The following is a 55435-nucleotide window of genomic DNA, read 5'->3' on the forward strand; positions in this document are numbered from 1 at the left end:
AACGCCACAATTAACTCATGTTTTTCCTGTGCTGAGTAAACTCTTTTTGCCATAGAAAAAGCCCCCTAATAAAGTAAACAGATTTTTATTATTTCATCTGTCTACCTTATAGGGAGCATATCACCATGGATGGCTGGGGATTTTTTAATGCTTTAACCCGCTTTCGAGGGTGGTGAGCATCTCTTTTTTTTCGTCTTCGGATGAATGTTGCCAAATAATTTCAAATAAAACGCCCAGACCTGGCAGCATTTTTTCCTCGCCGCTTTGGATCGCGTCAACGATGGTATCCTGTAACTGATCCTGAGTATTATTGGAGACATTGTGAATAATCGCATTCCGTAAATTCAAGTTCATATTTGCACACTCCTTTTTAACCTGCATTTCTCTAATATCATTTCTATTTTTAGTTTTATTATGTATTTTAATTGGGCTATAATGTAAAAATCAGAGTAATTTTTAAAGGGGAAAAGGACTTGAAATATATCCAATCACTGCAAAATTCGCAAGTCAAACAATGGAAGAAGCTATTGACGAAAAAGGAACGTGACCGGTCAGGAACGTTTTTGGTCGAAGGCTATCATTTAGTGGAAGAAGCGCTAAAGCAACAGGAACAGGTTCTCGAGTTGATCATATCGGAAAAAACAGGACTGCCACCCCGTCTGGATGCCGGACAGACGCCGATTTATATGGTAACGGAGGAAATATCGGATTCGTTATCGGATACGGAGGCGCCGCAAGGAATTTATGCCGTCTGCAGGCAAACACGTCAAGAAGGTATGCTGCAGGATGCAAAAACCTTCCTTTTAATCGACGCGGTCCAGGACCCTGGGAATCTCGGCACGATGATTCGCACGGCCGATGCTGCTGGTATTGATGCTGTTGTAGTTGGCCGAGGCTCCGTTGATATCTACAATGGCAAGGTGCTTCGGTCCGCCCAGGGAAGCCATTTTCACCTGCCAATCATTCGGGGTGACCTTCATGAATGGACCGCAAAACTGAAGGGAAAAAATATTCCCGTTTACGGTACAGCACTTGAAGGGGCAACTGCATATACTGGTATTTCCACCGAAAATTCATTTGCCTTGATGGTCGGGAACGAGGGAAGCGGTATTAGCAAAGACTTGCTCGCCGAAACCACCGCCAACCTTTATATTCCGATTTACGGCAAAAGCGAATCATTAAACGTCGCTGTGGCAACAGGGATTCTGCTCTATTTTTTGAAAAATAAAATTTGAAACCCCGAAAATTTTATTATATAATAGTCAACAATGTTAATAATTCAAAGACGATGACGGAGAAAAGTATCCAGTCTGTCGACCATTTAGGGAGAAAGTGCCGCGACTGAAAGCACTTTTATGGGCGGGGCAGGAGAAGTTCACCTCCCGAGTTGGCATCGGGACCATTTTAAACAAAGTGTAAAGATGCCCCGGCATAAGCCGTTACCCGAATGAAGCGAACATTAGTATTATACATACGATGTTTACAAGGGTGGTACCGCGAATATACCTCGTCCCTTTTTGGGGGCGGGGTTTTTTATTTTTTTACATAATAAATTAAGGAGGAATTCATTATGCAAGAACGTTTAAGGGAATTGCAGCAAGAAGCGATTCAAAAAGTGGAACAGTCTGCAAGCTTAAAAGAATTAAATGACATCCGCGTTGCTTATTTGGGCAAAAAAGGCCCGATTACCGAGGTACTCCGCGGGATGGGCAAGCTTTCTGCCGAGGAGCGTCCGGTGATGGGCGCCCTTGCAAACGAGGTGCGGGAAGCGATTGCCGCCAAAATCGAGGCGAAGCAAAATGAGCTTGAGGAAGCCGCCGTTTTGGAAAAATTGGCCTCCGAAAGCATTGATGTGACACTGCCGGGACGTCCAACAAAAGTTGGCAATCAGCACCCATTAACGAAAATCATCGAGGAAATTGAAGACTTGTTTATCGGGATGGGCTATGAAATCGCCGAAGGTCCCGAAGTGGAACAGGATTATTACAACTTTGAAGCGCTGAACCTGCCGAAAGGCCATCCGGCCCGCGACATGCAGGACTCCTTCTACATCACGGAGGAAATTTTGCTGCGTACCCATACATCTCCGGTACAGGCGCGGACGATGGAAAAGCATCAAGGCAAAGGGCCAATCAAGATTATTTGCCCTGGTAAAGTGTATCGACGTGACAACGATGACGCAACCCATTCACACCAGTTCATGCAGATTGAAGGTCTAGTTGTCGGCGAGAACATTCGCATGAGTGACCTGAAAGGGACGTTAGAGGTGTTCGCGAAGAAAATGTTCGGCCAGGACCGGGAAATCCGGCTGCGTCCAAGCTTTTTCCCATTCACAGAGCCATCTGTTGAGATGGATATCTCTTGTAAGATGTGCGGCGGTCACGGCTGTAACGTCTGTAAGCATACCGGCTGGATTGAAATTCTAGGTGCAGGAATCGTTCATCCAAACGTGCTTGAAATGGCCGGCTATGACTCTAAGAAATATACCGGTTTTGCGTTCGGTATGGGACCTGAGCGGATTGCGATGCTGAAATATGGCGTTGACGATATCCGCCATTTCTATACAAATGATGTTCGTTTCTTAAAACAGTTCGCGGTGGAAGAATAGGAGGTTGACGTTAAATGTTTGTATCATATAAATGGCTTCAGGAATATGTCGATTTGACCGGAGTATCAGCGGCAGAACTGGCCGAAAAAATCACAAAAAGCGGAATCGAAGTAGAAGGCGTTGAAGTTCTGAATGAGGGGATCAAAGGTGTTGTGGTTGGTCACGTCGTTGTGCGTGAACAGCATCCAAATGCCGATAAATTAAGTAGATGCCAGGTTGATATTGGCGAGGGTGAGCCGGTGCAAATTATTTGCGGTGCGCCGAACGTCGCGCAAGGCCAAAAGGTTGCTGTCGCAAAAGTTGGTGCCGTACTTCCGGGCAATTTTAAAATAAAAAAGGCAAAGCTTCGCGGTGAAGAATCCAACGGGATGATTTGCTCACTGCAAGAGCTTGGCATGGAAGGAAAAATTGTTCCCAAGGAATACGCGGAAGGGATCTTTGTTTTTCCGGCAGATGCCGAGGTTGGAACGGACGCATTAGAACTATTAAACAGAGACGATGAGGTGCTCGAGCTTGGGCTAACGCCGAACCGTGCTGACTGCCTAAGCATGCTAGGAGTAGCTTATGAGGTTGCGGCCATTCTTGGCAGAGAAGTAAAACTTCCAGACACAGCCCTCGAGCCGATTTCTGAAAAAGCGGCGGATTATGTGGAAATCAATGTTGATGCAAAAGAAGATAGTCCGTTATATGTTGCCAAGATGATTAAAAATGTTAAAATCGGCCCGTCACCGCTATGGATGCAAACCAGATTAATGTCAGCGGGAATTCGTCCGCACAATAACGTTGTCGATATTACCAACTATATTCTGTTGGAATATGGCCAGCCGCTTCACGCATTTGATTATGATCGTTTAGGTTCGAAGGAGATCTTAGTCCGTCGTGCCAACGATGGCGAGAAATTCGTGACCCTTGATGACGTGGAACGTACGCTATCATCCGACCATTTAGTGATCACGAACGGAACCGAGCCCGTGGCTCTTGCTGGAGTAATGGGAGGAGCAAATTCCGAGGTGACATCCGATACAACAACGGTGTTACTGGAGGCTGCCTATTTTAACGGGGCAATTGTAAGAAAGGCATCCAAAGACCATGGTCTTCGCAGTGAGGCGAGCGCCCGGTTTGAAAAAGGCGTTGACCCGAACCGCGTTCGCGCTGCCGGCGAGCGTGCTGCTTACTTAATGGCAAAGTATGCCGGCGGAGAAGTATTGGAAGGCGAAGCTGTTGCGGATACATTAACAGTTGAACCGGCAGTCGTTTCCGTCACGCTTGAAAAAATTAACCGCGTGCTTGGCACTGATTTAACGATGAAAGACGTTGAAGAAATTTTTGCCCGCCTGCAATTTGAAACGTCAGTTGAGGACGATACGATTACTGTTACAGCACCGACACGCCGCGGCGATATTAAGATTGAAGAAGATTTGATTGAGGAAGTGGCGCGGCTTTATGGCTATGATAACATTCCAAAAACATTGCCAATCGGCTCGTCAACTCCGGGTAAATTATCAGAGTACCAAAAGAAACGCCGCGTGGTTCGGGCATATCTTGAGGGTGCCGGTCTGTACCAAGCGGTGACTTATTCCTTAACAAGCGAGGAGAAGGCTGCGCAATTTGCTTTAGAAAAACGTGATACAATCCACTTGGCGATGCCGATGAGTGAAGACCGCAGCATCTTGCGTTTAAGCATTCTACCGCAGCTGTTGGAGGTTCTTAAGTACAACAATGCCCGACAAAATGACAGTTTGGCTGTTTACGAAACAGGAAATATCTTTTTAGCAAATGGCAAGGATGCCCTTCCAGAAGAAAGAGAACATCTGGCCGCCGCAATCACCGGTCTTTGGCACTCTCATTCCTGGCAAGGGGAGAAGAAGCCGGTTGACTTCTTTGTGTTAAAAGGGATTCTAGAAGGCATGTTTGCTAAGCTTGGCTTGACTGAGCGCGTGACTTACGTTCAGGCGCAGGTTGACGGCATGCATCCGGGGCGTACGGCAGAAATCCTGCTCGACGGCGAAAAAATCGGCTTTGCCGGCCAGCTTCATCCAAGCGTCCAAAAGGGACTTGATCTAAAGGATACTTACGTATTCGAGCTATCGCTAAAAGCAGTTCTTGGTGCCGAAACAGAGGCGTTGAAATATCAAGCCATTCCGCGCTACCCGTCAATCACAAGAGACATTGCCCTTGTGGTTAACAGAGAAACGGTGTCAGGCACCTTGTGGGAAATTATTACAAATACAGGTGCGCCGCTGTTGAAGGAAGCGACTGTCTTTGACCTATATGAGGGTGATAAGATGGAGGCAGGCAAGAAGTCGCTTGCGTTTTCGCTGAAGTATATGGATCCGGAGCGGACATTGACGGATGAAGAGGTAACGAAGGTTCACAATCGTGTTCTGGCTGCGTTAGAGGAGCAGGCAGGAGCGGTTTTAAGAGGCTAAAGACAGAAGGAGTATCCCCGCTTGATAGGGATATTCCTTTGTTGTTAGTTATGCTTTTCGTAAAGGGCATCATATTGTTTCGCTAAGGCGATGTCCAAATCGGTTATTCCTCCGGCATGCCAGGAGGTAAGTTTCAAAGTGACCATTTTATAATCAATGGAAATGAACGGGTGATGGTTTTTCACTTCAGACAGATTTGCTATAGAGTTTACAAACGCGACCCCTGTTAAAAATTCTTTGAATCGATATTTCTTCATAATAAATTTTTCGTCCAATTTCCAGCCGCTCAAGCCTGCAACTTCGTTCGAAATTTCTTCATCGGTCAGTCTCCTCATCCCATTTCACCTCTTAGTTTCTTTTTTTATATACCAACTTCTCCGCTTTTTCGGTGTTCGCAAAGTGGAGTTTAACAAACGCTGGCAGCGCATCCCTGCCTTTTTTCATAATCAGCTTGGCTGCGGCCTCATCAACTTGGGACCCGGCACCCTTAGGGATTCTAAAACCGGCAGCTTCGCTCATCTGATCAATATATTGAATAAAGGCATAACGAGCAAGAATACTGGCGGCGGCTACGGCTAAGTGGATCCCCTCGGCCTTGGTGCTAAAATAAACATTTTCCCGGGCGACGGCCTTTTGCCCGCGCAAGTGTTGAAAATACGTACTTTCCTGAACAAATTGGTCAATTAAAATACCATCCGGCTTTTCCGGGGCAATCTTCTCCAGCACCTTCAAGATAGCCTGGTTATGAAGAAATGCTTTCATTTTCCCCTGTGACATTCCCGCCCCTTGTACCTGATTATATTTTTCGTTTTTCAAGGTCATCAGGCTGAAGGGTACAACATTTTTGATTGCTTTGGCGATTTCCACAATTTTTTCATCATTTAAATCCTTTGAATCTTTTACGCCAATTTCCTTAAGCCAAGGAATATCCGTTTTTCTGACATAGGCGGCGACAACAGTAATCGGGCCGAAAAAGTCTCCGGTACCGACTTCATCCGAGCCGATCACCGACCAGTCACTAAACCCGGCCGGAAGCCCGCTGCCCGCCGCCGTTTTGACTTTGGCCAAACTGGATGACTTTTTGCCGCCCGGAATTGCCGCAGAAGTGCCATTGGGGGAACTCCATTTCCCTGCTTCTTTCTCACAATCACTCCCTTGAAACAATACCTTGCCGGACTTATAGGCGGTGATCATGCAACCCGGGGTTTTTGCCGCAAACACCCCGCCCGTTGGAGTTTTATCGACTAAAAATCTTTTGTAATATTCCTGCATACCTAAAATCTTGTTCATTTCCAAAACCAAAACGACATTTCCCACAACAAAGCACCACATTTCTATTAAATATAATCATTGTTATAACTTTTCGACTTCAATATTTTCGTGTTATGATATAGTGTAGGATTCTTTGAAAGGGGCATTTACGTTGTCAAATACACAGAAAAATAGACTAACCGTTGATATTTACGGTCAACCATATGTTATTTTAGGTACTGAAAGTCCCAGTCATATCCGCCATGTAGCGGCGCTGGTCAACGATAAAATGCGAGAAATCAATTCCAAGAATCCTGGGCTGGATGTAAATAAACTCGCGGTTTTAACTGCGGTTAACGCAGTTAATGATTATCTTAAAATGAAAGAAGAACTAGAACGACTAATGATAGAATTACAAAAAGAAAAGGACTAAGTGATTATGTTGGATTTGGCAATTTTATTATTTCTGATTATCGGATTTTTTGTAGGCCTTAAAAGAGGGTTCATCCTGCAGCTGGTTCATTTAATAGGTTTTATTATTGCATATATTGTGGCATATATGTACTATGAAGATTTCGTGCCCAGGCTGATGCTGTGGATTCCCTACCCCAACTTTGGAGAAGGCACCATATTAAAGATTCTAACAGATTCAAGCAACACGGAAATGGCATTTTACCGGGCAATTTCGTTTGTCATTATCTTTTTTGCGGTTAAAGTGCTGCTGCAAATTATCGGGTCGATGTTTGACTTCATTGCACATTTGCCGGTTCTAAAACAGCTGAATTTTTGGGCAGGCGGACTTTTAGGCTTCCTGGAAGTTTATTTTATTATTTTTATTGTAATATACATCGCCGCCTTAATTCCAATAGAACTTTTTCAAACTGCACTGGATGAATCCTTTATGGCCGAGACCATGGTGAAATATACCCCCATCCTTTCGCAGCAAATTAATGACTGGTGGATTCAATAATCCTGCGTAAACTTCTCTCGGGCAGAGAAGTTTTTCTATTAATGTCAAAACTCGGGTAAAATAAAAATGCTAACCGAAGGGGCGGGTAGATTGATATGGAAGTGAATAAAAAAGAAGTAATCCGTTTATTGGAAACCATTGCGATTTATATGGAATTAAAGGGTGAGAACCCGTTTAAGGTTTCGGCATTCCGCAAGGCCGCTACAGCGCTTGAGATGGACGAACGGACACTGCCAGAAATTGAAGACTTCACCACGCTTTCCGGAATTGGCAAAGGTACGGCGGCCGTAATGGTAGAATACATAAAGGAAGGCAGCTCTTCGGTACTGAACGAACTGAAGCAGGAAGTGCCTTCAGGGTTAATCCCGCTGCTGCAAATTCCGGGTCTTGGCGGCAAAAAAATCGCCAAGCTTTATAAGGAGTTAGGGATTACCGATGCCGGCAGTTTGAAAGAAGCATGTGAGGAAGGCAAGGTCCAAACTCTCGCCGGTTTTGGTAAAAAAACCGAGGAAAAAATTCTCGCCGCCATTGCCAATGTCGGAACGAGGCCAGAGCGGCTTCCGCTTGCCTATATGCTGCCAATTGCGGAGCAAATCGAAGCGATGCTTTCAGTCATGCCGGGAGTGCGGCGCTTTTCGCGGGCCGGCAGTCTTAGAAGAATGAGAGAAACGATCAAAGACCTCGATTTTATTATCGCCACCACTGAGCCGCAAACGGTTCGTGAGCAGCTTTTAAAAATATCTACTATAAAAGAGGTAATTGGCGCCGGCGATACAAAGGTGTCGGTTACACTGGATTTAGATTTTGATATATCCGTTGATTTCCGATTGGTCAAGCCGGAGGAGTTTATTAACACTCTCCATCATTTTACCGGCTCAAAGGACCATAATGTCCGGATGAGGCAGTTGGCCAAGGAACGCGGCGAAAAAATTAGTGAGTACGGCGTCGAAAATACAGAAACGGGCGAAATCCGTACGTTCGAATCAGAGGAAGAATTTTTCAAGCATTTTGACCTTCCGTTCATTCCCCCGGAGGTCAGGGAGGACGGCAGGGAAGTCGACATGTTCTCTGCATCAGAAGGATTGATTGAGCTCGAAGACATCAAAAGCGACCTCCATATGCATACCACCTGGAGCGACGGTGCCCACTCTCTCGAAGAAATGGCGGAAGCCTGCCGCGCTAGAGGATATCAATATATGGCGATTACCGACCATTCGCAATATTTAAAAGTAGCCAATGGACTGACCCGTGAACGGCTGTTAAAACAAAAGGAAGAAATCAGAAAGTTAAATGAAAAATATGATGATTTTTTAATACTATCAGGTATCGAAATGGATATTTTGCCGGATGGCAGCCTGGACTTTGAGGATGACCTGCTGGCCGAGATGGATTTTGTCATCGCCTCAATCCATTCCGCCTTTACCCAGCCGGTCGATAAAATCATGGAGCGTCTTAAAACCGCATTAATGAATCCCCATGTCGATTTGATCGCCCATCCAACCGGCCGAAAAATTGGCCGCCGGGACGGGTATCCGGTAGATATGGATTTGTTGATTGAGTTGGCCAAAGAAACAAACACCGCCTTGGAATTAAACGCCAATCCGAACCGGCTGGATTTGGCGGCTGAGCACTTGAGAAAGGCGCAGGAAGCCGGCGTGAAAATCATGATTAACACCGATGCACATCGCATAGAAACATTAAAGCATATGGAAATTGGCGTTTCAGCTGCCAAAAAGGGCTGGATTAAAAAATCAACTGTGTTAAACGCACTTGATAAACAGGAACTGCTTAATTTTTTGCATAATCGATAAAAGGAGGCTCGCCCTCATGCATGAACGGGTTTTAAAAGTATTGGAATTTACCAAGGTCAGGGAGCAGCTGCTGGACCATGCGGCATCCTCGCTTGGTAAGGATAAAATAAAAAATATGGTTCCGTCGCCTGACTTTGAGGAAGTGGTCAAGCTCCAGGCAGAAACGGACGAGGCAGCAACGGTATTGCGTATTAAAGGGCATGTCCCGTTATCGGGAATCCATGACATTCGCGCACATGTCAAACGCTCGGTAATCGGCGGTGTTTTAAGCCCGCATGAACTAGTGCAGATTGCCAGCACGATTCATGCCAGCCGCCAAATCAAACGGTTTATTGAAGAGATTGCCGAAGAACGGACCGAGATTCCGATCTTACAAGAACAGGTCGGTCAAATCATTCCGCTTACGAACCTAGAGCAGACCATTAAAATGGCGATTGATGAAAATGGTGAAGTATTGGACGGAGCAAGCGATCTCCTTCGCTCATTAAGACACCAGCTTCGTTCAAATGAGGCGCGGGTCCGGGAGAAGCTAGAAAGTATGATTCGCTCATCCAGCGCCCAGAAAATGCTGTCAGATGCGATTATTACAATTCGCAATGACCGCTTTGTCATTCCCGTCAAGCAGGAATATCGCGGCCACTATGGCGGGATTATTCATGACCAAAGTGCTTCCGGCCAAACATTATTCATCGAGCCACAGGTGATTGTGCAGCTGAATAACCAGCTTCAGGATATCCGCGTGAAAGAACAGCTGGAAATTGACCGGATCTTGGCCGAGTTATCGGCGGATGCTGCCCAACACGCAAATGAACTGCAAGTAATCGTTGAGGTTATGGCAAATTTGGATTTTATTTTTGCTAAAGCACGTTATGGAAAAAAAATAAAAGCAACAATGCCTGCAATGAACAACGAAGGAAGAATTGCGCTTTATAAGGCAAGGCATCCGTTAATCCCGATGGATGTAGTCGTAGCCAATGATATTATGCTCGGTAAGGATTACACGACTATTGTTATCACCGGACCAAACACCGGAGGGAAGACGGTCACATTGAAAACGCTCGGTTTATGTACGTTGATGGCCCAGGCCGGACTTCAGGTCCCGGCTCAGGACGGGTCAGAACTGGCGGTATTTGATGCGGTTTACGCCGATATAGGCGATGAACAATCGATTGAGCAGAGTCTCAGTACCTTCTCTTCCCACATGGTTAACATTGTCGATATCTTAGAGCGGGTTGATTTTAATAGCCTGGTATTATTTGATGAACTGGGTGCCGGTACCGACCCGCAGGAAGGGGCAGCCCTGGCGATCTCGATATTGGATGAAGTTTATAGGCGAGGAGCAAGGGTGGTGGCAACAACTCACTATCCGGAATTAAAGGCATATGGCTATAACCGAGAGGGCGTGCTCAATGCCAGTGTCGAATTTGATGTCGAAACACTTAGCCCAACCTATAAATTGTTGCTGGGAGTTCCGGGACGGAGCAATGCCTTCGAAATCTCTAAAAGGCTGGGATTGAATGAACGGGTGATTCAGGCAGCCCGCTCTCATGTCAGCGAGGACACGAATCAAATTGACAAAATGATTGCCTCGCTTGAAGAAAGTAAGCGACAGGCAGAACTCGAGCAGCAGGAAGCCCGTGATTTTTTGAAGCAGGCCGAAAAGCTGCATAAAGATTTACAGAAGCAAATGGTCGATTTTTACGAGAAAAAGGATTCCATGCTTGAAAAGGCTGCGGAAAAGGCAGAGGAAATCGTCGAAGAGGCCAAGAAAGAAGCGGAAGGCGTGATTCGCGACCTTCGCAAGATGCGGACCGAAAAGCATGCCGACATCAAGGAGCATGAGTTGATTGAAGCCAAACGGCGCCTTGAGTCAGCTACACCTGAAGTGAAAAAATCCGCTCAGCCACTTCAGAAAAAATCTAAAAAGCATCAATATACTCCGGGGGATGAGGTGAAGGTACTCACCTTTAACTCTAATGGGATCTTGCTGGAGCAAGTGTCGAACAATGAATGGCAGGTTCAGATCGGGATATTAAAGATGAAGGTAAAGGAAAAGGATTTAGAATATATCGATTCGCCAAAACAGGTAGCAACAAATCCGCTTACGATTGTAAAAGGCAGGGACAGCAATGTGAAACTGGAGCTTGACCTGCGCGGGGAGCGGTACGAGGATGCACTGTTAAAGGTGGAGAAATATATTGATGATGCCCTGCTTGCCAACTACGCGCGTGTTTCGATTATCCATGGTAAAGGGACAGGTGCACTGCGTCAAGGAGTTCAGGAATATTTAAAAAACCACCGATCTGTCAAGAAAATCCGCTTTGGAGAAGCTGGGGAAGGCGGTTCAGGGGTTACCGTTGTGGAGTTTAAATGATAACTTGCTGAATTACGAGCCGATGGGACGGAGACTAGGCAAGTAAATTCGCTTTATGGGGAGAGTAGGCATGGATCAGTTTTGGGAAAATGAGTATATTCAAATTGCTGCCGATTATAGTGTCGTAATCTTATGTTTGATCGTCTTTCTAGCCGTGTTTGAGATTGTGACAAAATATAAAAATTGGGAAGAAATAAAGAAGGGTAATGTGGCGGTCGCGATGGCCACCGGCGGCAAGATTTTTGGGGTGGCCAATATATTCCGCTATTCAATTGAAGACCATGACACCCTCCTATCCATGATTGGCTGGGGAGTTTATGGCTTCGTGCTGCTGTTGGCCGGATATTTTATCTTTGAATTTTTGACGCCAAAGTTTAAAATTGATGAAGAAATCCAAAATGATAATCGGGCGGTCGGTCTGATTTCGATGATCATCTCCATCGGGTTATCGTATGTGATTGGGGCAGGAATTTCATAAGGGGAGAACGTTAGTGGAAACATTGGCAAAAGTACTTTTTGGATTGTGCGGCCTGTTTTTACTGGTCGGCATCATTTATATGGTATTCTTCGCATAAATATTGGAAAACACCGTCGATTATACTCGGCGGTGATTTTTTTTACTCAAAAACTTGTCCCAATCGTTTGATTGAAATAATGAAATGGTACAGGCATTTAATATAAACACTGTTAATAAACTAGATATACTACACAAATTTTTTTATCTATAGACAGTAGGTACTAAATCATACAAAAATTAGGAGCCTTTATTGTTAATTGTCAATTTCTGTATTATAATTGTGGTGAATGTTGGAAATTTTTAAAAAAGTTGCAATAAAAGGGGGTAAATTATGTCAGAGTCAAAATTGTGGTTGAAACATTATCCTGAAGAAATACCTGCAACACTCGACTACTCCTTAGAACCAGTGCAAAAGTATCTTGAAATAACAGCCAAGAATTATCCTGAAAAAATTGCTCTTCATTTCATGGGGAAAGAAATGACCTTCAAACAACTTTATGAAGATGCATTAAGCTTTGCAGGGTACCTTCAGGGAACCCTTGGAATTAAAAAAGGTGACCGTGTCGCCATCCTGCTGCCGAACAGCCCGCAAAATGTAATCGCTTTTTTTGGCATATTGCTGGCAGGAGGGGTTGTAGTTGAAACCAATCCATTATATACCGAACGTGAGCTTGAACATCAAATGAAGGATTCAGGCGCAATCGCCATTATCACCCTAGACATACTTTATCCGCGTGTTTCCAAAGTCATGCCGCAAACCGATTTAACTCACATCATCGTTACCTGCATAAAAGACTTCTTGCCATTTCCGAAAAACCTCGTTTATCCTTATATTCAGAAAAAGCAATATGGAATTGTCGTTAAAGTAAAACATGAAGGCCATACACATTTACTTACAGAGATCTTGAAGTGGAAGCAGAAAAAATTAATACAGCGTGATTACAACCTTGAGGAAGACATCTGTTTGCTGCAGTATACAGGCGGGACAACAGGACTACCGAAGGGGGTTATGCTGACTCATAGAAATATCATTGCCAACACCACGGCTAACGGTGCTTGGCTTTATAAATGCAAACCTGGTGAGGAAGTTGTCTTGGGGATCCTGCCTTTTTTCCATGTGTATGGCCTGACAACCGTGATGATCTTGTCGATTATGATAGCAGCAAAATTAGTGTTAATGCCAAAATTTGATGCGCTCGATACATTAAAGACGATTGAAAAACAGCGTCCGACCTTATTCCCGGGAGCGCCGACGATTTTTATCGGCCTGTTGAACCATCCTGATTTGAAAAAATATGATTTATCATCGATCAATGCTTGTATCAGCGGTTCTGCAGCGCTGCCACAAGAGGTACAGGAGAAGTTTGAGTCTATCACGGGTGGAAAGCTGGTTGAAGGCTATGGGTTGTCAGAAGCATCTCCGGTCACCCATTCTAATTTCTTGTGGGGAGAACGTGTGAAGGGCAGTATTGGGGTGCCATACCCAGATACGAATGCCAAGGTCGTTTCACCAGAAACGGGAGAAGAAATGCCGTTAAAGGAAATTGGCGAAATCATCATTAAAGGCCCGCAAGTCATGAAGGGCTATTGGAACCGTCCGGAAGCAACGAAAGAGGTATTGAAAGATGGCTGGCTTTATACGGGTGATTTGGGTTATATGGATGAAAATGGATATTTCTACGTGGTTGATCGCAAAAAGGATATGATTATCGCGGGGGGGTATAATATTTATCCGAGAGAGATAGAAGAAGTATTATATGAACATCCGGATGTAGTCGAAGCAGTCGCTGCCGGAATTCCTGACCCATACCGCGGCGAAACCGTTAAAGCCTACATTGTGTTAAAGGATGGTTCGGCTGTTACCGCTGACGAAATGAACAAATTTGCCAGAAAATATCTGGCAGCCTATAAGGTACCAAGACAATACGAATTCAGAAGTGAACTGCCCAAAACGGCCGTCGGCAAAATATTAAGACGGATGCTGGTAGAGGAGGAACTGCAAAAACTAGAGAATGAGAGTAAAAAACATGCTTAGCAGCTAAGAAGACTTGGCCCTTATTTTTTTTGATAAAAAAGGGTTGTCTCATTAAAATTGTGAAAATGATAGGAAGAAGTATTTCTTGACAGAAATACGTATAATAATTAATATAAAAATATGAATGATGATTCATTCATATTTTTCTTTTTATTTATGAGATTGATTTTTTTCTTCAAAGGCGGGATTGCAGTGAAAAAATTGAGACCAAAATACATGCAAATTATTGATGCAGCAGTGGTTGTAATCGCCGAAAACGGTTACCACCAGGCCCAGGTTTCAAAAATTGCCAAGCAGGCTGGAGTGGCCGATGGCACCATTTATCTTTATTTTAAAAACAAAGAAGACATCCTAATCTCTCTCTTTGAAGAAAAAATGGGACAATTTGTTGAAAATATAGAGGTAAAAACAGCAGGAAAACGGACGGCGGCGGAGAAGTTATTAATGATGATTGAAACTCACTTCCAACTCCTGTCAGAGGATATTCACATGGCGGTTGTAACTCAGCTGGAATTGCGCCAGTCGAACAAGGAGCTGCGCTTGAAAATAAACGCTGTCCTTAAAGGATATTTGCAGCTTATCGACAAGATCCTTATGGAAGGCATGGAAAATGGGGAGTTTTCAAGTGATCTTGATGTTCGCTTAACAAGACAAATGATTTTTGGGACAATCGATGAAATTCTCACATCATGGGTCATGAGCGAACAAAAGTTTAATTTGGTCGCAATGGCACCCAAAGTCCACAGTCTTTTGTTAAACGGGCTGGGAAGCTGTCAGCGATAAAGGATAAGGAGGGAATGGATTGGATTATTTAAAATGGTCAAGTGAGGGAAGCGTCGCAGTGATCACGCTGGAGCGTCCCCCGGCAAATGCTCTTTCAAACGGTCTGTTACGGGAGTTATCTGCCGTCCTGGATGAAGTGGAGCCTAACCGGGAGCTAAGGGTTGTTGTCATTCATGGGGAGGGCCGCTTTTTCTCGGCAGGTGCCGATATTAAGGAATTTACTACAGTTGGCTCTTCTGATGATTTTTCAAAGCTGGGTTCGTTTGGACAAGATTTATTCGACAGGATGGAGAAATTCCCTAAACCGATCATTGCCGCGATTCACGGTGCGGCCCTTGGCGGCGGCTTGGAGCTGGCAATGGCCTGCCATATTCGCCTTGTAAGCGAAACCGCCAAACTTGGTTTACCTGAATTGCAGCTCGGGTTAATTCCGGGATTTGCCGGAACCCAGCGTCTGCCAAGATATGTTGGTGTGGCAAGAGCGGCGGAAATGATGTTTACTTCCGAACCAATCACAGGATTGGAAGCGGTTCAATATGGTCTTGCGAACCACGCATATCCGGAAGCAGAGGTTTTGGAGCAGGCCTTAAAGCTTGCAAACAAAATTGCCAAGAAGAGTCCTGTCGCCATAAAAGCGGCTATCGAACTAGTAAACTATGCAAAAACGAAAGAGTTTTACGAAGGAACCAAACGGGAAGCCGAACTGTTCGGCCAGGTGTTTGGCTCAAATGATGCAAAAGAGGGCATCCAAGCCTTTATTGAGAAAAGGGTGCCAAATTTTAAAGGTGAATAAACTTCACATGGCACCGTGCTGAGCATCCGCTCGGGGCCGTTGAAGCTTATATATTTTTTTAAGAAAAATATTCTTAATTTTTCAAACTGAAAAAATGTTTGAATATCTAGGAGGGAACCCTGACCATGAACATTTATGTGTTAATGAAAAGAACCTTTGATACGGAAGAAAAAATCAGTCTTTCCGGCGGCAAAATCAATGAGGATGGCGCCGAATTCATCATCAATCCTTATGACGAGTATGCGATTGAAGAAGCGATCCAAGTCCGCGATGCCAATGGCGGTGAAGTGACTGTCATTTCTGTCGGCAATGAAGACACTGAAAAGCAGCTTCGTACTGCACTTGCAATGGGCGCTGATAAAGCTGTTCTAATCAATACCGAAGATGATGTGGAGAACGGCGACCAATTTACAACAGCTAAAATCCTTGCTGAATACTTAAAGGATAAAGAAGTGGACCTTATTTTAGGTGGAAATGTTGCCATCGATAATGCTTCCGGCCAGGTTGGACCTCGTGTTGCCGAGCTGCTGGATATTCCTTATGTAACGACGATTACTAAGCTTGAAATTAATGGCACCAGCGTAATGGTTACACGTGACGTAGAGGGTGATTCCGAAGTAATCGAAACAAGCTTGCCATTATTAGTGACAGCACAACAAGGATTAAACGAGCCGCGCTATCCTTCTTTACCGGGTATTATGAAGGCGAAGAAGAAGCCGCTTGAGGAACTGGAACTGGATGATCTTGATCTTGAAGAAGATGATGTTGAAGCAAAAACAAAAACGATTGAAATCTATCTGCCGGCTAAAAAAGAAGCGGGGAAGGTCCTATCAGGCGATTTGGCTGACCAAGTGAAGGAGCTTGTTCACCTGCTGCACACTGAAGCTAAAGTCATTTAATCGGTTTTCATAATAATTGTTTCCAGGAGGTATACACATATGTCAAGAAAAGTATTGGTACTCGGAGAAGTTCGTGACGGATCCTTACGTAATGTATCTTTCGAAGCAGTTGCTGCAGCAAAAACAGTAGCAGAAGGCGGAGAAGTTGTCGGTGTTTTAATTGGTGATGCAGTAAGCAGCCTAGGTGTGGAGCTGGTGAAATATGGCGCCGACCGCGTAGTGGTTGTTGAAGAAGAAAAATTAAAGCAATATACGTCTGATGGATATTCTCAAGCTTTGTTGGCTGTTGTGGATCAAGAGCAGCCTGAAGGCCTGGTATTCGGACATACTGCATTGGGTAAAGACCTGTCTCCAAAAATTGCTGCCAAGCTTGGGTCCGGTTTGATTTCTGATGCAACTGCAGTAGAAGTCGCTGGCGGTAATGTTGTGTTCACACGTCCGATTTACTCCGGTAAAGCGTTTGAGAAGAAAATCGTGACCGATGGGTTAATTTTTGCAACGGTTCGTCCAAATAACATTGCACCGCTTGAAAAAGATGAAAGCAGAACTGGGGAAGTCTCTTCCCTTTCCGTAGAAATCAAAGACCTTCGCGCCATCATTAAAGAAGTGGTACGAAAAGCAACCGAAGGCGTTGACTTAAGTGAAGCGAAAGTCGTTGTTTCCGGCGGACGCGGTGTCAAGAGTGAAAAAGGCTTTGCTCCACTTAAAGAATTGGCGGACGTATTGGGAGGTGCCGTAGGTGCTTCCCGCGGTGCCTGTGACGCTGAATATTGCGATTACTCGCTGCAAATTGGCCAAACAGGTAAGGTTGTAACACCTGACCTCTATATCGCTTGCGGCATTTCCGGTGCCATCCAGCACCTTGCCGGCATGTCCAATTCCAAAGTCATCGTGGCCATTAACAAGGACCCTGAAGCAAACATCTTCAAGGTGGCCGATTACGGCATCGTCGGTGACCTGTTCGAAGTGGTGCCAATGTTGACGGAAGAGTTTAAAAAGCTGAAAGTTCACCAATAATAAGAAAAGCGGAAGCGCCTTGACCAGGGGCGACAGGCATAAGACGAGCCGGCGAGAAGGTTGCTCTTTAACCTTCTTGACGGATTGGCTTATGACCCCGAGCCCCTAGGCGCTGTAGCTGGCCAATAATATAGGGGCGAGCGGAACAGTTCCGCTCGCTTTTATCATGGCTTTTGCATAGAATAGTTACGGGTAAAAAGGGAAAATTATTTGCGAGACAGATTATTAGCGTGTAAATGCTAACAATGTTATACTTTCGTTAGTATTTAAGTTATTTTTTAGGAGGTCAATAAAATGGCTATTGCACACTTAACCGATCAAAATTTCACTGCTGAAACAGGCTCAGGCACTGTTCTGGTAGATTTCTGGGCACCATGGTGCGGACCTTGTAAAATGATTGCACCTGTATTGGAAGAGCTTGACGCAGAATTGGGCGAAAAAATTAGAATTACAAAGCTTGATGTGGATGAAAATCCGCAAACAGCCGCTAACTTTGGCGTCATGAGCATTCCGACTTTGTTGGTATTTAAAAATGGCGAAGTCGTTGACAAGGTTGTCGGCTTCCAGCCAAAAGACGCATTGGCAAGCGTTCTGCAAAAACACATTTAAGTTGTGTACACAAACCTCAGCATTGGGCTGGGGTTTATTTTTTTTACCTGTAAACTCCTACTTCCATAAAGAGAATTAATGCTATAAAATTTAAAGATAACCATTTGACGGAGAGGAGCCGGCATTTATGAATGAAATAATCAAACAGAAGCTGACACTACTGCCCGACCAGCCTGGCTGCTACTTAATGAAAGACCGTCAGGGAACCATTATTTATGTCGGGAAAGCAAAAGTCTTAAAAAACCGCGTCCGTTCCTACTTCACCGGATCGCATGACGGCAAAACATTTAGGCTTGTGAATGAAATCGAAGACTTTGAGTATATTGTTACTTCATCCAATATTGAAGCACTGCTTTTGGAATTAAACCTGATTAAAAAATATGATCCAAAATATAACGTCATGCTCAAGGATGATAAGACCTACCCGTTTATTAAACTGACGGCAGAACGTCATCCCAAGCTGATTATTACCAGGAAAGTCAAAAAGGACAAGGGAAAATACTTTGGACCTTATCCGAATGTGGGAGCAGCAAATGAAACTAAAAAACTGCTCGATCGGATTTATCCGCTGCGCAAATGTTCAACCCTGCCTGACAGGGTCTGCCTGTATTACCATTTGGGCCAGTGCCTGGCACCATGTGTCAATCAGGTGGAGGAAGAGCAGTATAAACAGATGACCGATGAGATTTCCCGGTTTTTAAACGGCGGCTATAAAGAAATTAAAAAGGAATTATCGGAAAGAATGACGGCGGCTGCCGAAGAACTCGATTTTGAGCGGGCCAAAGAATATCGCGATAAAATCGTCCATATTGAAACAATTATGGAAAAGCAAAAAATCACGATGACTGATTTTACTGACCGCGATGTATTTGGCTATGCGGTCGATAAAGGCTGGATGTGCGTCCAAGTCTTTTTTGTCCGCCAAGGCAAGCTGATAGAACGCGATGTTTCGATGTTCCCGGTTTACAATGAACCGGAGGAAGAAATCCTGACGTTCCTTGGCCAATTTTATCAACAGTCCAATCACTTTAAGCCGAAGGAAATACTGATTCAAGACGATGTTGATTTGCAGATGGCGGAACAGCTGCTGGAAGTAAAGATTCTCCAGCCGCAACGCGGGCAAAAAAAGGACCTCGTCAAAATGGCGATAAAAAATGCAAAAATTGCGTTGACGGAAAAGTTCTCTCTAATTGAAAAAGATGAAGAGCGAACCATCAAGGCTGTCGAAAACCTGGGCGAGGCGATTGGCATCTATACGCCGCATCGGATTGAGGCATTTGACAACTCCAATATTCAAGGAACCGACCCTGTTTCGGCGCTGGTGGTATTTATCGATGGGAAACCGAATAAACGGGAATATCGCAAATATAAGATTAAGTCTGTTAAAGGGCCGGATGATTACGAATCGATGCGGGAAGTGACGAGAAGAAGATACTCTCGGGTGTTAAAGGAGAATTTGCCGCTGCCTGACTTGATTATTATCGACGGTGGTAAAGGCCATGTCGAGGCAGTCCGCGATGTCCTGGAAAATGAGTTGGGCTTGGACATCCCGCTTTCCGGCTTGGTGAAGGATGAAAAGCACCGGACATCACAGCTTTTGTATGGGAATCCACTGGAGATTGTTCCTTTGGCGCGAAACAGCCAGGAATTTTACCTGCTGCAGCGAATTCAGGACGAGGTGCACCGGTTTGCGATCACCTTCCATCGACAAACCCGAGGAAAAACTGCATTTCAGTCAATACTGGATGATATCCCTGGAATCGGCGAAAAGCGAAAAAAACAGCTGCTAAAGGAGTTTGGCTCTGTCAAAAAGATGAAGGAAGCGACCTTGGAAGAATTCAGGGCAGCCGGACTTCCGCTTCCCGTCGCTGAAGAATTAATGAAAAAACTACAGTCACAGTGATTGTCAGTAAAAACAGGCTATGCTATAATAAGTTGAAAATTTAATAATCTATCACTTTTATGCGTTAAAGTGAAGGTAGAGGTGCGAGCTTCAAGAGTAAAGGTCCGGAGAAGAATGAGCTTCAAGGATGGGCTTTGAAAGGGGATGTTCGCCGAAGTAGAGAAAGGCTCATAGCTTTTTCTGCTGGTTCTGTATTGAATAAATGCAGGATTGTCAGGACTTCGGTCTTGGAGAGCTATCTTTTATTGTTTGCACAGGAATCTATTTTTTTGTGTTTAGTTAAGCAATGAGAGACTCTCTCATTGCTTTTTTGTGTTTTTTAAGAGTAAAAGCAAAAGATAGCTAAGAGGAAAACTGAAAGTAGGGGAAGAGATGGGTTTAATTGTACAGAAATTTGGCGGAACATCCGTTGGCAGCATTGAACGAATTTTAAATGTTACCGAGCGTATACGTGAAGAAACTGTGAGGGGAAATCAGGTTGTTGTAGTCGTCTCGGCTATGGGAAAAACGACTGATCAGCTTGTAGGTATGGCGAAGGAACTTTCACCGCAGCCAAATAAGCGGGAAATGGATATGCTGCTCTCGACTGGCGAGCAGGTGACGATCGCGCTGCTGTCGATGGCATTAAATGCGAAAGGGCTTCCGGCTGTCTCTTTTACTGGCTGGCAAGCAGGCATTGAAACTGAACCGATCCATGGCAATGCCAGAATTTCCAACATCAAAACGGAATCAATCAGGGAGCAGCTTGATGCAGGCAAGGTTGTCATCGTTGCAGGGTTCCAAGGAATAACGGAAGACGGTGAAATTACTACGCTAGGGCGCGGTGGGTCAGATACCACAGCCGTTGCACTTGCAGCCGCATTAAAAGCAGATAAGTGTGATATCTATACGGATGTGACCGGCGTGTATACAACCGACCCACGGTACATAAAGGACGCGCGTAAATTGCTATCCGTTTCCTATGATGAAATGCTGGAGCTTGCCAATCTTGGCGCGGGCGTGCTGCATCCTAGAGCGGTGGAGTTTGCCAAGAACTATGAGGTCCGCCTGGAGGTTCGGTCAAGTATAGAAAAAACAGAAGGTACAGTAATTGAGGGGGAAGCATCGATGGAACAAAATTTAGTTGTCCGTGGAGTCGCGTTTGAAGATGAAATTACAAGGGTGACAGTGCTCGGACTTACCAACTCGTTAACAAGCTTGTCGACAATTTTTACGACATTGGCAAGAAATCATATTAACGTGGATATTATTATTCAAAGTACAACTGAAGCTGGAACTGCCAATCTGTCGTTCTCGATTCACACCAATGATTGGCTCGAAACCTTAAATGTTCTCGAAGAAAACAAGGAGTTGCTGGGTTATGAGCAGCTTGATGCCGAAAACAAGCTTGCGAAGGTTTCAATTGTCGGATCCGGAATGATTTCCAATCCGGGAGTAGCCGCGCAAATGTTCGAGGTCCTTGCGTCCCACAACATCCCAATCAAAATGGTAAGCACCTCCGAAATCAAAGTCTCAGCAGTCGTCGAAGAAAAACACATGCTCCCAGCAGTCGAGGCACTGCACAAAGCATTCGAACTAGGCAATCAATAAAAATCAAAAATGGTGTCAGGCACCACTTGTGGACAAATGTCCTTGTGCGGCGGACGTAGTTGTCCGCCGTACAAGGACATTTTCGGGATTTTGTCTTTTTGTGGTGCCTGACACCAAATTCCAAATTATGGTTGGTCTTTCCGGTCCCACTTGACGGTAAAGAGAACTTTGTTGGATTTTTTGATTGGGTGCTCGAAGGTTTCGGCAATGGCATCCTTCTGTTGTTCGATTTGCTGGGCAAGGAAGCCTGCTTCGAGCTGGAAGAAGTGTTCTGCTTTTGCTTTGACTCGGGAGACAATGAGCGGGCTTTCGAGCTCTAGTTCCAGGACATTTTTTGTTTCATTTTTAATGGCCAGCTCTCCCCAAGAGGCCTTGGTGAAGAATTCAATAATTAGTTCCATGGTTTCCAACGGATATTTTCGTGCAAGACGTTTACCGGCCCAATATAAAATTTCAGGTGTATCTTTTCCTAGAATCTCGGGCAGCAGGACTTCTCTAATTAGTTCATAACCAAACATCGAGATGCTTCTTGGTTCCAATGTAATTGCATCTTGATCTGCAACAGGACTATTTTTCATACGTTTCCCCACTTTCTATCATTCTATTATATACAATTTGGGGCGAATTTCAGTACCGGTTTACCCGAGAAAGCGTTTACATTGAAAATGGAATTTTTTACTATGGTAAAATACCTTCCATTTTTTATCGTCATAATTATCATTGCCAATTGAGGGGTAATTTCATTAAGTAAAATGTTGGCAATTAAAAAGTAAAATCCACAAGCACCTCGGTTCGGAGAGATTTGTTTTCGACTCTATTATAATATCAATATATTTAAAAAATTTTATTTTTTCTATCGTATTTATGTATCCGTTTCCTTGACGCTCTATGATGTTGGGAGTAAAATGGACATGTCACATAATTGTCACAGTGTTGTAGGTTTTGGGGGATTTATGAAACCTAACAGCATTTTTTTAAAACTTAAAGGGGGTAAATCAATGGCGGGGAATCGCGAATTTTTTAATCGGAGATTGCATTCGCTGCTCGGGGTCATTCCGATTGGGCTATTTCTTTTGCAGCACCTTACAGTGAACCACTTCGCAACAGATGGTGTGGATGCCTTCAACAAGGCAGCAAACTTTATGGGGAATCTTCCATTCCGTTATGTCCTAGAGACAGTAGTAATCTATTTACCATTGCTTTTTCATGCAATCTATGGGCTGTATATCGCATTTACAGCAAAAAACAATGTTAGCAGATTTGGACATTTCAGAAACTGGATGTTCCTAGTGCAGCGTATTACAGGCGTTATTACTCTTATATTTATTACTTGGCATGTTTGGGAAACTCGTGTAGCTGCGGCATTTGGGGCAGAAGTCAACTTCCAAATGATGCAGGATATTTTATCTTCGCCATTAATGTTTGCATTTTATGTAGTCGGAATACTTTCGGCCATTTTCCATTTTGCAAACGGACTATGGTCATTCTTGGTTAGCTGGGGCATCACGCAATCTCCGCGTTCACAAGCCATTTCTACATATTTTACAATGGCGGTTTTTGTTCTTCTTTCGATTGTAGGAATACAGACTTTGTTGGCATTTGTTTAAAAAATTTGGCCAATCTAGGATTTGGATTAGGGAGTGAGTCAGAATGAGTAAGGGTAAGGTGATCATCGTTGGCGGCGGATTGGCCGGCTTGATGGCAACAATTAAAGTTGCGGAGCACGGAACACCTGTAGAATTGTTTTCGCTGGTTCCTGTTAAGCGCTCTCACTCTGTTTGTGCCCAGGGCGGTATTAATGGAGCAGTAAATACAAAAGGTGAAGGGGATTCCCCGTGGATCCACTTTGATGATACGATTTATGGCGGAGATTTCTTGGCGAACCAGCCTCCTGTTAAAGCAATGTGTGAGGCGGCACCGGGCATTATTAATCTATTTGACCGGATGGGTGTTATGTTTAACCGTACGCCGGAAGGACTACTAGACTTCCGTCGTTTCGGAGGCACTCAGCACCACCGTACAGCGTTTGCCGGCGCTACAACAGGTCAGCAATTGCTTTACGCTTTGGACGAGCAAGTACGCCGACATGAGGTAGAAGGCCTTGTTACCAAATATGAGGGCTGGGAGTTCCTTGGCGCTATTGTAGATGATGAAGGCGTCTGCCGCGGAATTGTCGCTCAAGACTTGAAAACAATGGAAATCAAATCATTTGCTGCTGATGCAGTTATCATGGCAACCGGCGGACCTGGGATTATTTTTGGAAAATCGACGAACTCGGTCATTAACACTGGTTCTGCTGCTTCCATCGTCTATCAGCAGGGTGCCTATTATGCAAACGGTGAGATGATTCAAATTCACCCAACCGCTATCCCTGGGGATGACAAATTGCGTCTGATGAGTGAATCGGCACGTGGTGAAGGCGGCCGTGTATGGACCTACAAAGACGGCAAACCTTGGTACTTCCTTGAAGAAAAATACCCGGCATACGGAAACCTTGTACCACGGGATATTGCAACACGTGAAATTTTCGATGTCTGCGTTAACCAAAAACTTGGCGTAAACGGCGAAAACATGGTATTCCTTGATTTATCCCATAAGGATCCGCATGAATTGGATGTAAAGCTTGGCGGAATTATTGAGATTTATGAAAAATTTGTTGGTGATGACCCGCGTAAAGTTCCAATGAAGATTTTTCCTGCTGTTCACTATTCAATGGGCGGACTATGGGTTGACTATGAACAAATGACAAACATACCGGGGCTATTTGCTGCCGGGGAATGCGATTACTCTCAGCACGGTGCAAACCGTTTAGGAGCCAACTCCCTTCTTTCTGCCGTATACGGCGGAATGGTGGCAGGACCGAATGCAGTTAATTATATTAATGGTCTTGAAAAAAGTTCCGATGCCGTTGCTTCTACTGTTTTTGACCGCCATGTTAAAGAACAGGAAGAAAAGTGGAATAACATTATGTCTTTAAATGGTACTGAAAACGCCTATGTTCTCCATAAAGAGTTGGGCGAATGGATGACAGATAACGTTACCGTTGTGCGTTTCAATGATAAGCTTTTAAAAACAGATGATAAAATTCAAGAGCTTATGGAACGCTATCAAAATATTAACATCAATGACACATCCAAATGGAGCAACCAAGGAGCGGCATTTACAAGACAGCTGCAAAACATGCTTCAATTGGCACGGGTTATTACGCTTGGTGCATACAACCGTAATGAAAGCCGCGGTGCTCATTATAAACCTGAATTCCCTGAACGTAATGATGAGGAATTCATGAAGACAACAATGGCTAAATTTGTTGATGCTAAATCTGCTCCGGCCTTCCATTATGAAGATATCGATGTTTCCTTGATCAAACCGCGGAAGCGCGATTATACAACAAAACACTAAAGGGAAAGGGGAGTAGACAATTATGGCTGAAAAAACAGTGAAATTTATTATACAACGTCAGGATAACGAGAATTCTGCCCCTTATGAGGAGGAATTTGAAGTTCCATATCGCCCGGGTATGAACGTTATTTCGGCATTAATGACGGTTCAGAGAAACCCAGTCAATGCAAAAGGACAAGCTACAAGCCCAGTCACTTGGGATATGAACTGTCTTGAAGAGGTTTGCGGTGCGTGTTCGATGGTGATTAATGGCAAGCCGCGCCAATCTTGTTCGGCACTTGTCGACCAATTAGAGCAGCCAATCCGTTTGGCGCCAATGCGGACATTCCCGGTTGTCCGCGACCTGCAGGTTGACCGCAGCCGTATGTTTGATGCGTTGAAGAAGGTTAAAGCTTGGATTCCAATTGACGGAACCTACGACTTGGGGCCTGGGCCGCGTATGCCTGAGAAAAAACGTCAGTGGGCATATGAGCTTTCCAAATGTATGACTTGCGGCGTCTGCCTTGAGGCATGCCCGAACGTCAACAGCAAATCCAATTTTATCGGACCACAGCCATTATCGCAGGTTCGTTTGTTCAATGCCCATCCAACTGGTGCGATGAATAAAGCGGAACGCCTTGAAACGATTATGGGTGAAGGCGGCCTTGCCAACTGCGGTAACTCGCAAAACTGCGTTCAATCCTGCCCGAAAGGGATTCCGTTGACTACCTCCATCGCAGCCTTGAACCGTGAAACGACCATTCAAGCGTTCCGTAACTTCTTCGGAAGCGATCAGGACTAATACAAAACAAAATCCTTCTTTTTCATACGTGAAAAGGAAGGTTTTTTGTATCTTTACGATAGGCTGTACATGTATTGTTTGTTATACTATTAGTAACAATGCCAATATGTAAAAGGTAGGTCCAAAAGGTGAAATCGAAATTTCCTCTTTTCATTATTTTAATAGGTTTAATTGTACTTGGAATTGGTATTTGGCAAATCATCGATACCAAAATGCAAACGAATGCTTCCCTTGAGACAGCCAAGAAACTGGTAAAAGCGAATGCCTCTAATCCTGAGAAAGCCCAAACTTTCTCGGAAACACCACCGGACTTCGGTGACGCTGTAGGCATCCTGGATATTCCAAAAATTAAGGCAGAACTTGCCATCATTGAAGGGACGGATCCGGATGATCTGGAAAAAGGCGTCGGCCATTACAAAGGGTCTTTTTTTCCTGGCGATCATGGTCAAATCGTTTTATCTGGGCATCGGGACACGGTATTCAGGCGATTGGGAGAACTTAAAATAGGTGATTCATTAAATATGCAAATGCCATATGGGAATTACACTTACGAAATTACCCACACTAAAATCGTCAAAGCAGATGATACTAGCATTATCACGCTGCAAAACGAAGAGGAAGAGTTAATCTTAACCACCTGTTATCCGTTTCGTTATGTTGGAAATGCGCCTGACCGGTATATTATTTATGCGAAATTGAAAAGCTCCTAGACAGAAGGGGCTTTTTCATTTTTTTAACGTGTTTTTATCCTTTTTAAAAAATCATCTTCCTCAAGTAATTATAGTCACTACCTATGCATATTTCACATATGATATGGTGACTAAATATATACCCACCCCCGGTGCATAACTGGCGAAGGCAAGGAGGGTCACAATACTTGAAGGAGAATGAATATACTCACAAGCCGTTACTCACCAAACGAGAAAGAGAAGTATTCGAACTGTTGGTACAAGACAAGACTACAAAAGAGATCGCTGGCGAATTATTCATAAGCGAGAAAACGGTTCGAAATCATATTTCTAATGCCATGCATAGTGTTTGCAAACCTCGATAAACATTGATAAATCAAGGTTTTGTTAATAGTTGAAAATTTTCTAGGGTCGTCCCTCGATGACACAGGCATATATTGTCATTGAGGTGATGCAGCATGAGTCAGTCGTCTTCTCCGTTGAAGTTGGGTAAAGAAACCTATGGAACAATGAAAATTGAAGAAGCTTTTCTTAAAGCACTTGAGCATTACTTTGGGAGAGGTAAGAGCCAGAGTGAAAAGTGAAAATGAATTTACCCAAGCCTTCTTTCCATATCAAATGGATGGAAGGCTTATTAAATGAAATAAGTTGTTTTATTTAAAAAGTACAATTGAACTATTATTCATGATATAAAATTACTATTTTTGTCACAATTTTGGTGGTAAATATGGTAGAATTATCATGTTTGTTGTCAAATTAAGTTGAATATTCGCTGTTTGTTCATCTTTTTAAAGGTCATCTTTTAATTTTCTACAAAGTACATGATGGTATGAAATTAGATTTTGGAATAGAAGAAGTATCAGAAATGGGGAGTAGTAGTGGCTGAAGATTATAGAAAATATAGTGATTGGCAGTTAGAAAATGAATATGAAAGAACTGGAAAATACGCCGTGGAAAGGGAAATGGATAGAAGAGGATTACTGGATGAAGATGAAGACGAAGAATATGAAGAGGAAATACAAAGAGAAAAGGAATCCGACAGCAAAGGGTCAATATTTTCGGGTATAATTGGGTTGCTTATTATTGCTACTATCATTGGTTTATTTATTGAACCTAAAGGAACAATTAAAATTGTAAAGACAATATTTATGTTTATTGCTTATGGTATTTTAAAACTAATTGAATTAATTTTTTATTAAGGTATTATTAGCTGTTACGAGAATTAACAATGTTGTTTTACCAAACAAAAAAAAGTGGGGAGAAAGTTAATGAATAACAAACATGTATTACAAATAATTGCTGGTTTCTTAGCGTTATTTAGTTTTTTGTCTGGATGGGTTATTACAGAAAATATAAGTGTGGTCTTTTCACCGTCTAACTTTCTGTCGAATCCAAATCATTATGTGCCGCTAAAAATTATATTTTTAGGGCTGCCAATTGCAGGAATATATAACATCTATTGTGGATTCACGAAGAAATCAAGTCCTTTGGCAAATTGGGGAAATGTTGTTATTTGCGTCTATTTGCTTATTGCTGTTAAAGGAGCTGTAGCGAAATCAGATTTACTTTATAGTGTTACATTAGGTTATTATATGTGCTTGTTATCGCTTATTGCTACTGGAATAAACATTTTTACCCTTAAAAGACAAATCAGCGGCGGTCAAAAAAACCATACTGCATAATGAAAAAGAGATTTAAATAAAATGATGGTATAGAGTTATACGAACTCCTTTTCCATCATTTTATTTTATATTTGAATTATTATAGTTAATGTCCTCATTTTGTCCTTATTCTGTCCTTATTCAGTGCGAAATATTTATTTTAACAGTGAATAAACCTTTCGTAATGTCCTTATTTTGTCCCTATTAATGTCCTCATTTGTCCTTATTCTTTTTCCAAAATGTATTTAGCACCAGGTCCTCTTCCTGTTACTCTTACGCCTTCATCGTATAGGGATTTCATTAAACGCTGAACTTGTTTTTGGTCATATCCCGTCATGGTACGTATTTCTTTATTGCGAAGGGGGCGGTCTTTTAAAATGGATAATATTCTTATCTTAATCGCTTCGTCATCTAATATGGCTTGTCTTTCGTATGCCATAACCCCTTTTAATGGTTCAGAAGCCACTTTTGATAGTGTATAGTAACGACCTCTTCCTCGACCGATTGCCTCGATAAGTTTCATATCAATGGATAATTTACTTAGAACCTCTCTTGCCTGTTCTTGATTTCGTTGTGTAACTTCTGCAGCCGTCGCTGTATCAATTTCACCATGCCGCAATAAATATTGGAGTATTAAAAGATGGTCTGTATCCAAATGGTAGCCCTTATTTGTCATAGCATTGACAAAGTTTTTGAACCCATCATTTAATGGAGAAGCAATAAAAGTTAATTCAATATGGTTCCCTACCTCTCTATAGACAGGCGGTTCTTTTCCTTCAATAAGTAAAGAACGATAAATACGAGGAACACCTAAATTAGAACGGTTAACAAACTTTAATTTATCAAGCAGGTCCATTAAATGGCTATTTCTTGTTACAGAAGGGTGATGCAAAATATTTTGTGGTGTTATGCCACCAATAAATTCTCCAGGATTCGTAATGATTAGTTTATCCCTGTACTGCTTTAACATAACTGAGCCAGGCATACGGTAATCACGATGCCCAAAAGCATTTAATAAAGCTTCACGCAATGCTAATACAGGATATGTATGGAATTCTGGATGAATTAAGCCGGACTGAATCGTAACCAACGGATTATCAGAAGCAATGTATCTTTCTAATTCATATAGAGCTATAGGAATAGCCTGATTTCCATCTTCTTTAATAATATAGTCCGTATCACTAACCATTTTTCTATATCCCCAACTATACTGAGGAATAATTCTGCTAATGGAATCAGATTTACCAACAAGTAATAAAGCCCCTTTTGTTAGATAACCATTTTTTAAGGCACCAACAGATACAAGTAGGTCTTCATCATTCATTTGTTGAAGCATCTCTGGAGCTCGCTGTTCAACCAGTATTTCACGAATTTTTTCCATTGCAGAAGGGGAAAAGAGCTTTGTCCAATCTTCATATATTACTTCAGCAGTATAATCGTGTTCTGTCGTGGTTGAAACCATTTGCCTTCTTAAAGTTCCTGTAAAAGGAATACAATCCTTTCCTTGCCGAATTGTTGCAGCTCCATCAGTTGTAGTGTATGGTGGCATACCAGGATAAACATGCATGATTAGAATTTTCCCTGTTCCGATAGGTATGTCAACTTGTTCAAAATGTGGGGTTAGATGAGGGTCTGTTCTTTCATAAATGCGTTTTGAAATAGAATATAAATCTAATGATGCTGGAACTCCTTTTATTGCTTCATGCTTTCCAGTCCTCTTATCGGCAACGCCGAAAACCACACTTCCCCCACCGCCATTAGCCATACAAACTGCCATTTTTATCATTAGCTTTATATTGTCATCAAAGCTTCGCTGGTTCCATTCTTTAAAATCTAGGTCTTGCCCTTCTAAATCGTCAGCTATTTTTCCGTTGTCTAATTCATCTAATAATGTTATCAGTTCTAAAGTAGTTTTCATTCTCCGCCCTCCTTCTAATCCATTTTGATAACTAATATATAAGATTTGATATTACAATAAAAACTCCTTTTATTTATACAATAATTATATCCTAATCCTTCCAAGAAAGTAATTTTCTAAATTTGATATGTTGTTCATCAACATGATAGTCAAAATGTAATTATATTTAGTCTGAACAGTCTAAATATTTTTGTGAATTAATGGTTAAAATTGCCTATGCTTTGTTATAATTATTTTAGTTTAGCTATATAAAAGTGAGAGGGGATTATTTAGCTTGAGTTATTTCTTCGATGTTGTGCCTAATATTGAAAACAATAGTAAATTAAGAGACCCACAGATTGAAGCATATATAAAGATAAGAGAATATTTTGAAGAAAATCCATCAGGGGAGGCACTGGTTGTTTTACCTACTGGAACTGGAAAAAGTGGTCTCATTGCTATTGCACCCTATGGTGTCTCCCAAAATAGAGTTTTAGTAATTACACCAGGATTAGTCACAAAACAAAGTGTAGTAAAAACTCTTCACCCTATGGAAGAAAACTTTTGGTTAAATCTAGATGTAATTTTTGACCCAAAAGATATGCCCGTCGTGGAAGAATACGAAGCTGATATGCTGGATTCAAGCTTAGAAAAATGCAACTTTGTAATCGCAAATGTTCATAAGCTTTATAAGGATAAGAATAGTTCACTGTTGAATAGAGTGCCGCAGGACTTTTTCGATTTAATAATTATTGATGAAGCTCATCATTCAGTAGCAAACACATGGAAAAATGCTCTTGATTACTTCTCAGAAGCAAAAAAACTTCATTTGACTGGTACACCTTTTAGAGGTGATAAGAAGGAATTGCCAGGAGAGGAAATACATAATACTCCATTAGCTGAAGTGATGGCTCTAAAATATGTGAAATGGTTAAGGAAAAAAACGATTACAAACCCTAATTTATTCTTCACTATCCCAGGTGAAGATGTTCGCCTTACAAAAGATGAGGTATTAGAACTAAAAGAAAAAGAATGGTTAGAAAAATCCGTAGCCTTATCAAAGGAATGTTCTATTGATGTTATTGATGAAAGTATTAACCAATTAAATGAAATTAAACAATATTCACCTAATGTTCCACATAAAATACTTGCAGTTGCTTGCAGCATTAATCATGCCAAGGATATTTCTAATTGGTATAGGGAAAAAGGAAAAAGTGTTACTATTGTTCACAGTGGTATGGACTCTGAAGAATTAGAAAACGCTTTTATTAATATTGAGAGCCATGAATGCGAAGTTGTCGTATCAGTCAATATGTTAATGGAAGGCTACGACCATAAATATTTAACTGTACTTGCCTTATTCAGACCTTATAGAAGTTTAAATGCATTCGCTCAGGTAGTGGGAAGAGTTTTACGAGCTATTCCTGAAGATGAGATTACAAACTTTGCTATAGACAATAATGCTGTCGTAATCTATCATAAAGAAATTGGTTTAGACACAATGTGGGATTACTTTTCTAATGAAGTAGAAAAAAGTAAAAGAATTCCTGTAAAGGAATATGCTATATCTGACAGAGAGTATGTAAAAAGAGAAATCGTTTATGCGAGTGTTGAAAAGGATGAATATTTTGTAAGTGATGAAGATTCGTTCTTAGACGGCATGGATTTTAATCAACTCTTTAAAGATGCCCGAGAAGAAGTAGATAGAAATGTTAATAAAAAGATAGAGGCATTACGGAATTCAGGAATATTATCCGAGGAAGAAGTGGCTGCGACAGCAGAAACACTGAGAAAAACCGAAGTTCAAAGGAAAAAAGGGCAGATAGATGAAATTCTTTTGTCTAAACGACCTGAATTACTTCGAAAAAAATCTAGGAGTTTCTTGTATAACAGTGCTAATGAAGCGGCTAATGCAATTTTAGAAGAAAACGGCATAAATCCTAAAGAGAATACATTGTATGATAAATTCCAAAGATTAATTCCTGGCTTAAAACCAACTACAACTAATGATGGTATTCTTGTTTGGTATATAAATATACGACTTACCAAAAAATATGGTCCTGTTAAGAAGAGGGAACCAGAGCAACTGCTAGCGTCTCAGAAATATCTAGAGGTGGTTGTTGAAGAAATAAGGAGGATGCTGTAGTGTGAAAAGGAAAAGACTAATTGAAGACAAGTTAAACAATCTAATAAAATTGTTGCTTACTTCAGGTGTTCAGCCATCGGAACTAGCCGATAATGTTTTTTTAAGTGATTATAAATTTATTAAGTTTTTTAAACAGAACCATTCAATAATAGGAGAACTTACATTTGAAGAAATAATAGGAAATAAATCAACCGATATAATACTAAGGTATTTCTATGATTCTTCAAAAAAAGTTGTCCAGATTGAAGAGGAAATATATGGAGAAATCACATTGTTATGGAGTAGAGAATCTAAGGAAGCTGAATTAATTAATGAGATAGTAAATTTATTAAAAGAATTAGATTTAAACAAGGTTTCAGAGTTTATTTCGTCTTTACCAACAGAATTATCGAATAAAATCAAGCGTGAATTGCAGAAAGTGGCATAAAACCTTGGCTAGCCAAGGTTTTTTAATTTCCCTTTTATAGTTCGGGAAAGCGTTTACCTTTTATGCTGAACGAACATTGTTAATAATAATAAAAAAGATTCGTTAATGAAATTGATAGCGACGTAAATACATTTATAAGAAAGTTAAGATTGGCTTTATTAAAAATTTTATAAGAAATATACAGAGGTGAGGCTAGTGAAAAAAGATAAAGGGTTGCTCGAATTTGACTTATTGGAAAACGGTCTAGATTTTATTATCTTTGCGATAAATCAGTTGAAAAATGGAGGCAAAAATGAATTAAAGTATGGAATACTGCATCTCTCTGCTGGAGTTGACTTAGTTTTAAAATATCGATTATCTCAAGAACATTGGTCACTTTTATTTGCAGATATTAATACAGCAAATACTGATAAATTAAACTCCGGAGATTTTAAGTCCGTTGATTCAGTCGGATGTATAGATAGGCTAAAAAGGATTTGTGGGATTGAACTTAGTGAAAAGGAAGTTAATCAATTAAAACATCTGAGAGACCGAAGGAACAGACTTGAACATTTTGGAATTACTGAATCTGTTGCAGCCTTAAAGTCCTCAACCTTTAAAGTCCTAAATTTTATTTTAAACTTCATCAATGAACATATTGATTATTCGGGGCTAAATGAAACAGAAGAAAGTCTTCTAGAATCAATCAGAGAGCAGTTCCGCGATTTTGAAGAGTTTATACAGAAAAGATTAGAATCGTTAAAACCTAAAATAGAATCGCACAAAAGAATGACTGCTGTAACAATTTGTCCTACATGTTATCAAGATGCTCTTGTCATAGATGACGGAGCGAGTTGCTTGTTTTGTGGTGTTTCTGGTGATGGAGAAGAAATGGCAGGAAACTTCGTTTTTCAAATATTGGGCATTAGCTCATATGATACAAAAGACGGAACTGAATATCCAATATATGAATGTTCTGAATGCGGCGCGGAATCGTTGGTCCACTCCAGATTAGAAGATGAAGTATTCGGATGGTTGTGCTTTACATGCGGAACAGAATGGAGTGAACAGGAAAAGGCATATTGTGAAACATGTGGTCACCCATATTCTAAGAGTGAATATGATATTGGAATGTGTTCAAATTGTATAGAATACCGAATAGGTTAGTAAAATCGTCTAAAACTTATATAATTACTAGTTAATATGCTGTGATTTTTTGTAAAATAGAGTTAATAAAAGGCAGAGGTGGGGGATACAAAGTCTTTCCAGACACCGTTAACAATTAAAAAGGTTATTGAAAATATTCACAGAGGGAAATATCTTTTACCAGCTATTCAAAGGGAATTTGTATGGGGAACTGACCAAATCGAAAGGCTATTTGATTCTTTAATGCATGACTACCCAGTTGGCTCCTTCTTATTTTGGGATGTTAAGAAGGAAAAGAGTAAAGAATTTCAGTTTTACGAGTTTATTAGGAACTATCATGAAAAAAATAATCGACATAATCCATTGGCAAGCATTAATGGTGAAGATGATATTATCGCAATATTGGACGGTCAGCAGCGACTGACATCAATGTATATAGCTTTAAAAGGCTCCTATACATATAAATTGCCAAGAATGAGGCGTGAAAATCCTTTAGCGTATCCTGAACAACATCTTTATGTTGATTTATTAGGACCATCGGAGGAATATGATACGGTTTATGATTTTAGATTCTTAACACCAGAGGAAATCAAAAGTGATAATGAGGACGGAAATGCTTTCTGGTTTAAGGTTTCTGATATTTTAAATATTAATGACCATTTTGAAGTAAACCAGTATCTAATCGAAAATGGTTTAAGTTCAATTGAAAAGGAAAAAGCATTATTTGCAAATAAAACGCTGTTTAAACTTTATCAAGCGATAAACGAAACGCCAAGTATTAACTATTATCTTGAAGAAGAACAGAAGCTGGATAAGGTATTAAATATTTTTATTCGGGTAAATAGTGGAGGAACAACATTAAGCTATTCGGATTTACTGCTTTCTATTGCTACAGCACAATGGAAAACGAAAGATGCTAGGCAGGAGATTACAAAATTTGTTGATGAAATCAATCAAACAGGGAACGGATTTAATTTCAATAAAGATTTTGTTCTAAAGTCATGTTTAGTTCTTGGTGATTTTACGGATATTGCTTTTAAGGTTGATAATTTTAATACTGAAACAATGCAAAAAATTGAACAAAATTGGGACAAAGTTAAAAATGCTATTAGACTAGCTGTTAATTTAATTTCAAGTTTCGGGTATAACCGCGATACTTTGACATCGAACAATGCTATTATACCGATTGCATATTATTTATTAAAGAAATCGAGCCCGCACAATTTTATTCAATCAAAGAATTTTCAAAATGACCGAAAGTTAATTAAAAACTGGCTAATACTGGGGTTGTTGAAACAAGTATTTAGCGGACAGCCAGATAATGTTTTACGACCTATAAGAAGAATCATTGCAGCAAGTCATGACGAATTTCCATTACAAACGATAATGGATGAATTTAAAGGTGGAACAAAATCATTTACCTTTAATGATGATGAAATTGCAAATTTGTTAACTTATGAATACGGACAAAAACAGACATTTTCAATTTTAGCATTGCTATATCCAAATTTAGATTTTAGAAATAAATTTCATGTAGACCATATATTTGCGAAGAGCTTATTTACAAAGAGAAAATTAACCAAAAGGGGTGTTCCTCAAGATAAGCTGGATTTTTACCTTGAAAATGTTAACTCAATCGCAAACCTTCAATTATTAGAGGATATACCTAATATTGAAAAATCAGATATGGAATTTGAGAAATGGTTTGATGAAATATTCAAAGATAATGGAGCCAAGAGTGATTATCTAACAAAGCATTACATACCTAATGTTAGTTTGAATCTTACTAATTTTGGAGAGTTTGTGGAAAAAAGAAGTGAACTATTACAACAAAAATTAAAATCAATCGTCTAAACCTTTTATGGTGGCTTAAATAGGAGTGTATACCCTATGTAGCCACCATTTTTTGTATAAATATGGTACAATATTCACATACAATCTTTCGGAAAACGGTGATACCAATGAATAGCAATTTTTCATTTTTTCGTGGGAAATGGGATGTGCTTGCTAATTTAGGAGAAACAGCGGAGAAGAATTTATATCATGACCCCCAGACGACGTTATTTAAGCTTCGATTATTTGCAGAGACACTAACAAAGTTTATTCTAGCATCAGAAAATATTCGAGAAGCATATGGGACTAATCAGGTAGACCGTATTAATACCTTACGTAGAGAAGGTCTTCTTGAACCTGAATTATTCGATATATTTGATAGGCTTCGGCTTAAAGGAAATCGCGCATCACATCGCGCGGATTATGGGGAAACAGAAGAAGCGAAGGCATTGTTGCATTTGTCTTTTCGTTTGTCTATTTGGTTTATGGAAGTGTACGGAGATTGGGATTTTCAAGCACCTGAATATATAGAACCGCAGGAACAAGAAGTAATTAATATGGAAATGCTTCAACAAGAATATGAAGAAAAAGTTAAAAAACTAGAAGACGAATTAGAAAAAACACGCGAGAAAGCAGTAGCGGAACAACCTGATATTAAAAAGAAACGCAAAAAATTAACGAAATTGTTTGTTAATCGTCAACAATTAACAGAAGCAGAAACTCGTGCCATTATTGATGAGAAACTCCGTATGGCAGGTTGGGATGCTGAAACATCGTCTCTTAATCACCAGAAGAATGGAACACTTCCAGAAAAAAATCGTAATATCGCTATTGCTGAGTGGAAGGTTGCTGGCGGTAGAGCTGATTATGCTTTATTTATTGGGTTGAAGCTTGTTGGATTAATAGAAGCTAAAGCATTAAAAAAGAATATTCCTGGGATTTTGGAAAGTCAAACAAAAACATATGCCAAGAATATAATACAAATTGAAGATGAAGAGTTCACTCCTCCTACAGGTGAATATAAAGTGCCATTCTTATATGCTACGAATGGACGCCCTTTTTTGAGACAACTTCAAGAAGAATCAGGGATTTGGTTTTGGGATTCAAGGAAGCCTTTAGAGCATGCCAGACCATTAGAAGGATGGCACTCACCTGCTGATTTGCAGCTACTTCTAAGCCAAGATGACCAGGATGCCAACAAGCGGTTAAAAGAAGAGGATATCACGAAATTTGGGTTGCGGGATTATCAACAGAGTGCAGTTCTAGCTGCTGAGAAAGGTTTAATAGAAGGAAACCGAAGAATGCTTGTTGCTATGGCAACAGGGACGGGAAAAACTCGGACAGCTATCGCCCTTATGTATCGTTTGATAAAAACTAAGAAATGCCGTCGCATTTTATTTCTCATCGACCGTAATTCGTTAGGTGAACAAACTAGGGATTCCTTAAAAGATACAAAAATCGAGGGCTATTCATTTACGGATATATATGATGTGAAATCGATGGAAGATATGACTCCTGATGTGGAGACAAAGGTGCATATAGCAACTGTTCAAGGGATGGTTCATCGACTATTCAATAATGAAAATGGAAAGATACCAAGTGTTGGACAATATGACTTTATCGTTGTAGATGAAGCTCATAGGGGTTATACAAGTGACCGTGAAATGTCCACAGAAGAATTGCAGTTCCGTGACCAAAATGATTATATTAGTCAATACCGTCGGGTAATTGAATACTTTGATGCCGCCTGTTTAGGTCTTACAGCAACTCCTGCTCTTCATACAACGGATATTTTCGGGATGCCGATATTCAAGTATTCATATAGTGAGGCAGTTTTGGATGGTTTTTTGGTGGACCACGAACCTCCTTATTTATTTAAGACAGAACTTTCTCAAGTTGGTATCACATTCGATAAAGATGAAGAAGTGGAAGTTTATGATGTGGACAAAGGTGAAATTCAGCTAGAAAAAATGGAGGATACAGTACACTTTGATGTTGAGCAATTTAATAAGCGCGTCATTACAGAACCATTTAATCGGGCTGTCTTAACAAAGCTTACAGAATTTATCGACCCTACTGGGAAGGAAAAGACTCTCATCTTTGCAGCAACCGACCAGCATGCTGATTTAGTCGTTCGTTTATTAAAAGAGGCGTATCAAGAATATGGCGATGAAGTGGAAGATGATGCCATTATGAAAATAACAGGCTCAATTTATAAACCATCGGAAGCCATTAAGCGGTATAAAAATGAGCGCCTGCCTAATATTGTTGTGACCGTTGATTTACTTACAACAGGGATTGATGTTCCCACCATTACAAACATTGTCTTTTTACGTCGTGTACAATCACGGATTTTGTATGAACAAATGATGGGACGGGCAACACGCCTTTGTCAGGATATAGGCAAAACACACTTTAATATTTTTGATGCGGTTGGTATTTATGACAAGCTGAAAAGTTATACAGAGATGAAACCTGTTGTAAAGCAACAAAACTACAGTATTGGACAATTGTATGAGTCATTTACAAATACGGCGACTGAAGAAGAAGCAAGTTTTTACCGTGACCAGTTAATAGCAAAAATTCAACGCCGTAAGCAACGGATAAATGAGGAAGGAAAGCAAAAGTTTGAAGAGCTCTCTAACGGTAAAAGTATTGATGATTGGGCTAAAGAGCTTCAACTTTATTCTCCGAGTAAGGCGAAAGAACATCAAGTATTATTTGAATACATGGAAACGTACCGCGTCAGCGGAGAGAAAAGGTATATCTCGAATCAAGAAGATACCGTTAGAGAAGTGATTCGTGGATATGGTGAAGGAAATAACAGACCAGAAGACTATTTGGATGGATTCGAGCGTTTTATTCGCGAAAATATGAACGGAATTCCTGCGTTAAATCTTGTATGTACTCGACCAAAGGATTTAACAAAAAAGGATTTGCGAGAACTGATAACCATTTTAGAAACAAAAGGATATAAAGAATCTCATTTGCAAACAGCATGGAAACAGACAAAAAGTGAAGAAATAGCAGCGGATATTATTAGCTTTATTCGCCAAGCTGCATTAGGTGAAGCACTAGTTGACCATGAGACACGAATTAAACAGGCGATGCAAAAGGTGTATTCCCTTCATAATTGGACGCCGAGGCAAAAGAAATGGCTGGAGCGTATCGAAAAGCAATTATTACAAGTACCTGTCCTGGCTCCAACAGCAGAAGAGGCATTTTCTGAAGAACCATTTAGAACTTCGGGTGGATATAAGGTACTAAAGCGTGAGTTTGGAGATATGGTTGATAATATTGTTTTTACGATTAATGAGAGTTTGTATATAAGCTAAGTGAGTGGAGGACAAATTATGTTAACTCAATACGAAGCTGTTATTTAAGCTTTTGAAGAACTAGGAATGGCTACTTCAATAATAGAAATGGAAGAGTACGTCCAAAAAAAACACGGTAATGTTTGGAGAGACTTTGGAACGGTTATGGCAGATATGGTTTCTATAGTACACGGCGGAAATCTCTTCCACCGTTCCGAGTGAATTACGGATATTAAAAAGAATTTCGAGAGGACAATATGCTCTTATAAAAAATGAATAAAAGGGGAATTTTATTATGATAGATAAAGTATGGGAGCGAATTATAAAATGCGAAGGGGAAGTTTTCAAGCAGATAAGAGGTAAAGAATTTACATATTCGGTAAAAGGAATTTCTGTATTTTTGAATGCGACCGAACGCTCAATTTCAAAGAGCGAATTTGCAAATGCTTTAAAACTTGTACCACTTGAAAATACGGTTCCACTTCATAACTTTCAAGCCCCTTCTTATTTGTTTGCGATAGTAATGGATGGGCGTATAAGGAAGAACGATTGGTAAGTAGAATTTATTTTTTTGTTAACAAAAGAGTATTATTTTTTACTGGAAAGGGGGTTCCTAATGGTGGAGCTCTCTTTTGGCGATATCAATAATTACCGAAATAAGGAATATCCCTAAAAGGGTAGCTTTTCATTTATAATAAGAAAGATATACTGATAGTTAAATCTAGGAGGCAATTTATGAACAACCAAGAAATTGTACAAAAGTTATGGAACCTGTTAATGTACTGCGTGATGACGGAACTTCATATCAGGATTATGTAACAGAATTAACATACTTGCTCTTTTTAAAAATGATGAAGGAACAGGAAACGGAAGGAAGCATCCCTGAAGGCTTTCGTTGGGATGAATTATTGAATAAAGAAGGGGTAGAACTAAAACGGTTCTATCAACGCTTGTTAGTTGAATTAGGGAATAGTGAAAATGAAAGATTACGCCAAATTTATGGAGATGCTTCGACAAGTATTGCAGAACCAAAAAATTTTGAAAAAATTATTAAATCCATAGATGCCCTTGATTGGTACAATGCAAAAGAAGAAGGCTTGGGAAATCTATATGAAGGCTTATTAGAAAAGAATGCTAGTGAAAAGAAATCGGGAGCTGGTCAATACTTTACTCCTCGTGTCCTTATCGATGTTATGGTCCAGCTAATTGACCCGAAGCCTGGTGAGCGATGCAATGACCCTGCGGCTGGAACATTTGGTTTTATGATTGCTGCAGACCGATACTTGAAAAGTAAAACGGACAATTATTACGACCTACCTCCTGAAGTGGCTAAGTTCCAGAAGGAAGAAGCATTTACAGGAATGGAGCTTGTTCAAGATACACATCGTCTGGCATTAATGAATGCACTGCTTCATGATATAGAAGGAAGAATCGACCATGGGGACTCTCTAACAGGTAATGGAAAATGGATGAAAAATTTTGATGTTATCTTAACCAATCCGCCGTTTGGAACAAAAAAAGGTGGAGAACGAGCAACTCGTGACGATTTAACATTTGAAACTTCGAATAAGCAGTTGAACTTTTTGCAATTAATTTATAATGCCTTAAAAGATGATGGAAATGCCCGTGCTGCTGTTGTATTACCTGATAATGTATTATTTGAAAGTGGCATTGGTGCTCAAATCCGTCGTGACTTAATGAATAAATGTAACCTGCATACCATCCTGCGCTTGCCAACAGGTATTTTCTACGCACACGGTGTTAAAACGAATGTTTTGTTCTTTACAAGAGAGAAGACAGACCAAAATAATACAAAGGAAGTATGGGTATACGACCTTCGTACAAATATGCCGTCATTCGGGAAAAGAAATCAATTAACACTTGGACATTTTGAAGATTTTATGAAAGCTTATGTAGCAGAAGACCGTAAAAAAGTTCAAGACGAGCGATGGAATATGTTTACACGAGAAGAAATTGTGAAAAAAGATGACAGCTTAGACATCGGGCTGATTGCGGACGAATCATTATCAGCATATGAAAATCTTCCAGACCCAATTGAATCGGCAGAAGAAGCGATAGCCAAACTTCAACAAGCAATGGATTTATTAAACGAGGTGGTAGAAGAACTACGAGCAGTAGAAGAGGATAAGGTGGTCACGCAATGAGTAAAAATAATAAGACCATCGAGGAATTACTGAACGAAGCAATAGCACCAGAAGATAAGCAGTTGTATGAAGTGCCAGAGAATTGGGTGTGGACTAAATTTGGTAAAGTAGCAAAGTTATATAATGGATATGCCTTTAAGAGTACAGATTATCAAGAAGAAGGTATACCTGTTATTAGAATCTCTGATATAACTGGTGAAATTAATTCGATTCAAAAAGCGGTAAAAGTTCCATCTCAATTATATAATGAGAGGTTTTTGGTTAGAAAAGGTGATTTATTAATTGCAATGTCGGGAGCTACAACCGGGAAAACAGGAGTTTATAACTCTGATGAGATAGCATTACAAAATCAGCGTGTTGGCAATATTAAAGAGATTAATCAGCAAGTGTTATATCCTAAATTTAAAAACTACTATGTATTTAATAATTCTAAAGAAATCTTAAAAAATGCATATGGGGGAGCCCAACCGAATATAAGTGGCTCTCTAATTGAACAGTTAAGTTTTCCGCTACCACCATTAAAAGAACAAAAACGGATTGCTGAGAAAGTGGAGCGGCTTTTAAATAAAATTGAAGAAGCAAAGCAGTTGATTGAAGAAGCGAAGGAAACCCTTGAACTTCGTCGAGCAGCCATTTTGGATAAAGCGTTTCATGGGGAATTGACGAGGAAATGGAGACAAAGGAGTACGGTTATCTCTCCTGCTAAAAAGTGGATGGAAGAAATAAATTCCCTAAAAGAAGGAAGTAAAACAAAGTTTAAAGACCAATTGGACCCGGGAATTATAGATATTTTATACAAATTACCGAATGAATGGGAATGGGTCCGCTTAAAAGATATAATGGAGTCTTCTACTTATGGTACATCTTCTAAAACAAATGATGATGTAACTGGAACACCAGTATTAAGAATGGGGAATATAGTTGATGGATATCTTGAATTAAATGATTTGAAGTATCTTCCAAACAATCATGATGATGTTTTAAAATATGACTTGCAAACAAATGATTTATTATTTAATAGGACAAATAGTTATGAATTGGTTGGTAAAACCGCTGTAATAACAGAAGAGATTTCAGACAGCTTTACATTTGCATCTTATCTAATCAGAGTTCGATTATTTAATAAAGATATTTTAGCCAGTTATATTTCTCATTATATTAATAGTCATATTGGACGTAAAATACTATCGTCAATGGTTATTCAACAAGTTGGACAAGCTAATATAAACTCACAAAAACTGGCTTCATTGCCGATTCCATTACCACCAAAAGAAGAAGTTGTAGAAATTACAAAATGGCTAAATAGTTATCGAGAATTAGAAAATAAACAAAAAGAAATGCTCTTTGTAGAAGAGAGTATTGAAACACTAAATCAGTCTATCCTCTCAAAAGCATTTCGTGGCGAACTCGGAACAAATGACCCGCATGAAGAAAGTGCAACTGAATTACTAAAAGAAATTTTACAAGAACAAGTCAAATAGTTTAATCAGACATCCAAAAACTGGGTGTCTTTTATTTTGTGCTTTAATTCGAAAAGTATTTCTTAAAAATATTGAAGAAATTACAGTGTTGTCCTACAAACAAACCTTCATATCAATATAATATGGAGATTTCTATTAATAAAGTATTCATATATAGAAATATATCATTTTTATATATGAATAATATCACCTTTTATTGCCAATATTAATAATGGTAAAAGAAAGGGTGATTTTGTGGATAAACAAGAAGAGTTAAAAATTGAATCGGTTCAGATTGTGTCTGATAAAGAATTTATAAAGGACAAAGGTAATAACAAAAGGACGAAATCCATCAAATCATTAAAAGTTAAATCAATAGGTTATGTTCACAGCCCAGATGCAGCTAAGAAATGGTTCGAAACATATGTGGAACTAGTTTTACGGCAAATAGATGATAAAAGTTCTATAAATGATTCATAACCATAAACAAAAGGAGGCAAATGTGCAGAAGACAGTAGCGTATTATCGTAATTCAATAAGCAAAATGAAACAAAAATTGTCAATCGTATACCAAATGGACCATGTTCGAAAAAAGGCAAAGGAGAAACAACTGCTAATTGATGAAGAGTATACAGATAATGAGACTTCAGCAAGGAAAACCAAAACTGAAGAACGAAAGAACTTCAGCCGCTTGCTCTATGAGGTTAAAAAAGGGAATATTCAAAGGATATTGGTGTATAGTCGCTGTCGTCTTGCTAGAAATGTGTCTCAATATATGGAAATTTATCGTTTGTTTAAAGAAAACAATATTGAAGTAATTTTTGCAGCCGAGCATGAATTTTCAATGATTTATACAGTAGAAGGGGAGCTTATTGAACGCATTATGGCGGCATTTAACGAGCATGAAGCGACTACATTGGTTGAAAAGCTTCAAGATTCCAAAAAAACTGTTGCTAGACAAGGAAAACATGCCGTTGGACCCATCACATATGGTTACCGAAAGGATGAGAACTCAAAGGGGAATTGGCTAATTGATACCAAGGAAGCAGAAACAATTAGGCAATTGTTTCAAGCCTATATAAAATTCTCATTTAAAACCAATACGGAATTTATCGAAATGCTTGATAATAATGAAATTTCTAGAGTTGATGGAGAGAAATGGAATTACGGAAGAGCTATGTCGGCTTTATCAAACGATATTTATATAGGATATCGCCGGTATACAACCGATAAGGAGACCATTGAACGTTTTGTATCAGACCTTGTAATTGTAGATAAATCGATTTGGAGCAGGTACAGAAGAAAAAAAGTCAGTTTAAGATTATCAGAAAAGAAAATGATGATGAAGGATTAATTTATTTACTGGATAAACTTGTAATTTGTAGTCGCTGCCATAATAAAGTTAATGGACATCGTATTCTAATTAAAGAAGAAAAGATTCCTGTTTATCGTTGCCGAAAACACCACAAAATTAGAGCTAAAAAGGAACAATTTGAACTTGAAGTGATTAAATGTGCCAATCAATTCTTTTTTGAAATACTAAATCCAACTTTATCATTATTTATAAACGAATGTATCCAAGATGAACACAACGTTTTTAATCGTTTAACTCAACAATCGCAAAAAAAAATACAATTTATTGAAGAAAGGATTACAAAGGCAATGCATCGGCTGATAGAGAGTGGGGAAATTGTAAATCTTCCGAAACAAATACAAAAAGACCAAAAAGAGTTAGAAGATTTAAACCGAGTTAATGAGGAATGGGAAGGAAAAAAATTCAGCGCAATTGAAAAATTAAAATTGGTCGAAGTTTATCAGAAAAACCAAGAACAAAGGATTGATAAAATCATAGATGAAGAGATGGAAGATGTCCTAAAGCAGTTATTATTATGTGATATTGTCGATTCTATTGTATTGACTGAAGCAGATGCACATGTAAATTTTAAACATCCACATTATCAAGAACTTGGGGGGCATGAAAGAATTGAACTTGGATAAAATATTATTCCCTGGAGCTAAAGTAGCATTCTATGGCAGGCATTCAACTGATAAACAAAATATGGAGACTCAACTTCAGAGCGCATATAACTTAGCAGAAAAGTACAATTGCGAAGTGGTAGAAGAATATTTAGACCCTGCCATTTCTTCAAGAAATAAAAATCGAGAAGGATTAGAACGATTAATAAAAGATGCCCATTTTAAAAAATTCGAATCTATTATCATATATGACCATGGAAGATTAGCCAGAATGCCTGAAGAACATGACACATTCCGCATGGTTATGAGTGCACTAGGAATACATGTGGTCGAAAGCCGTACCGAAACTCTTTATAATTATGGAGATGTAGTTATATCTGCAATAAAAGACGGTATCGCAAAATATGAGCTTGATAAACTGCGTATTAATACCAAAAATGCCATTGAAACATTATTTAATAACGGCTGCTGGACAGGTGCAAAAACCCCTTTTGGATATGAATATAATAAAATCAAAGAAGTAATTAATACCATCTCTCATGAACTTTCACTGGTAAAGTCGATATTTTCTCTTTACAAAAAGGGAGAAGGTTTTTACAGTATTGCAAAAAAGATGCCCAAAGGTAGTTATAGAGGAAAAGATTGGGATAAATATAAAGTGAAACACATTATCCTTAACCCGTTTTATGCAGGTTATAATTCGATTAGGAGATGGGATTTATCATCCTCAAGAAAACTAAATCCCCGTGAAGAATGGAAAATGAAAAAGGATGAAAAAATTGATGCAATTATAAGTTTAGAAGAATGGGAATATTGTTGGGATTTATACACAAAGAAAAAAGCTAAAGAGATAACTCCAAGAAAGTATTATACTAGTTTCTTGTTGAAAGATATCCTTTCGTGTAAACATTGTGGTTCTTTTCTTAAAGGAAAGGACCAGCGTTCCAAAGGCTACGGGAGTAGAATATACAGATGTCTATCCTGTAATATACGAATTAATTCCGAACTTTTAGAGGAAAAAGTCAAAGAATTGGTTAAGGACTTTCGAAAAAAAAATCCCAATGATAAATTACTTCAGTCTATCGTAGCGGATATACAAACTGAGATTTCCCTTCATGAAGATTTGTTAAAGAGCATTCAACAGGATATTAACAATAATAAAATTAAACTCCAGAAATATGATTTTAGAATAAATGAAGAATTTAAAAAGGAAACCCATAATAATGAGTTGTTGAAGGCATTAGTATTAGGGAAGGAAGACATTGCTAAAAAGATACAACAAATGAGTGAAGAAGAAAAACGATTAACGAAGAAAATAAAATTTTCAAAAGAGATAAGTCTTTACCCTGAAAATTTGAAACACGAAATTTCAATATTTGAAAATGAACAAAAGGTTGCCCATCAAGATTTTCGAAAGCTTTTTTTATTCATGATTCATGAGTTAAGAGTGAACCAGGTCGGAGAATTAGAAATTACATTTAATTTTAATATAGCGTCATAAGAATAATCTTTCTTTATGGAAGATTATTTTTTTGCTTTTAAAATTTTCTCGGTTCTATGGTAAAGCTTTAAATAATTTCACGGCACTTAGGTATACAACCGATCGGTTGTATATCCAAGAACCGTGATGAATACCAGCGCAGATACTGCCATCTAGGGTTCTAGGTCGCTGAAATTAAGTATTGGGAATTATCAGAGATATATATCGGCTCTTAGGTGTTGCGGTACGATTATTTCTCGGTTCTTTGTTCATTGCTCAATTAATATTAATTGAGCAATGTTAACAAATAAATATTGCATGGATAACATTGGTTAAGAAATTTTAATTAATAGTCATTTATTATGACTTTTCCTCATATAATTTCAACAGGACTAACTGCATGGGGGCAACTATGGAACGAAGATTTAATACAGAAGAAGCTTTAAAAATTCTAAAAGATTGCTACATTACCGATTCAGTTCAATCTCTGAGAAAATGGATTCGGGAAGGGAAAATTGTTGCTGAGGGTACACCATATAGACAAGAGGGATACACCATCAAAGAAGATGATTTAAAAGCATTTATTGAAGAGGAACGACCTGGGTTATTGGAAATACTAAATGTCTATCATCAAGTAAACGACAGAATACAAACAGGGATAAAGTCTATTGTCAATCCACAAGAAGAACAAAGCCCGCATAATAATAAGGTTCCCAACCCTAAAACAGAAGAAATCAAGATTATTGAACCAGAGTCTGAGTCTGATGATTTAGGGGTATTATTTGAAATGCTTATGGAGCTTGAGCAGCAGATTAAAGAACTACAATTAAAAATTGAAAATGTTATAAGAGAGATTAGCGAAAGGAAAGAATTTGATGAAATGAAAAACGAACTTGATAAAATGATGGAATTTAAAATCGACCAAATGAAAAAGGAATTAGAACATATATTTTTGGCTGACATGAAAATTCAACCAATTACAAATAAGTCTACGCCTGACAAGAGTGCAAAACCAGGCAATCATCGAACAAAATCGCTGGAAGAGTTCATTGGGTTTTTAAGGAAGGAATTTTGGAATGCAAATCCAGGAAATGAAAAGTTAAAGGGGGAAAGAAATAAAAAATTTAAAGAAGAGGCAAGGGGCGGTTATTCCTTGTTTTATGATGAAAAGGGTCTTTTTCGTGATGAAGAATTAAGAAGTGCAAATGATGATGATGGACTTGAGCTTAAATTAATGATAAATAATCAAGAGTCGATAATTACGGGTCAGAATAGAAAAGAGTTAATGAAACAATATTTTGAAGCTGTATTCTTACCTAAAATGAAAGGTATGGAAAATCCACTAGGAAACATATAGGAACATATCAATGCATAATACAGTTGAAGATGACATAAATGATGGCTATGTGGAGACTTTGAATTTAGCCGATAATATTGATAAAGTTTAAACAAAAAAGCGGAATCCAGTGAACCGCTTTTTATCGTATTTTTTTGTCCAAAAACCACTCTATAGATGTTTCTAAATTATGTATAAGGAACTCGGCGGTTTCTTCATCTACTTTTTGAAGTATTTTCACTTGTTGAATTGCCCTGTTAAGACGAGCGGTTGCATCATCGTTTTTTTCAAGATTCAATGGGAGCAAGGCAAGTTCTTCCTGTAGCCGCTGTAGCAGCGTAAAGTTAATGTTCTCTGTTTTTCCTGTTTCTAATTGGCTCAAATAACCTGGTGAAATTTCTAAAATCTTAGCAAATTCATTCAAACCAATTCCTTTTTGAATACGAAGTTCTCTAATTTTTTCTCCTAAGTTTTCCAGCATTCAGTTCCCCTCCATTATAATGCTAACCAAATAATTCGATGTATAGTCTAAAAATTCCTTTTAAGGTTAAGCTGAAAAAACGGGAAATGGTGCATAATATCCAATAATGTAAAAACGCTTGGAATGTGTGGCACATCCTCAAGCGTTTATTAATCAGACATGTTTAATAAATCGTCTTTTTAGATTCTTGAACTACATACAGTTCTTCCCAAAACATTGATGGATTTTTAGAAAAGGTTCTTAGTCCATATTTAGTGCGGCTTGTCATTCGTTTAGACCTTAAAAGGTAACAAACTCGTTTTGCCCGCGTAATACAAACGAAAAATATACGCCGTTGTTCATTTAGTTCTTTTGGAATATCGACCGTAGAATAGTATGGAAAGTTCCCTTCTTCCAAACCTAACATGATGACAACTTCGAATTCAAGTCCCTTTGAACTATGTCTTGTTGATATTGTTACTTGATTCTCAGGCTTTCCAACTTGAGAAAATCTTATTAAATCATATTCTTTTAATTCTCCGTCTTTTATTAGTTCCTGGAACGATTTTATATGTTCAATTTCAGTACAATATCTTTGAGAGCCAGCTATGTTGTGTTCTAAATTTAGCTTATTCAACAAATCCGTGAACCAGAGATTCAGATTATGTTTATAATGAGCGCTTCTGTGTAAGTTTGATAAAAAAAGTTTCTTCTCTTGCAATTTACTTTCTTCAGATAATTCTCCACCTTGGCTAGACAAAAGGTTAATCCAAAAATCTGATATGTCAGTAAAAGCAATAGATGAATTGTTTAAAATCCAAGAAGCACAGTCTTTCATCCAAACAATAATTTTGCTTTTTAGAAATTCATGCTTTGCTAAATAATGAGGTATATGAGAAGCTGTCATGAAATTACTTAATTCGTTTACTTGCTTTCCATTAGCGACAAGAACACATATCTCTTCCAATGGAATATTCTTATTTACACAATCAGGGATTATCTTATTTACCACATATTCATATTGCTCGTCCATTTCAGCTTCACATGTTATAAAATGAAACTCTGCTTTTTCATCAATCCTTGTTCCTGCCTTATATTCCCTATCATCAATATTTAAAGCAATTGTTGCTGCGTCTATAATATCCTGATTGCTCCTGTAGTTTGTTTTAAGGTCAATTGACATAATATTAGGATTATCATATAGCTCTAACAGATAATCGGGAATAGCCCCTTGAAAGCCGTATATGGACTGGTCAGGGTCCCCAACCGCAAAAATTTTAATATTAGTCTTATGAAATAAAGTAAGAATCATCTCATGAAGTGGCTTTCCCAAATCTTGATATTCGTCAATAAGTATCCATGGGAATTTTGCTTCTAGACATTTTCTTACATATTCTTGTTCCTTTATTAGCTTTGTAGCATATTTAATGATTTCAATAAAATCAACCTGTTGCTTGTTATGAAGGCGGTTTTCATATTCGTTGGCAACTATTCGTGCGGTATCGTTTAGTTCAGGTTCAATTAAACTATCTCCGCCTATTAATTGATTTCTTTCCTTATCCATGTCTTCAATTCTTATAGATTTCTTGTCAATTTCTTGTTCTTCAAGTATTTCTTTAAACAACCAGGTCTTGTCACTTTTTGAAATAATATTTAAGGGTAAGGAAATACCAATGTCGTAAAGGTGTGCAAATGGGACAATCACTTCTGAAATACAAAAGGAATGAACAGTATCCAGTACAACATTTTGTCTTTTTTGATATCCAAAAGATTTCAATCTATTTGTAAATTCCTTTGCAGCCTCATTGCTATAGGTAATACATGCTAATCCTCTCGGTGGTTTAACTTTTTCCTTTAATAAATGCATGATTTTTAGGGAGAGTACAGTTGTTTTACCGCTACCAGGTCCTGCTTTAACAACTGTACTCATATTAGACTTAAATGCAGCCCATTGGTCCGGGTCCTTTTTTATTTGCTCAAGCTTTAATGAATACAAGTCCATCATAAATCATCCACTTTTAAAAAAATTGATTGTATTGCTTCTTCAATATAAGGCGGAATATTATCCTTTGTACATTCAGAAGACAGCCCTTGTGCAAATCGCCCTTTTCCAATATGCGAGTGTTTACTTTCTATCTTTTTTAAGCAATCCACATAGTTACCGTTGTTTAAGGAATCCTTAAAGTTCTTCTTTTGCGTTGCTCCTCCTGAAGTCAAGTCATTAAAAACTTGCGAAAAGATTGCAGTTGCACCTTTATCATTCGAAATATCCATCATATCAATTTCCATAGTATGAATACCAATGAAGAAATCAAATTGTTTATAGAAAGTATCCTCTTCATTAATATCGTTAGGTATATCAGATTCATCAATCTTACCTAACTCAATTAAAATTTTTTTAGTTCTATCCAGACCATCATAACCAGTATATTTATGTTGCTTGTCATGCATTTGACCGAATGTTTTTTTCAAAGCAGCATTCTCTCTAAAGTAATAGTCTCCATCCGTAATGACCACATAAGGAATCCCAAGAGCGTCAAGGAATTGGACATATGGTTTAAAATTAGTCGAATTAATAGTACAGCATATAATGCCTTTCTTGTCTAAAGGCATGTGAAGGGCTTCAGCGAAGCTTGGTATTAAATATTCTTCCGCTACTCCCTCAACAAGGATGACACCTTTTCCAAAATAGATTTCTCCTTTTTTGACATCTACATATCTTTCTAAATCTTTACAATCTCTTTCGCTCAATTGTAAAGAAGCTGTAGTTTTAACAATAGTTCCATTGCTCATTGCACGAAGGTGAACAATCGAATTTATCGGTGCGACTGATGTAATATGAGGAGAATGTGTTGTCATTAACACGGATGTATTTTGTTTCATTACATCTTTAAAAATGAGTCGTTGCAGTGCAGGGTGCAAGTGTGCTTCTGGCTCTTCGATGGCTAGAATTGTAAATCCTTTATTATCACCAACGTACATGTCCATAAAAGTATAAAGGTTTGCTTGCCTCTCATGGGATAACATATCCTTTAATAAATAATTTCCATTATCGTTTTTTCTATAACATTGTTTTAAAATCTCACTATCTGCCTCATCTAATAGCTTTAAATAAGTGTCTTCTTTTAATATCGGTGGAATGGTTTTATCTTCTAATGATAATAAAATTAATGAAATGTATAGGATGTTATTTAGTCCTAAGCTTGTTTCATTTATAGGTCTTTTTCCTTGCCCAATCATTAATTTTAATGTGTTAAGGATACGATTTGGGTCTAAATCAATAGTCTCAAGTGATACTGAAGAATCCACTTGCTGCCCAATTATTGTAGAAAATCTACTATTGATACTGTTTGTTAAATGGACTAATTCATCGATTGAAAGCACTTCATCGCTTGTTTCCTTCAATCTGTCAGCTATGTCTTTAAGTTCTTCTTTCCTAATGTCGTAGTTTTTAATGAGCTTATTTACAGGAGAAGTTCTCATATTTTTCATTTCAGTTTCTACATCTCTGATTGCAGGAATAACTTTTAAATTTAAATATCTTCGATGGTTATGATTAAATGGAACATCTTCTTTTGTTCCTTGAAAAATTCGATATTGATATTCATAAGTACCATCGTCATTTTGAGATGCATAGTAGTGATAGGTTAGACGCAGAGTTGCTGGGTCTTCTTTTAATGTAGCATCGGATAGTGTAGCCAGTAACATCTTATTATGGTCAAAGCCTTTGATATCAATTGATATTTTGATTTCTTCTCCATTTTCCATTGGTGATTCAATACCTTCATAGAAGTCTGTATCATTTAAAAAGCGGTCCTCGTCGGATAATTTTGGGTCAAGAATAAGTTGTATTGCGCTTAAAAAATTTGTTTTACCGACATTGTTTTCACCAATTATTACCTGTTTATGGGTTAAATCGACATTGACAAATTTAAAGTTTCTGAAGTTCTGAATTTGTACTCTTGATATATACGGCGTCTTGGGTATGTTCATTAGTTAGAATAACCTCCGTTGTGAATTTCTTCCTATTAATATAATAGATAAATATAATAGAACTGACAAATGTTGATTATTAATAGACTGTAGAACGCCTTGTTTGTTTATTGTATTATATAATTAATACTAGTTTACGAGGTGTAGAGGATGGTTAAACATTTATTATTAGATAAAATCCATATTTATGAAAAAAAGTATGACAAAAGATTAGGAACCGAGGGTTCTTTTTATTCATCAGAAAGAGGGTTCTGGTTACTTGGAGACACTATGCTGCCGCTTGTTGAAGATTCAAGAAGACCTTTGCCTTCAACGAAAAAGCATGATGTCGAAAGAGGAGAGGACATGAAGTGACATTCGTAGAGGTACTAGTTATTTCAGACAAATACGATTTTACTACGGATTTTGTTTGCTTGGAACTTGAAAAAAGACAAGTGAACTATCTTCGTCTTAACCGAGATGAATTTCATACTTATAAAATTCAATTGGTCACGAGCAAATTTGAAATTAATGTTAAATTGGGAAAATGCAAATATAATATTTCGAATGACAGTCTGAAAGGCATTTACTACAGGGCTCCTATTTTCTTAAGAGAAATAAATCAAACTGACCGAAGTATTGAGGAACAACTATATTGCGAACAGTGGATGTCTTTTGTTAGAAATCTTCTAATATTTGAAGATGCTGTATGGGTAAATAATCCTGAAAAAACATTCAAAGCAGAAAATAAAATTGTGCAATTGAAATATGCCAAGAAAGTTGGATTTAATATTCCTTACACAATGGTAACCAATGGTAGCCCAGAACTAGAAAATAAAAGGTATGTGGTGAAATCCTTGGATACTGCTTTCTTTAACATTAAAGGAAAAGAAGGTTTTGTTTACTCAAATATCTTACAAAAGGAGGAAATACAGGATGCTAATCTTGAATGGGCACCAGTTACCATACAAGAGTATATTTATCCTAAAACAGATATTCGGGTAACAGTGGTTGGGAATGATGTCTTTGCTACAAGTATTACTAGCAAAGGAAATGGAGTAGACATAGACTGGAGAATAGTGAAGGATGAGGTTGATTTTACAACAGTTTCTTTACCTGTTCATATTGAAGAAAAATGCATTAAATTAATTAAGGATTTGGGTCTTAAATTCGGAGCAATCGATTTGTTAAAGACGGAAGAAAACGATTATTTCTTTTTGGAAATAAACCCCACAGGGGAGTGGGCATGGTTGGTACATACAACTGGACAATTAATACCTCAATCTATTGCAGATATGTTGGTGTCTAAATAATGAGCATTGGAAGCAAAATATTATATGCATTCTTACCATTTCTAGAATGCAACTCTGCTAATGGAGATATGAAAAATCAACAAAAAATCACATGGAATAAAATTCATAATGGGGAGCCGCTTTCAGATGTTCAGAAGTTTATAAGTATGGATGAAAATGATGCCAAATATTTATTAGAGGGCGTTCGTGGCAATATTGTTTCGTTACAAGATAAAGCTAAAGTAACCGCTGTTGCAGTGACATTGGCATTTTCAATGGTTGGTGGAATTTCAAGCTATCTGTTAAATCTAAAGGAAAAACTCTTTATAAATGGCGTTTGGACGGTAGCACTAATATTTTTTATTATTGCTAGTTGTTTCTACTTGATTACCGCTGGGTACTATTCTTTAATTACTTTGAATTCCAGACCAAAATACGATTTTAGTCCAGATGATTTTGAGTACCTAGGTCAGCTTCCATTGGAGGATAAGAAAAAGGAAGAAAAATTATCTATGATGGGTGAACATTATAAAATGACCACTTATCAAAATTCGCTTCTTAACAATTATGTGGATTGTAGTAATAATAATTTGAGGAATGCATTAATTTCCCTTGGAATTTTCTTTTCTCTAATCTGTCTTAGTTTTGTACTGGTTGAAAAAATAAATGAGGATAAGCAGACAAAGGCTTTAGCTGAACAGACTCAAATGATAAAGGATATTCAAATGGAAATAAAAACTTTGAAACAGGAAATCGAAGTTATCAGAGGTTCAAATAAAAATGACTATAATGAACTAAACTCATCTATAGCTGAACTAAATGTTTTAATGGAAGAAATAAAGGGTGAAATAATTCAAAATAAAACAAAACAATGAATTTTACATAATGTAAATAGAAAACTGTATACTATTAGATTTCAATATTCATTTTAGCTTAAGAAAAAGACCAAAATAAATTCGGTCTTTTTTCCATTTAACAGATGTTAGTAATCTTAGTAATTGAATAAAAATAGTGTCTTTAGTGCGAATTTAGCATCTTCTAATAGTAAGTCATCAATTTCACTAATATTTTCAAACCTTTTATATTTAGGTTGATGTGTATAGGAATTTCTTATTTCCCTTAGCTTATGAAAAGCATCTTTCTGCTCTTCGGAAATTTTCTCTGCTTCATAACATGAATTTATTGTGTCAAAAAATGACATATCTGATTCTGTCTGCAAATTAAATTTTAATGTCTGTTCAATTACAGATTGGGTCATCATAACAGTAGCTATATAGTTGCCATAAATAAAGCTATTTACTGCTTCTTCAAGAATATATCCTGTAAAAGAAGTGCCGAGAACAATCCTCATTTTATCTGTATCGTAAAATTCATTAATGAATTTTAGACGTTTAGCACGCCCGCCTCGTTCATCCCTATCCTTTTGTTTTATTAATTCTTTCTTCTTAACCTTTTTTTCTGTTTTCATAACATTCACTCCCAACATAATAATAATGTTTAGGAAGTTTATTAACAATTTTTTAGACCAGATTAAATACTTACAGGAAGAATTTATTGCTTTTAGCCTCAATTATATTTATACAACAACACAGTCCTGCACTAAGAAATTTTTATCTTCATAGCAATGTGGAGTGTAGAGCATGTCAACCAAGTTTTCACCATTCCAGTTGGTAAAGTGATTAGACTTCGAAAAAGCATAAGCAATGTGTTGGTTTATACTCATTTTTACATGTTCCTTCTCTTTTCCGAATGTTGAGTATTCACTGATTTTTGTGTTTTTACTACAAAATACAGGTTTAGGCATCCCCATCCCGAAGGGTTCCAAAGCGCGTAAGTCATTAAACATTGTTTTTGGAAAACATTCTAAAGGTAAAGTACCGATGTACCAGTTGGCAGCAATGGATATTTTTTGTTTCGTCGCAGCCAATTGAATGGCATATCTGAATAATTCAATTTGGTTTTCATCTGGGGAGATGGATAATCCAGCCGCCATTTTATGTCCGCCAAATTTCTTCAAATACTTACCACACGCTGATATACAATCAATAATAGAAAATCCACTGCTTTGAAAACTTCGTGCTGAACCAGTTCCGTCATTTGCAATGACGATTGCTGGCTTTTTGTAATGATTCACAATTCTTGAAGCTAGAATGCCAATGACACCCTTATGAAAATCCCCCTTTACAACGATTACAGGCGATAAATGAAGCCGTTCATTTTGAATGATATTTTGGACAGATTTAAATTGCTCCGTAGTTATGTCTTTTCTTTTTTCATTTAAAGAAATAAGTTCCTTGATTTGTTGAACTGCCCCCTGTCAAGTAGACAGTGGAAATAATAAAACGGAACTAGGCGGCTTTAGCCCTGTATTCTAAGGGACTGAGGCCGTTTAGTCTTTTTTGTAGTCGTTTTTCATTGTAAAATTGTAT

50 protein-coding genes, 1 pseudogene, 1 riboswitch and 1 other annotated feature are annotated in these 55435 nt (G+C 38.8%); of the genes and pseudogenes, 40 read left to right on the top strand and 11 right to left on the bottom strand.

Annotation, left to right across the window (positions count from 1 at the left end; translation table 11 throughout):
• Positions 1–144: 144 nt before the first annotated feature.
• Entirely contained in the window at positions 145–354 is a 210-nt protein-coding gene (sspI, locus tag M3234_RS26040; protein ID WP_262307469.1) for a small acid-soluble spore protein SspI, read from the bottom strand.
• 119 nt (positions 355–473) lie between these two features.
• On the opposite strand from sspI, the gene M3234_RS26045 reads away from it, so the two are divergent.
• From M3234_RS26045 to pheT, 3 genes are all read left to right on the top strand, one after another.
• Positions 474–1235, top strand: a complete 762-nt coding sequence (locus tag M3234_RS26045) for a TrmH family RNA methyltransferase (protein ID WP_262307470.1) — start codon at positions 474–476, stop codon at positions 1233–1235.
• A 44-nt stretch (positions 1236–1279) separates the two neighbouring features.
• Positions 1280–1518: a binding site (T-box leader), on the top strand.
• A gap of 52 nt (positions 1519–1570) precedes the next feature.
• Complete coding sequence (pheS, locus tag M3234_RS26050; protein WP_262307471.1) at positions 1571–2608, top strand: phenylalanine--tRNA ligase subunit alpha; 1038 nt, start codon at positions 1571–1573, stop codon at positions 2606–2608.
• A 14-nt stretch (positions 2609–2622) separates the two neighbouring features.
• Positions 2623–5037, top strand: coding sequence for a phenylalanine--tRNA ligase subunit beta (gene pheT / locus M3234_RS26055; RefSeq protein WP_262307472.1), 2415 nt, complete (start codon positions 2623–2625; stop codon positions 5035–5037).
• A gap of 44 nt (positions 5038–5081) precedes the next feature.
• On the opposite strand, the gene M3234_RS26060 is transcribed toward pheT, so the two are convergent.
• Together M3234_RS26060 and rnhC are read right to left on the bottom strand one after the other, a co-directional pair.
• Positions 5082–5372 (bottom strand): 4a-hydroxytetrahydrobiopterin dehydratase, encoded by a 291-nt coding sequence (locus M3234_RS26060; RefSeq protein WP_262307473.1) that lies wholly within the window; start codon positions 5370–5372, stop codon positions 5082–5084.
• A 13-nt stretch (positions 5373–5385) separates the two neighbouring features.
• On the bottom strand, positions 5386–6354 hold the full coding sequence (gene rnhC, locus M3234_RS26065; protein WP_311315698.1) for a ribonuclease HIII: 969 nt from the start codon (positions 6352–6354) through the stop codon (positions 5386–5388).
• Positions 6355–6460: 106 nt separating this feature from the next.
• Here rnhC and zapA point away from each other — a divergent pair, with 106 nt between their 5' ends.
• The 13 genes from zapA (at position 6461) to M3234_RS26130 (ending at position 21589) form a co-directional block, all read left to right on the top strand.
• Positions 6461–6721: a cell division protein ZapA gene (zapA, locus tag M3234_RS26070; RefSeq protein WP_066311408.1), complete on the top strand. Its 261-nt coding sequence runs from the start codon at positions 6461–6463 to the stop codon at positions 6719–6721.
• A gap of 6 nt (positions 6722–6727) precedes the next feature.
• Entirely contained in the window at positions 6728–7258 is a 531-nt protein-coding gene (locus tag M3234_RS26075) for a CvpA family protein (protein WP_262307474.1), read from the top strand.
• A gap of 95 nt (positions 7259–7353) precedes the next feature.
• Positions 7354–9069 (top strand): DNA polymerase/3'-5' exonuclease PolX, encoded by a 1716-nt coding sequence (gene polX / locus M3234_RS26080; protein ID WP_262307475.1) that lies wholly within the window; start codon positions 7354–7356, stop codon positions 9067–9069.
• A 16-nt stretch (positions 9070–9085) separates the two neighbouring features.
• Entirely contained in the window at positions 9086–11443 is a 2358-nt protein-coding gene (locus tag M3234_RS26085) for an endonuclease MutS2 (RefSeq protein WP_262307476.1), read from the top strand.
• Positions 11444–11513: 70 nt separating this feature from the next.
• The gene (locus tag M3234_RS26090; protein ID WP_262307477.1) at positions 11514–11921 is read left to right on the top strand and encodes a DUF350 domain-containing protein; all 408 of its coding nucleotides are present in this window, start codon (positions 11514–11516) and stop codon (positions 11919–11921) included.
• 370 nt (positions 11922–12291) lie between these two features.
• The gene (locus tag M3234_RS26095) at positions 12292–13995 is read left to right on the top strand and encodes an AMP-binding protein (RefSeq protein ID WP_262307478.1); all 1704 of its coding nucleotides are present in this window, start codon (positions 12292–12294) and stop codon (positions 13993–13995) included.
• Between the two features lie 192 nt (positions 13996–14187).
• Positions 14188–14778 (top strand): TetR/AcrR family transcriptional regulator, encoded by a 591-nt coding sequence (locus tag M3234_RS26100; protein WP_262307479.1) that lies wholly within the window; start codon positions 14188–14190, stop codon positions 14776–14778.
• 19 nt (positions 14779–14797) lie between these two features.
• Positions 14798–15571 carry an enoyl-CoA hydratase gene (locus M3234_RS26105; RefSeq protein ID WP_262307480.1) on the top strand — a complete coding sequence of 258 codons (774 nt, stop codon included), beginning with the start codon at positions 14798–14800 and terminating at the stop codon, positions 15569–15571.
• A gap of 125 nt (positions 15572–15696) precedes the next feature.
• Positions 15697–16470, top strand: a complete 774-nt coding sequence (locus tag M3234_RS26110) for an electron transfer flavoprotein subunit beta/FixA family protein (RefSeq protein WP_262307481.1) — start codon at positions 15697–15699, stop codon at positions 16468–16470.
• A gap of 39 nt (positions 16471–16509) precedes the next feature.
• On the top strand, positions 16510–17487 hold the full coding sequence (locus tag M3234_RS26115; protein ID WP_262307482.1) for an electron transfer flavoprotein subunit alpha/FixB family protein: 978 nt from the start codon (positions 16510–16512) through the stop codon (positions 17485–17487).
• Positions 17488–17781: 294 nt separating this feature from the next.
• The gene (trxA, locus tag M3234_RS26120) at positions 17782–18096 is read left to right on the top strand and encodes a thioredoxin (protein WP_066311459.1); all 315 of its coding nucleotides are present in this window, start codon (positions 17782–17784) and stop codon (positions 18094–18096) included.
• A 127-nt stretch (positions 18097–18223) separates the two neighbouring features.
• Positions 18224–19999 carry an excinuclease ABC subunit UvrC gene (gene uvrC / locus M3234_RS26125; RefSeq protein ID WP_262307483.1) on the top strand — a complete coding sequence of 592 codons (1776 nt, stop codon included), beginning with the start codon at positions 18224–18226 and terminating at the stop codon, positions 19997–19999.
• 68 nt (positions 20000–20067) lie between these two features.
• A riboswitch (Lysine riboswitch) is annotated at positions 20068–20245 on the top strand.
• 126 nt (positions 20246–20371) lie between these two features.
• Positions 20372–21589, top strand: coding sequence for an aspartate kinase (locus M3234_RS26130; RefSeq protein ID WP_262307484.1), 1218 nt, complete (start codon positions 20372–20374; stop codon positions 21587–21589).
• A gap of 125 nt (positions 21590–21714) precedes the next feature.
• On the opposite strand, the gene M3234_RS26135 is transcribed toward M3234_RS26130, so the two are convergent.
• Entirely contained in the window at positions 21715–22167 is a 453-nt protein-coding gene (locus M3234_RS26135; protein ID WP_262307485.1) for a YslB family protein, read from the bottom strand.
• Between the two features lie 420 nt (positions 22168–22587).
• Between M3234_RS26135 and M3234_RS26140 the strand changes: the two genes are divergently transcribed.
• The 8 genes from M3234_RS26140 (at position 22588) to M3234_RS26170 (ending at position 28143) form a co-directional block, all read left to right on the top strand.
• On the top strand, positions 22588–23196 hold the full coding sequence (locus M3234_RS26140) for a succinate dehydrogenase cytochrome b558 subunit (protein ID WP_262307486.1): 609 nt from the start codon (positions 22588–22590) through the stop codon (positions 23194–23196).
• Between the two features lie 43 nt (positions 23197–23239).
• A complete protein-coding gene (gene sdhA, locus M3234_RS26145) occupies positions 23240–24991 on the top strand; it encodes a succinate dehydrogenase flavoprotein subunit (RefSeq protein WP_262307487.1) in 1752 nt (583 codons plus the stop codon).
• Positions 24992–25013: 22 nt separating this feature from the next.
• On the top strand, positions 25014–25772 hold the full coding sequence (sdhB, locus tag M3234_RS26150) for a succinate dehydrogenase iron-sulfur subunit (RefSeq protein WP_285858795.1): 759 nt from the start codon (positions 25014–25016) through the stop codon (positions 25770–25772).
• A 128-nt stretch (positions 25773–25900) separates the two neighbouring features.
• Positions 25901–26482, top strand: coding sequence for a class D sortase (locus M3234_RS26155; RefSeq protein WP_262307488.1), 582 nt, complete (start codon positions 25901–25903; stop codon positions 26480–26482).
• A 167-nt stretch (positions 26483–26649) separates the two neighbouring features.
• Positions 26650–26826 (top strand): helix-turn-helix domain-containing protein, encoded by a 177-nt coding sequence (locus M3234_RS26160; RefSeq protein WP_262307489.1) that lies wholly within the window; start codon positions 26650–26652, stop codon positions 26824–26826.
• Between the two features lie 93 nt (positions 26827–26919).
• Complete coding sequence (locus tag M3234_RS29415) at positions 26920–27045, top strand: hypothetical protein (protein ID WP_285858796.1); 126 nt, start codon at positions 26920–26922, stop codon at positions 27043–27045.
• Between the two features lie 294 nt (positions 27046–27339).
• Positions 27340–27660, top strand: coding sequence for a hypothetical protein (locus tag M3234_RS26165; protein ID WP_262307490.1), 321 nt, complete (start codon positions 27340–27342; stop codon positions 27658–27660).
• A gap of 69 nt (positions 27661–27729) precedes the next feature.
• Complete coding sequence (locus M3234_RS26170) at positions 27730–28143, top strand: hypothetical protein (protein WP_262307491.1); 414 nt, start codon at positions 27730–27732, stop codon at positions 28141–28143.
• Between the two features lie 202 nt (positions 28144–28345).
• On the opposite strand, the gene M3234_RS26175 is transcribed toward M3234_RS26170, so the two are convergent.
• Positions 28346–30040 (bottom strand): RNA-binding domain-containing protein, encoded by a 1695-nt coding sequence (locus M3234_RS26175; RefSeq protein ID WP_262307492.1) that lies wholly within the window; start codon positions 30038–30040, stop codon positions 28346–28348.
• Positions 30041–30314: 274 nt separating this feature from the next.
• Between M3234_RS26175 and M3234_RS26180 the strand changes: the two genes are divergently transcribed.
• The 13 genes and pseudogenes from M3234_RS26180 (at position 30315) to M3234_RS26240 (ending at position 47303) form a co-directional block, all read left to right on the top strand.
• Entirely contained in the window at positions 30315–32165 is a 1851-nt protein-coding gene (locus tag M3234_RS26180; RefSeq protein WP_262307493.1) for a DEAD/DEAH box helicase, read from the top strand.
• Position 32166: 1 nt separating this feature from the next.
• Complete coding sequence (locus M3234_RS26185) at positions 32167–32592, top strand: hypothetical protein (RefSeq protein ID WP_262307494.1); 426 nt, start codon at positions 32167–32169, stop codon at positions 32590–32592.
• Between the two features lie 195 nt (positions 32593–32787).
• The gene (locus tag M3234_RS26190; protein WP_262307495.1) at positions 32788–33738 is read left to right on the top strand and encodes a hypothetical protein; all 951 of its coding nucleotides are present in this window, start codon (positions 32788–32790) and stop codon (positions 33736–33738) included.
• A 78-nt stretch (positions 33739–33816) separates the two neighbouring features.
• On the top strand, positions 33817–35571 hold the full coding sequence (locus M3234_RS26195; protein ID WP_262307496.1) for a DUF262 domain-containing protein: 1755 nt from the start codon (positions 33817–33819) through the stop codon (positions 35569–35571).
• A gap of 107 nt (positions 35572–35678) precedes the next feature.
• Positions 35679–38885 carry a type I restriction-modification system endonuclease gene (gene hsdR, locus M3234_RS26200; protein WP_262307497.1) on the top strand — a complete coding sequence of 1069 codons (3207 nt, stop codon included), beginning with the start codon at positions 35679–35681 and terminating at the stop codon, positions 38883–38885.
• 274 nt (positions 38886–39159) lie between these two features.
• The gene (locus M3234_RS26205) at positions 39160–39420 is read left to right on the top strand and encodes a hypothetical protein (RefSeq protein ID WP_262307498.1); all 261 of its coding nucleotides are present in this window, start codon (positions 39160–39162) and stop codon (positions 39418–39420) included.
• Between the two features lie 179 nt (positions 39421–39599).
• Positions 39600–41029 (top strand): annotated as a pseudogene (locus tag M3234_RS26210) (class I SAM-dependent DNA methyltransferase).
• Positions 41026–42510 (top strand): restriction endonuclease subunit S, encoded by a 1485-nt coding sequence (locus M3234_RS26215; RefSeq protein WP_262307499.1) that lies wholly within the window; start codon positions 41026–41028, stop codon positions 42508–42510. The pseudogene M3234_RS26210 and the gene M3234_RS26215 overlap by 4 nt, the downstream one beginning before the upstream one ends.
• A gap of 234 nt (positions 42511–42744) precedes the next feature.
• Positions 42745–42969, top strand: a complete 225-nt coding sequence (locus M3234_RS26220) for a hypothetical protein (protein WP_262307500.1) — start codon at positions 42745–42747, stop codon at positions 42967–42969.
• 22 nt (positions 42970–42991) lie between these two features.
• Positions 42992–43843: a recombinase family protein gene (locus tag M3234_RS26225; RefSeq protein ID WP_262307501.1), complete on the top strand. Its 852-nt coding sequence runs from the start codon at positions 42992–42994 to the stop codon at positions 43841–43843.
• Positions 43774–44487: a hypothetical protein gene (locus tag M3234_RS26230; protein ID WP_262307502.1), complete on the top strand. Its 714-nt coding sequence runs from the start codon at positions 43774–43776 to the stop codon at positions 44485–44487. Before M3234_RS26225 ends, M3234_RS26230 begins: the two co-directional genes overlap by 70 nt.
• The gene (locus M3234_RS26235; RefSeq protein WP_262307503.1) at positions 44465–45967 is read left to right on the top strand and encodes a recombinase family protein; all 1503 of its coding nucleotides are present in this window, start codon (positions 44465–44467) and stop codon (positions 45965–45967) included. The genes M3234_RS26230 and M3234_RS26235 overlap by 23 nt, the downstream gene beginning before the upstream one ends.
• Before the next feature lie 391 nt (positions 45968–46358).
• Positions 46359–47303: a MerR family transcriptional regulator gene (locus M3234_RS26240; RefSeq protein ID WP_262307504.1), complete on the top strand. Its 945-nt coding sequence runs from the start codon at positions 46359–46361 to the stop codon at positions 47301–47303.
• A gap of 121 nt (positions 47304–47424) precedes the next feature.
• On the opposite strand, the gene M3234_RS26245 is transcribed toward M3234_RS26240, so the two are convergent.
• The 3 genes from M3234_RS26245 to M3234_RS26255 all read right to left on the bottom strand — a co-directional run bounded on the left by M3234_RS26245 (position 47425) and on the right by M3234_RS26255 (position 51735).
• Positions 47425–47763 (bottom strand): helix-turn-helix domain-containing protein, encoded by a 339-nt coding sequence (locus M3234_RS26245; protein ID WP_262307505.1) that lies wholly within the window; start codon positions 47761–47763, stop codon positions 47425–47427.
• Positions 47764–47926: 163 nt separating this feature from the next.
• Positions 47927–49747, bottom strand: coding sequence for an ATP-dependent helicase (locus M3234_RS26250; RefSeq protein WP_311315699.1), 1821 nt, complete (start codon positions 49745–49747; stop codon positions 47927–47929).
• Positions 49744–51735: an ATP-dependent nuclease gene (locus M3234_RS26255; RefSeq protein WP_262307506.1), complete on the bottom strand. Its 1992-nt coding sequence runs from the start codon at positions 51733–51735 to the stop codon at positions 49744–49746. Before M3234_RS26255 ends, M3234_RS26250 begins: the two co-directional genes overlap by 4 nt.
• 150 nt (positions 51736–51885) lie before the next feature.
• On the opposite strand from M3234_RS26255, the gene M3234_RS26260 reads away from it, so the two are divergent.
• From M3234_RS26260 to M3234_RS26270, 3 genes are read left to right on the top strand one after another with little or no spacing between them, the layout of a single operon-like run.
• Positions 51886–52089: a hypothetical protein gene (locus M3234_RS26260; RefSeq protein WP_262307507.1), complete on the top strand. Its 204-nt coding sequence runs from the start codon at positions 51886–51888 to the stop codon at positions 52087–52089.
• Positions 52086–53027, top strand: coding sequence for an MvdC/MvdD family ATP grasp protein (locus M3234_RS29590; RefSeq protein ID WP_262307508.1), 942 nt, complete (start codon positions 52086–52088; stop codon positions 53025–53027). The genes M3234_RS26260 and M3234_RS29590 overlap by 4 nt, the downstream gene beginning before the upstream one ends.
• The gene (locus M3234_RS26270; protein ID WP_262307509.1) at positions 53027–53881 is read left to right on the top strand and encodes a hypothetical protein; all 855 of its coding nucleotides are present in this window, start codon (positions 53027–53029) and stop codon (positions 53879–53881) included. The genes M3234_RS29590 and M3234_RS26270 overlap by 1 nt, the downstream gene beginning before the upstream one ends.
• Positions 53882–53997: 116 nt before the next feature.
• Here the strand turns inward: M3234_RS26270 and M3234_RS26275 are convergent, their stop codons facing one another.
• From M3234_RS26275 to M3234_RS29785, 3 genes are all read right to left on the bottom strand, one after another.
• The gene (locus M3234_RS26275) at positions 53998–54474 is read right to left on the bottom strand and encodes a DUF4145 domain-containing protein (RefSeq protein WP_262307510.1); all 477 of its coding nucleotides are present in this window, start codon (positions 54472–54474) and stop codon (positions 53998–54000) included.
• Positions 54475–54582: 108 nt separating this feature from the next.
• Positions 54583–55305 (bottom strand): DHHA1 domain-containing protein, encoded by a 723-nt coding sequence (locus tag M3234_RS29595; protein WP_311315700.1) that lies wholly within the window; start codon positions 55303–55305, stop codon positions 54583–54585.
• A 49-nt stretch (positions 55306–55354) separates the two neighbouring features.
• A partial coding sequence (locus tag M3234_RS29785; RefSeq protein ID WP_396953964.1) for an IS3 family transposase occupies positions 55355–55435 on the bottom strand: 81 nt, incomplete at its 5' end.

The sequence above is a fragment of the Neobacillus niacini genome, from assembly GCF_023715785.1.
GTDB classification, from domain to species: Bacteria; Bacillota; Bacilli; order Bacillales; family Cytobacillaceae; genus Neobacillus; species Neobacillus niacini_E.

What these genes read in the sequence shown, in the direction of transcription:
- M3234_RS26140 (WP_262307486.1), top strand. Translation starts at nt 22,588, where the DNA reads ATGGCGGGGAATCGCGAATTTTTTAATCGGAGATTGCATTCGCTGCTC.
- pheT (WP_262307472.1), top strand. Translation starts at nt 2,623, where the DNA reads ATGTTTGTATCATATAAATGGCTTCAGGAATATGTCGATTTGACCGGA.
- sdhA (WP_262307487.1), top strand. Translation starts at nt 23,240, where the DNA reads ATGAGTAAGGGTAAGGTGATCATCGTTGGCGGCGGATTGGCCGGCTTG.
- M3234_RS26060 (WP_262307473.1), bottom strand. Translation starts at nt 5,372, where the DNA reads ATGAGGAGACTGACCGATGAAGAAATTTCGAACGAAGTTGCAGGCTTG.
- M3234_RS26245 (WP_262307505.1), bottom strand. Translation starts at nt 47,763, where the DNA reads ATGCTGGAAAACTTAGGAGAAAAAATTAGAGAACTTCGTATTCAAAAA.
- pheS (WP_262307471.1), top strand. Translation starts at nt 1,571, where the DNA reads ATGCAAGAACGTTTAAGGGAATTGCAGCAAGAAGCGATTCAAAAAGTG.
- M3234_RS26130 (WP_262307484.1), top strand. Translation starts at nt 20,372, where the DNA reads ATGGGTTTAATTGTACAGAAATTTGGCGGAACATCCGTTGGCAGCATT.
- M3234_RS26090 (WP_262307477.1), top strand. Translation starts at nt 11,514, where the DNA reads ATGGATCAGTTTTGGGAAAATGAGTATATTCAAATTGCTGCCGATTAT.
- M3234_RS29415 (WP_285858796.1), top strand. Translation starts at nt 26,920, where the DNA reads ATGAGTCAGTCGTCTTCTCCGTTGAAGTTGGGTAAAGAAACCTATGGA.
- hsdR (WP_262307497.1), top strand. Translation starts at nt 35,679, where the DNA reads ATGAATAGCAATTTTTCATTTTTTCGTGGGAAATGGGATGTGCTTGCT.
- polX (WP_262307475.1), top strand. Translation starts at nt 7,354, where the DNA reads ATGGAAGTGAATAAAAAAGAAGTAATCCGTTTATTGGAAACCATTGCG.
- M3234_RS26260 (WP_262307507.1), top strand. Translation starts at nt 51,886, where the DNA reads ATGGTTAAACATTTATTATTAGATAAAATCCATATTTATGAAAAAAAG.
- uvrC (WP_262307483.1), top strand. Translation starts at nt 18,224, where the DNA reads ATGAATGAAATAATCAAACAGAAGCTGACACTACTGCCCGACCAGCCT.
- M3234_RS26135 (WP_262307485.1), bottom strand. Translation starts at nt 22,167, where the DNA reads ATGAAAAATAGTCCTGTTGCAGATCAAGATGCAATTACATTGGAACCA.
- M3234_RS26170 (WP_262307491.1), top strand. Translation starts at nt 27,730, where the DNA reads ATGAATAACAAACATGTATTACAAATAATTGCTGGTTTCTTAGCGTTA.
- sspI (WP_262307469.1), bottom strand. Translation starts at nt 354, where the DNA reads ATGAACTTGAATTTACGGAATGCGATTATTCACAATGTCTCCAATAAT.
- M3234_RS26250 (WP_311315699.1), bottom strand. Translation starts at nt 49,747, where the DNA reads ATGATGGACTTGTATTCATTAAAGCTTGAGCAAATAAAAAAGGACCCG.
- M3234_RS26205 (WP_262307498.1), top strand. Translation starts at nt 39,160, where the DNA reads ATGATAGATAAAGTATGGGAGCGAATTATAAAATGCGAAGGGGAAGTT.
- M3234_RS26255 (WP_262307506.1), bottom strand. Translation starts at nt 51,735, where the DNA reads ATGAACATACCCAAGACGCCGTATATATCAAGAGTACAAATTCAGAAC.
- M3234_RS26085 (WP_262307476.1), top strand. Translation starts at nt 9,086, where the DNA reads ATGCATGAACGGGTTTTAAAAGTATTGGAATTTACCAAGGTCAGGGAG.
- sdhB (WP_285858795.1), top strand. Translation starts at nt 25,014, where the DNA reads ATGGCTGAAAAAACAGTGAAATTTATTATACAACGTCAGGATAACGAG.
- M3234_RS26240 (WP_262307504.1), top strand. Translation starts at nt 46,359, where the DNA reads ATGGAACGAAGATTTAATACAGAAGAAGCTTTAAAAATTCTAAAAGAT.
- trxA (WP_066311459.1), top strand. Translation starts at nt 17,782, where the DNA reads ATGGCTATTGCACACTTAACCGATCAAAATTTCACTGCTGAAACAGGC.
- M3234_RS26275 (WP_262307510.1), bottom strand. Translation starts at nt 54,474, where the DNA reads ATGAAAACAGAAAAAAAGGTTAAGAAGAAAGAATTAATAAAACAAAAG.
- M3234_RS26175 (WP_262307492.1), bottom strand. Translation starts at nt 30,040, where the DNA reads ATGAAAACTACTTTAGAACTGATAACATTATTAGATGAATTAGACAAC.
- M3234_RS26110 (WP_262307481.1), top strand. Translation starts at nt 15,697, where the DNA reads ATGAACATTTATGTGTTAATGAAAAGAACCTTTGATACGGAAGAAAAA.
- M3234_RS26075 (WP_262307474.1), top strand. Translation starts at nt 6,728, where the DNA reads ATGTTGGATTTGGCAATTTTATTATTTCTGATTATCGGATTTTTTGTA.
- M3234_RS26235 (WP_262307503.1), top strand. Translation starts at nt 44,465, where the DNA reads ATGAAAGAATTGAACTTGGATAAAATATTATTCCCTGGAGCTAAAGTA.
- M3234_RS26215 (WP_262307499.1), top strand. Translation starts at nt 41,026, where the DNA reads ATGAGTAAAAATAATAAGACCATCGAGGAATTACTGAACGAAGCAATA.
- M3234_RS26095 (WP_262307478.1), top strand. Translation starts at nt 12,292, where the DNA reads ATGTCAGAGTCAAAATTGTGGTTGAAACATTATCCTGAAGAAATACCT.
- M3234_RS26115 (WP_262307482.1), top strand. Translation starts at nt 16,510, where the DNA reads ATGTCAAGAAAAGTATTGGTACTCGGAGAAGTTCGTGACGGATCCTTA.
- M3234_RS26270 (WP_262307509.1), top strand. Translation starts at nt 53,027, where the DNA reads ATGAGCATTGGAAGCAAAATATTATATGCATTCTTACCATTTCTAGAA.